This is a genomic window from Nocardia vermiculata NBRC 100427 (genome assembly GCF_001613265.1).
In the GTDB taxonomy this organism is placed as follows: Bacteria; Actinomycetota; Actinomycetes; order Mycobacteriales; family Mycobacteriaceae; genus Nocardia; species Nocardia vermiculata.
In genome coordinates, this window is record NZ_BDCA01000001.1 from 515,292 (window position 1) to 572,962 (window position 57,671).

Annotated in this window: 57 protein-coding genes and 1 tRNA gene (2 of these 58 cut by a window edge); 19 read left to right on the forward strand and 39 right to left on the reverse strand. The window is 66.8% G+C overall.

What is annotated here, in order from left to right:
- The 12 genes from NV2_RS02415 to NV2_RS02470 form a co-directional block, all read right to left on the reverse strand.
- On the reverse strand, positions 1-400 hold the beginning of the coding sequence (locus NV2_RS02415; RefSeq protein WP_245662403.1) for a TetR/AcrR family transcriptional regulator. Its footprint begins 887 nt before the window's first position; the window shows 400 of its 1,287 coding nt (coding positions 1-400); the start codon lies at positions 398-400; the stop codon falls past the left edge of the window.
- A 70-nt stretch (positions 401-470) separates the two neighbouring features.
- The gene (locus NV2_RS02420) at positions 471-1,217 is read right to left on the reverse strand and encodes an Rv1363c family protein (RefSeq protein ID WP_067868429.1); all 747 of its coding nucleotides are present in this window, start codon (positions 1,215-1,217) and stop codon (positions 471-473) included.
- 10 nt (positions 1,218-1,227) lie between these two features.
- Positions 1,228-2,421, reverse strand: coding sequence for an MCE family protein (locus NV2_RS02425; RefSeq protein ID WP_067868432.1), 1,194 nt, complete (start codon positions 2,419-2,421; stop codon positions 1,228-1,230).
- Positions 2,418-3,653: an MCE family protein gene (locus NV2_RS02430; RefSeq protein ID WP_084473775.1), complete on the reverse strand. Its 1,236-nt coding sequence runs from the start codon at positions 3,651-3,653 to the stop codon at positions 2,418-2,420. Before NV2_RS02430 ends, NV2_RS02425 begins: the two co-directional genes overlap by 4 nt.
- Positions 3,650-4,753: an MCE family protein gene (locus NV2_RS02435; protein ID WP_067868434.1), complete on the reverse strand. Its 1,104-nt coding sequence runs from the start codon at positions 4,751-4,753 to the stop codon at positions 3,650-3,652. The genes NV2_RS02430 and NV2_RS02435 overlap by 4 nt, the downstream gene beginning before the upstream one ends.
- Positions 4,750-5,787 carry an MlaD family protein gene (locus NV2_RS02440; RefSeq protein WP_067869236.1) on the reverse strand — a complete coding sequence of 346 codons (1,038 nt, stop codon included), beginning with the start codon at positions 5,785-5,787 and terminating at the stop codon, positions 4,750-4,752. The genes NV2_RS02435 and NV2_RS02440 overlap by 4 nt, the downstream gene beginning before the upstream one ends.
- Entirely contained in the window at positions 5,784-6,806 is a 1,023-nt protein-coding gene (locus NV2_RS02445) for an MCE family protein (protein ID WP_067868437.1), read from the reverse strand. The genes NV2_RS02440 and NV2_RS02445 overlap by 4 nt, the downstream gene beginning before the upstream one ends.
- A 4-nt stretch (positions 6,807-6,810) precedes the next feature.
- Positions 6,811-8,253, reverse strand: coding sequence for an MCE family protein (locus NV2_RS02450; RefSeq protein WP_067869239.1), 1,443 nt, complete (start codon positions 8,251-8,253; stop codon positions 6,811-6,813).
- A gap of 9 nt (positions 8,254-8,262) precedes the next feature.
- Positions 8,263-9,126: an ABC transporter permease gene (locus NV2_RS02455; RefSeq protein ID WP_067868440.1), complete on the reverse strand. Its 864-nt coding sequence runs from the start codon at positions 9,124-9,126 to the stop codon at positions 8,263-8,265.
- A 1-nt stretch (position 9,127) separates the two neighbouring features.
- On the reverse strand, positions 9,128-9,976 hold the full coding sequence (locus NV2_RS02460) for an MlaE family ABC transporter permease (protein WP_067868441.1): 849 nt from the start codon (positions 9,974-9,976) through the stop codon (positions 9,128-9,130).
- A 290-nt stretch (positions 9,977-10,266) separates the two neighbouring features.
- The gene (locus NV2_RS02465; RefSeq protein ID WP_067868444.1) at positions 10,267-10,455 is read right to left on the reverse strand and encodes a hypothetical protein; all 189 of its coding nucleotides are present in this window, start codon (positions 10,453-10,455) and stop codon (positions 10,267-10,269) included.
- Positions 10,456-10,457: 2 nt separating this feature from the next.
- Positions 10,458-10,682, reverse strand: coding sequence for a hypothetical protein (locus NV2_RS02470; protein WP_067868447.1), 225 nt, complete (start codon positions 10,680-10,682; stop codon positions 10,458-10,460).
- 439 nt (positions 10,683-11,121) lie between these two features.
- Here NV2_RS02470 and NV2_RS02475 point away from each other — a divergent pair, with 439 nt between their 5' ends.
- From NV2_RS02475 to NV2_RS02495, 5 genes are all read left to right on the forward strand, one after another.
- Positions 11,122-11,439: a hypothetical protein gene (locus tag NV2_RS02475; protein ID WP_067869242.1), complete on the forward strand. Its 318-nt coding sequence runs from the start codon at positions 11,122-11,124 to the stop codon at positions 11,437-11,439.
- A 116-nt stretch (positions 11,440-11,555) separates the two neighbouring features.
- Positions 11,556-11,885, forward strand: coding sequence for an ArsR/SmtB family transcription factor (locus tag NV2_RS02480; RefSeq protein WP_067868450.1), 330 nt, complete (start codon positions 11,556-11,558; stop codon positions 11,883-11,885).
- Between the two features lie 87 nt (positions 11,886-11,972).
- Entirely contained in the window at positions 11,973-13,805 is a 1,833-nt protein-coding gene (locus tag NV2_RS02485) for a phosphoenolpyruvate carboxykinase (GTP) (RefSeq protein ID WP_084473777.1), read from the forward strand.
- Positions 13,806-13,807: 2 nt separating this feature from the next.
- Entirely contained in the window at positions 13,808-15,451 is a 1,644-nt protein-coding gene (locus NV2_RS02490; RefSeq protein ID WP_067869246.1) for a SulP family inorganic anion transporter, read from the forward strand.
- Positions 15,451-15,831 (forward strand): DUF5313 family protein, encoded by a 381-nt coding sequence (locus NV2_RS02495; RefSeq protein ID WP_067868456.1) that lies wholly within the window; start codon positions 15,451-15,453, stop codon positions 15,829-15,831. The genes NV2_RS02490 and NV2_RS02495 overlap by 1 nt, the downstream gene beginning before the upstream one ends.
- Before the next feature lie 30 nt (positions 15,832-15,861).
- On the opposite strand, the gene NV2_RS02500 is transcribed toward NV2_RS02495, so the two are convergent.
- Positions 15,862-16,497, reverse strand: a complete 636-nt coding sequence (locus NV2_RS02500; protein ID WP_067869249.1) for a TetR/AcrR family transcriptional regulator — start codon at positions 16,495-16,497, stop codon at positions 15,862-15,864.
- A gap of 266 nt (positions 16,498-16,763) precedes the next feature.
- Here NV2_RS02500 and NV2_RS02505 point away from each other — a divergent pair, with 266 nt between their 5' ends.
- Both NV2_RS02505 and NV2_RS02510 read left to right on the forward strand, forming a co-directional pair.
- Positions 16,764-17,948: an LLM class flavin-dependent oxidoreductase gene (locus NV2_RS02505; RefSeq protein ID WP_067868459.1), complete on the forward strand. Its 1,185-nt coding sequence runs from the start codon at positions 16,764-16,766 to the stop codon at positions 17,946-17,948.
- Positions 17,945-19,063, forward strand: a complete 1,119-nt coding sequence (locus tag NV2_RS02510; RefSeq protein WP_084473778.1) for an alcohol dehydrogenase catalytic domain-containing protein — start codon at positions 17,945-17,947, stop codon at positions 19,061-19,063. Before NV2_RS02505 ends, NV2_RS02510 begins: the two co-directional genes overlap by 4 nt.
- Before the next feature lie 249 nt (positions 19,064-19,312).
- Here NV2_RS02510 and NV2_RS02515 read toward each other — a convergent pair.
- A tRNA-Asn gene (locus NV2_RS02515) sits at positions 19,313-19,385 on the reverse strand.
- A 241-nt stretch (positions 19,386-19,626) separates the two neighbouring features.
- Here NV2_RS02515 and NV2_RS02520 point away from each other — a divergent pair.
- Positions 19,627-19,872 (forward strand): hypothetical protein, encoded by a 246-nt coding sequence (locus NV2_RS02520; RefSeq protein ID WP_067869252.1) that lies wholly within the window; start codon positions 19,627-19,629, stop codon positions 19,870-19,872.
- A gap of 21 nt (positions 19,873-19,893) precedes the next feature.
- On the opposite strand, the gene dnaG is transcribed toward NV2_RS02520, so the two are convergent.
- The 4 genes from dnaG to NV2_RS02540 form a co-directional block, all read right to left on the reverse strand.
- Positions 19,894-21,804 (reverse strand): DNA primase, encoded by a 1,911-nt coding sequence (gene dnaG / locus NV2_RS02525; protein ID WP_067868461.1) that lies wholly within the window; start codon positions 21,802-21,804, stop codon positions 19,894-19,896.
- Positions 21,805-21,919: 115 nt separating this feature from the next.
- A complete protein-coding gene (locus NV2_RS02530) occupies positions 21,920-23,167 on the reverse strand; it encodes a deoxyguanosinetriphosphate triphosphohydrolase (protein ID WP_067868464.1) in 1,248 nt (415 codons plus the stop codon).
- Between the two features lie 34 nt (positions 23,168-23,201).
- The gene (locus NV2_RS02535) at positions 23,202-23,879 is read right to left on the reverse strand and encodes a YdcF family protein (RefSeq protein ID WP_067869255.1); all 678 of its coding nucleotides are present in this window, start codon (positions 23,877-23,879) and stop codon (positions 23,202-23,204) included.
- Positions 23,880-23,964: 85 nt separating this feature from the next.
- Positions 23,965-24,660, reverse strand: a complete 696-nt coding sequence (locus tag NV2_RS02540; RefSeq protein WP_067868467.1) for an MBL fold metallo-hydrolase — start codon at positions 24,658-24,660, stop codon at positions 23,965-23,967.
- A 64-nt stretch (positions 24,661-24,724) separates the two neighbouring features.
- Here NV2_RS02540 and NV2_RS02545 point away from each other — a divergent pair, with 64 nt between their 5' ends.
- Positions 24,725-26,728 carry a TPM domain-containing protein gene (locus tag NV2_RS02545; protein ID WP_084473780.1) on the forward strand — a complete coding sequence of 668 codons (2,004 nt, stop codon included), beginning with the start codon at positions 24,725-24,727 and terminating at the stop codon, positions 26,726-26,728.
- A 104-nt stretch (positions 26,729-26,832) separates the two neighbouring features.
- Here the strand turns inward: NV2_RS02545 and NV2_RS02550 are convergent, their stop codons facing one another.
- Positions 26,833-27,753, reverse strand: a complete 921-nt coding sequence (locus tag NV2_RS02550; protein WP_067868469.1) for an NADP-dependent oxidoreductase — start codon at positions 27,751-27,753, stop codon at positions 26,833-26,835.
- 275 nt (positions 27,754-28,028) lie between these two features.
- A complete protein-coding gene (locus NV2_RS02555) occupies positions 28,029-29,420 on the reverse strand; it encodes a glycine--tRNA ligase (RefSeq protein ID WP_067868471.1) in 1,392 nt (463 codons plus the stop codon).
- Between the two features lie 168 nt (positions 29,421-29,588).
- On the opposite strand from NV2_RS02555, the gene NV2_RS02560 reads away from it, so the two are divergent.
- Together NV2_RS02560 and NV2_RS02565 are read left to right on the forward strand one after the other, a co-directional pair.
- Entirely contained in the window at positions 29,589-29,984 is a 396-nt protein-coding gene (locus NV2_RS02560; protein ID WP_210748909.1) for an ArsR/SmtB family transcription factor, read from the forward strand.
- Entirely contained in the window at positions 29,981-30,436 is a 456-nt protein-coding gene (locus NV2_RS02565) for a Fur family transcriptional regulator (protein WP_157102705.1), read from the forward strand. Before NV2_RS02560 ends, NV2_RS02565 begins: the two co-directional genes overlap by 4 nt.
- 28 nt (positions 30,437-30,464) lie before the next feature.
- Here NV2_RS02565 and NV2_RS02570 read toward each other — a convergent pair whose 3' ends face one another.
- From NV2_RS02570 to NV2_RS02580, 3 genes are read right to left on the reverse strand one after another with little or no spacing between them, the layout of a single operon-like run.
- Entirely contained in the window at positions 30,465-30,863 is a 399-nt protein-coding gene (locus NV2_RS02570) for a YbjN domain-containing protein (protein ID WP_067869267.1), read from the reverse strand.
- Between the two features lie 8 nt (positions 30,864-30,871).
- Entirely contained in the window at positions 30,872-31,660 is a 789-nt protein-coding gene (locus NV2_RS02575; protein WP_373863524.1) for an isoprenyl transferase, read from the reverse strand.
- Between the two features lie 57 nt (positions 31,661-31,717).
- Positions 31,718-32,539: an SAM-dependent methyltransferase gene (locus NV2_RS02580; RefSeq protein WP_067869273.1), complete on the reverse strand. Its 822-nt coding sequence runs from the start codon at positions 32,537-32,539 to the stop codon at positions 31,718-31,720.
- Between the two features lie 219 nt (positions 32,540-32,758).
- Between NV2_RS02580 and NV2_RS02585 the strand changes: the two genes are divergently transcribed.
- Complete coding sequence (locus NV2_RS02585; RefSeq protein ID WP_067868474.1) at positions 32,759-33,634, forward strand: LLM class F420-dependent oxidoreductase; 876 nt, start codon at positions 32,759-32,761, stop codon at positions 33,632-33,634.
- Positions 33,635-33,705: 71 nt separating this feature from the next.
- Here NV2_RS02585 and recO read toward each other — a convergent pair whose 3' ends face one another.
- The 8 genes from recO to NV2_RS02625 all read right to left on the reverse strand — a co-directional run bounded on the left by recO (position 33,706) and on the right by NV2_RS02625 (position 40,694).
- A complete protein-coding gene (gene recO, locus NV2_RS02590; protein ID WP_084473781.1) occupies positions 33,706-34,479 on the reverse strand; it encodes a DNA repair protein RecO in 774 nt (257 codons plus the stop codon).
- 125 nt (positions 34,480-34,604) lie between these two features.
- On the reverse strand, positions 34,605-35,018 hold the full coding sequence (locus tag NV2_RS02595) for a hypothetical protein (protein WP_157102707.1): 414 nt from the start codon (positions 35,016-35,018) through the stop codon (positions 34,605-34,607).
- A gap of 111 nt (positions 35,019-35,129) precedes the next feature.
- Positions 35,130-36,053 (reverse strand): GTPase Era, encoded by a 924-nt coding sequence (gene era / locus NV2_RS02600; protein WP_067868480.1) that lies wholly within the window; start codon positions 36,051-36,053, stop codon positions 35,130-35,132.
- Positions 36,053-36,403, reverse strand: coding sequence for a cytidine deaminase-like protein (locus NV2_RS02605; RefSeq protein ID WP_067869279.1), 351 nt, complete (start codon positions 36,401-36,403; stop codon positions 36,053-36,055). The genes era and NV2_RS02605 overlap by 1 nt, the downstream gene beginning before the upstream one ends.
- Positions 36,390-37,736, reverse strand: coding sequence for a hemolysin family protein (locus NV2_RS02610; protein WP_067868483.1), 1,347 nt, complete (start codon positions 37,734-37,736; stop codon positions 36,390-36,392). The genes NV2_RS02605 and NV2_RS02610 overlap by 14 nt, the downstream gene beginning before the upstream one ends.
- A gap of 199 nt (positions 37,737-37,935) precedes the next feature.
- The gene (gene ybeY, locus NV2_RS02615) at positions 37,936-38,490 is read right to left on the reverse strand and encodes an rRNA maturation RNase YbeY (protein WP_067868485.1); all 555 of its coding nucleotides are present in this window, start codon (positions 38,488-38,490) and stop codon (positions 37,936-37,938) included.
- A gap of 87 nt (positions 38,491-38,577) precedes the next feature.
- Positions 38,578-39,639 (reverse strand): PhoH family protein, encoded by a 1,062-nt coding sequence (locus NV2_RS02620; RefSeq protein ID WP_067869282.1) that lies wholly within the window; start codon positions 39,637-39,639, stop codon positions 38,578-38,580.
- A gap of 158 nt (positions 39,640-39,797) precedes the next feature.
- Complete coding sequence (locus tag NV2_RS02625; RefSeq protein ID WP_067868488.1) at positions 39,798-40,694, reverse strand: LysR family transcriptional regulator; 897 nt, start codon at positions 40,692-40,694, stop codon at positions 39,798-39,800.
- 102 nt (positions 40,695-40,796) lie between these two features.
- Between NV2_RS02625 and NV2_RS02630 the strand changes: the two genes are divergently transcribed.
- Entirely contained in the window at positions 40,797-42,017 is a 1,221-nt protein-coding gene (locus NV2_RS02630; RefSeq protein WP_157102708.1) for an MFS transporter, read from the forward strand.
- Here NV2_RS02630 and NV2_RS02635 read toward each other — a convergent pair.
- The 5 genes from NV2_RS02635 to NV2_RS02655 all read right to left on the reverse strand — a co-directional run bounded on the left by NV2_RS02635 (position 42,006) and on the right by NV2_RS02655 (position 46,686).
- Entirely contained in the window at positions 42,006-42,746 is a 741-nt protein-coding gene (locus NV2_RS02635; protein ID WP_067868494.1) for a 16S rRNA (uracil(1498)-N(3))-methyltransferase, read from the reverse strand. The genes NV2_RS02630 and NV2_RS02635 overlap by 12 nt on opposite strands.
- Positions 42,747-42,761: 15 nt before the next feature.
- Entirely contained in the window at positions 42,762-43,916 is a 1,155-nt protein-coding gene (gene dnaJ, locus NV2_RS02640) for a molecular chaperone DnaJ (RefSeq protein ID WP_067868496.1), read from the reverse strand.
- Positions 43,917-43,968: 52 nt separating this feature from the next.
- On the reverse strand, positions 43,969-45,000 hold the full coding sequence (gene hrcA, locus NV2_RS02645; protein WP_067869285.1) for a heat-inducible transcriptional repressor HrcA: 1,032 nt from the start codon (positions 44,998-45,000) through the stop codon (positions 43,969-43,971).
- A gap of 179 nt (positions 45,001-45,179) precedes the next feature.
- Positions 45,180-46,376 carry a radical SAM family heme chaperone HemW gene (hemW, locus tag NV2_RS02650; protein WP_067868499.1) on the reverse strand — a complete coding sequence of 399 codons (1,197 nt, stop codon included), beginning with the start codon at positions 46,374-46,376 and terminating at the stop codon, positions 45,180-45,182.
- 76 nt (positions 46,377-46,452) lie between these two features.
- Positions 46,453-46,686 carry a hypothetical protein gene (locus NV2_RS02655; RefSeq protein ID WP_067868502.1) on the reverse strand — a complete coding sequence of 78 codons (234 nt, stop codon included), beginning with the start codon at positions 46,684-46,686 and terminating at the stop codon, positions 46,453-46,455.
- Between the two features lie 215 nt (positions 46,687-46,901).
- Between NV2_RS02655 and NV2_RS32920 the strand changes: the two genes are divergently transcribed.
- The 6 genes from NV2_RS32920 to NV2_RS02680 all read left to right on the forward strand — a co-directional run bounded on the left by NV2_RS32920 (position 46,902) and on the right by NV2_RS02680 (position 52,675).
- Positions 46,902-47,003 (forward strand): Ms4527A family Cys-rich leader peptide, encoded by a 102-nt coding sequence (locus tag NV2_RS32920; RefSeq protein ID WP_373863525.1) that lies wholly within the window; start codon positions 46,902-46,904, stop codon positions 47,001-47,003.
- A gap of 131 nt (positions 47,004-47,134) precedes the next feature.
- Positions 47,135-48,901, forward strand: a complete 1,767-nt coding sequence (locus NV2_RS02660) for a nitrite/sulfite reductase (protein WP_067868504.1) — start codon at positions 47,135-47,137, stop codon at positions 48,899-48,901.
- 13 nt (positions 48,902-48,914) lie between these two features.
- A complete protein-coding gene (locus NV2_RS02665) occupies positions 48,915-49,631 on the forward strand; it encodes a phosphoadenylyl-sulfate reductase (RefSeq protein ID WP_067868507.1) in 717 nt (238 codons plus the stop codon).
- The gene (gene cysD, locus NV2_RS02670) at positions 49,610-50,542 is read left to right on the forward strand and encodes a sulfate adenylyltransferase subunit CysD (RefSeq protein ID WP_157102709.1); all 933 of its coding nucleotides are present in this window, start codon (positions 49,610-49,612) and stop codon (positions 50,540-50,542) included. The genes NV2_RS02665 and cysD overlap by 22 nt, the downstream gene beginning before the upstream one ends.
- Positions 50,542-51,831, forward strand: a complete 1,290-nt coding sequence (locus NV2_RS02675; RefSeq protein ID WP_067868514.1) for a sulfate adenylyltransferase subunit 1 — start codon at positions 50,542-50,544, stop codon at positions 51,829-51,831. The genes cysD and NV2_RS02675 overlap by 1 nt, the downstream gene beginning before the upstream one ends.
- A gap of 88 nt (positions 51,832-51,919) precedes the next feature.
- A complete protein-coding gene (locus tag NV2_RS02680) occupies positions 51,920-52,675 on the forward strand; it encodes a sirohydrochlorin chelatase (protein WP_281198511.1) in 756 nt (251 codons plus the stop codon).
- A 137-nt stretch (positions 52,676-52,812) separates the two neighbouring features.
- Here NV2_RS02680 and NV2_RS02685 read toward each other — a convergent pair whose 3' ends face one another.
- The 3 genes from NV2_RS02685 to NV2_RS02695 form a co-directional block, all read right to left on the reverse strand.
- Positions 52,813-53,601, reverse strand: a complete 789-nt coding sequence (locus tag NV2_RS02685) for an HAD family hydrolase (RefSeq protein ID WP_245662405.1) — start codon at positions 53,599-53,601, stop codon at positions 52,813-52,815.
- A 107-nt stretch (positions 53,602-53,708) separates the two neighbouring features.
- Positions 53,709-56,096, reverse strand: a complete 2,388-nt coding sequence (locus NV2_RS02690) for an Hsp70 family protein (RefSeq protein ID WP_168436068.1) — start codon at positions 56,094-56,096, stop codon at positions 53,709-53,711.
- A 447-nt stretch (positions 56,097-56,543) separates the two neighbouring features.
- Positions 56,544-57,671, reverse strand: the 3' portion of a protein-coding gene (locus NV2_RS02695; protein ID WP_067868520.1) for an FAD-dependent oxidoreductase. 456 nt of this gene lie beyond the right edge of the window; 1,128 of the gene's 1,584 nt are visible here — the last part of the coding sequence; its start codon lies beyond the right edge, outside the window — the gene reads right to left on this strand; it ends in the stop codon at positions 56,544-56,546.

A 57,671-nucleotide genomic window follows, 5' to 3' on the forward strand; every position in this document is an offset into this window, starting at 1 on the left:
GGGCCTCCCACCGGGCCAGCGCCGCGGTCGGCCGGTTCGCGATGGTTTCGGCGATGATTGCGTCGATCACCGTCCGCAGCCGTTCCTCGGCGGGAAGCGCCCGCATCCGCTCCGGCAGGGTCGCCGCGGTCACCGCGGATGCCGACAACCGCAGCAACTCCTCCCGGAACAGCGCGTACTTACTCGGGTAGTGGCGGTAGAGCGCGGCCGAGGAGATCCCCAGCCGGCCCGCGATCTCCTCCATACTCACACCGTGGTAGCCGAGTGAACCGAACGCCGCCGCCGATTCGCTCGCGATCTGGGCCCGGCGGTTCTTCGGCCGCCGACGGATCACCCGCTCCGCATTTCTGGTCGCCGCGGGCAGCGATGTCTTCCCCCGGTCCGCATCTGCACGGCTCACAGTTGTTGTCCATCCTCGAGTTCGAACGGACCGCGCGGCGACACCGGGCTCGGCGGGGGCCGCACGGCGGCTAGGACTGCGGCGGCATCGCCGTCAGCGGGGTGCCGACCTTGTCGACCAGCCAGCGGTCACCCTGCTTCTGCAACCGCATCACCGTCGACAGCTGGCCCGGTTCCGGCTTGCCCGCAGTGCCCAGACTGGTGATGGTCTGCCCGATCACCACGATCGCCTCGGCCGAGTTCTCGTCACCGGATTTGATCGCGCACTGCACCTCGGTCGATTTCGCGACCACCTCTCCCTTGGCCAGCACATCGCTGAGATCCTTGCTGTTGGACTCGAACTGCTTCTTCCACTCCCCGGTGGCGCCGGCGAGCACATCGTGGACGTAGGTGTCGAGATGTTTCGCGTCGTAGGTCGAGACCACCGGCCCGTACGCGCAGGCGGCCTGTCGAGCCTGTGCTTGCGCGGCCAGCACGTCCTCATGGTGCGAGTTCTGCTGATAGAAGTAGATGCTGGTGCCCACGGCAGCGCCGAGTACCACCGCGACGGCGGCGCGCAGGCCGACCGCGACACCCCGCCGGCCGAACACCGAACGCAGCGCCGCCCCGCGCGACATCGACCGGGCCGCTGTGCTTTCGGTATCGGCAACCGCGGGCCCCGGTGTCTCGGCGGGGGCGGGCCGGCCCGCCTCCGCCGCGGATTCGGTCGACTGCGCGGCCGGGGTGTGCACCGCGGCATCGGCGCTGCTGCCCTCGGCCTCGCCTGATCCGGCGGGCTGCTCGCGATCGCCGGTGGCACTCGTCTCGTCGGCGCTCATAGCTGTACTCCTAGTTGTCGGGGACCGTGCCGGGCGGAATCGGCTGGGACATTTCGTTACCGCTGACTCCGGGGGGTGGGCCGGAGCCGTTGTCCGGCACGTCGGGCCGCGGTGCGTTGGCCGAACCACGAACCTGCAGTGCGGGATCGGAGGTGAGGCAGTAGTTGTAGAGCCGCACCCGGGTATCGGTCATGATCTTGGTGGGGGCGACCGGAATGGTGTCGTACTCACAGGTCGGGCGCGGCCAGAAATCGGCGAGAGTGTGATAGGAACCGTCGTGGGCGGGCACACCCAAGGCCTGAATCCCCTTACGCAGTGCCGGGAACAAGGCCTCGATCGCGGGCTGACGCAGCTTGGCGGCCTTGGTGATGGCGACGAAGTTGGTGATGAGGTCGGTCATCGGATCCACGTTCTGCGTCACCACACCGCCGAGCGTCGACAACTCGCCCGGTCCCTGGTCGAGGAATGTGCGAATCTCGTTGTCGGCCGCTGTGGCCTGCTGGAACAGGGCACTGCCGGCGGCGGTCAGCGTCCCGAGATCGGGCTGAGCGTGCGAGGTCGTCTCGGCGATCACCTCGAGGTTCTCGATCAACTGCTGGGTCTGCGGCAGCAGATCGTTCAGTCCTGCCATTGCCCGGCTGATGCCGGAGATCATGTTGTGCAACCGGTCCGGTCCACCGGCCAGCGCCTTGTCCAGTTCGTCGACGATCACGGTGAGCCGGCCGGGGTTCATACCACCGATGAACCCGCTCAGATCGGTCAGCAGATTCTGCACCGGAATCGGTGTGCTGGTACGGGCCCGCTCCACCACGGCACCGTCGGACAGATAGGGGCCGGTGTCGGCCTCGGGACGGAAGTCCAGGTACTGCTCCCCCGCGGCCGACAGCCGCCCGACGTGCACGGTGCCACCGACGGGAATCCGTGCGTCGTCGTCGATTTCGGCGATCGCCTCGATCCCGTCACCCGCCACCCGCACATCGGTGACCTCGCCGACCCGGGTGCCGCGGAAGGTCACGTCGTTGCCGGCCATGATGCCGCCCGAGTCGGCCAGCTGCACCGTGACATCGAAGGTGTGCGGAATCAGGTTGAACCGCAAAACATATCGGCCCAGATATCCCGTCCCGATCACCAGTACGACGATCAGACTCAGATTGGCCAGCGCGATCCGGCGCCGGACCACCCAGTTCCACAGTGGCGTATTCATCGGTCACCACCCTGCTGCTGCGGTTCGGTAGGAACCTCCGGTATCGCAGGGGCGGCGGCGTCCGGCGGGACACTGCCGGGAACCGGCTGGGTGCCGGGGACCTGCCCGGGCTGCATACCGGGTACCGGCTGGGGTGGACTGATCACGCGGCCGAACACCTTCTCGAACACCTGCGTCAAACTTCCGATGAAGGCCGGGACATCACCGATTTCGGGCCACCGGCTACCGTGCGGATCGGTCAGGGCACCGATACTCAGATACGACACCGTCGGCATCACGGCCAGGCCCGGACCACGGAAACTGGCCATCAACGGCGGATACATCTGATTGAGCCCGTCGAGTGCCTGGGTGAGGTTGCCGTCCATCTCGGTGAAACCCGACATGAGTTTCTGAATGCTGTCGAACAAGCTCAGGAACTGCGGACTCGAGGTGTCGGTGAAGTCACCCAGCGCGGCCATCGTGGTCGACACCTTGGTGGTGAGATCGACGATGCGCTGATTGTTCTCGTTCACCAATCCGAGGAGCTGCGGGAAGGTATCGGCGGCCTCGCCGAGTTCCTTCTTCCGTTTCGCGAGCTCACCCGACAGCGAATCCAGCCCTTGCAACGCGGCATCGATGTCACCGGTGCGCCGATTGAGTGCGGTGATCACACTGGTCAGCTCCCCCAGCAGGTGGGACAGCTGCGGGCCACGGCCGGAGAACATCGAGTTCATCTGCGAGGTGATCTGCGCGGCCTGGTTGATTCCGCCACCGTTGACCAGCATGGCCACCGACATCATCAGCTGTTCCACCGACGCCGCCGTCCCGGTGTGATCGGTGCCGATGGTGTCCCCGTCACGCAGTGGTTCCCCGGCCTGCTGCTGCGAGGGCAATGTCATCGCCACGAACATGTCGCCGAGCGGGGTCGCCTGGCGCAACTCGACGGTGGTGCCACGCGGCAACGTGATGTCGGTGCGGATCAGCATCGTCACATCGGCGATGAAGTTGGTGGTCTCGATACCGGTGACGGTGCCGATATCGGTGCCACCGATGCGCACATGGGCATGATCGGGCAGATTCAGCACATCGGTGAACGCGGCGTGCACGGTATATCCGGGCCCGCCGATCCCTGGTTTGGGCATCGGCACGTTCTCCAACGTCGGCCCGCACCCGCTCACGCCGAGCGTTGTAGCGGTCACGAGGGCGGCGAATGCGGTGCGGCGGTGTATCTTTCGGCCTTTCGATACGGTCATTTTCCGCTGATCCCCAGAAGTGCGGCGGTAAGCCCGAAATCGGGACCCATATCGGCGATCTTGCCGGTACGGCAGCCGTCCAGGCGCATCATCACCCGCTCACAGAAGGTGGACAATGCCTCACCGTCGAGCACCGACTTGTCGAGCAGACCGTGCAGGCGCAGCGCCTGATGTTCGTAGCTGGTCGCATTGGACAGGTTCTCGAACATCAGCGGTGCCACATCCACGATCTCGGTCAGATTGCGTGCATTGGCGCGCATCTCGTTGCTGATGGAGACAAAACGTGTCAGCGCGCCGGCGAGCTGATCCTTGTTCTTCCCCACCACCGCGGAGGTGTTGGCAACGAAATCGTTCAACTGGGTCAGCACGGCTTGCAGCCCCGGCGCCTGGTCACCGAGCAGTTGGACGAGCTCGGTGATACGGCCGCTGAAATTCCGCACGGTCTGGTCGTTCTGAGCGATCACCTGAGTGACGTCGTTGAGTTTCACGATCGTGTTCGAAATCTGGTCCTTGTTCGCGAAGGTGGTCTCGAAGGCGCCCGAAAGCGCGTCCAGGGTTTCGCGTAACCGGTCACCATTTCCGTCGAGCAGGGGAAACAACACCCTGCTGGCCATCGGACCCGATTCGCTGCTGCCCTTCAGGGAGGCGCCGATTTCGTCGAACGTTTTCATGATCCGGTCGAGTTCGACCGGAACCCTGGTGCGCAGCAACGGAATATGCGCACCGTCGGCGAGTGTCGGCCCGGTGCCCTCGTAGGCGGGCGCGAGCTCGATGTGCCGGTTGGTGATCAACTGCGGATTCACCAGCGCGGCCATCGCATTCGCCGGCAACTTCACGTTCTTGTCGATCTGCATGACCACCTGGACATAGCTGCCCTTGGCCTCGACCGATTCCACCGAACCGACCGGGACGCCCAGCACGTCGACCTCGTTCCCGGCGTACAGACCGGCGACATTCTCGAAATCCGCACTGATCCGCAGATGTTCACCGAGCGTCTGATCGGCGGCGGTGCCGAGGGTGCCCGGCAACAGCGAACAACTCGAGGTCACGATCCCTATCAGGCAGACCGCGGCCAGTGTGGCGAGCGCGCGTAGTTTCATCCCTTACACCCCTGTACGACCTGCGCGAAGCACAGCCAGTTGTCCGGGAACAATCCCCACGGCACGTAGACCTCACCGTAGGGCCCGTTGCCCAGCGCATTGTTGAACTGCCGCAAGGTGACCGGCATGATCTCGTAGAGCCGGTCCAGATTGGCCTTGTTCTTCTCGAGCCCCTGGGACATGGTGTTCAGATCCCGGATCATGGGGCCGAACTGCCCGTTGTTCTCCAAGCCCATGTCCTGCAGCAACTTCGACAGTGAGGCGACATTGTCGAGCAGGTTCTTCAACAGCTGTTGGCGCTGCTGCACCGCCTGGCCGATCGCCTCACCCCGGGTCAGCAACATCAGCACACTGTTCTGATTGTCGGCGACCAGTTGCGAGACCTGATCCATCCCCTTCAACAGGGTGTCGACCTCGTCGCGGCGGTCGTTGATCACCTTGGCAAGAGCACCGATACTGTCCAGGGCCTGCACCGCGAGCTGCGGCGAATCACCCATCTGGCGATTCATGGTGTCCAGCGCGGTACGCAGTTTGTCCGGATCGATCCGATCGATCCGATCGAAGGACGCCTTGTACTGCGGGTCCTGGATCACCTTGCTGAGGTTGTAGGGGACGCTGGTGTGGTCGAGCCGAATCGTGTCGCCCGGCATGTCCTTACCCTTGCCCGGCTCGAGATCCACGTGCAGCCGGCCCAGGATCGTCGACATCTCGACTGCCGCGCGCGCATCGTCACCCAGGCGCAGATCGCGGCGGACCTTCATATCGGCGATCACCTTCGCGCCGTCGAGCCGCACCGCGTGCACCGTTCCGACCTCGATACCGGAAACGTCCACCGTGGCCCCGGACCGCAGCCCGGCCGCCTGTGCGAATTCGGCGTGAATCGTCTTGTCCCCCAGTTTCGCCTGGGTCAGCACACTGGACCCGACCAGCAGGATCAGCACGGTCGCCGAGGCGATCAGGCCCAGCCGCAGGTACCGGTTGCGCAGGAATCCGAGCGCCTTCGGCAGGTTCGGTCGTGGAATTCGCGCCCTCATCGGCACACCTCCGAATGCCCGTTGCCGCCGATCTGGGAGAACAGCCCCGGCGGCAGCAGGACACCCCACAGCGATACGTCGAGACCGCAGAAATAGGCATTGGCGTAGGTGCCGTAGCTGGAGAACTGCGCCACCCGGTTGAGCGCATTGGGCAGCTGCACCGCGGCCCGGTCCAATGCGGCACCGTTGAGCAGCAGCAACGCCACACCGGAGGTCGCCTTGTTCTGCGCAGCCGCGATTCCCGGCTTCACCTGGGCCACGAGATCGACCAGCGAGTCGGTGGACACCGCCACCTGATCGACCGAGGATTTCAACGCCTCGCCCTGGGCGTAGAGCCCGTCCATCAGCGATCGGGTCTGGGTGATCAGCGTTTCCAGTTCGCCGCTGCGGTGGGCCAGACCGGCCATCACGCTACTGAGATTCGACACCACATCGCCCAGGATCTTGTCGCGCTGTCCGAAGGTCCCGGCCAGCTCCGCGGCCTGGGTGATCAGCGCGCTCAGCGACACCTGGTTCCCCTGCAATGCCTGGATCAACGTGTCGGACAGGGAGTTCACCTGGTCCGGCTGCAGCACCGAGAACAGCGGTTCGAAGCCCGACAGCAATGCGGAGACGTCGAACGACGGTTCGGTGTGCTCGATCGGGATGCGCCCACCGGCCGGTAGCGGCTGCCCCGGCTCGTCCCCCGGTGCCAGCGCGACATACCGCTGGCCGATCAGGTTCTGGTACCGCACCAATGCCTTGGTGGTGGTGGTCAGATGCTGGTCGTTCTGGATGCTGAACTCCACCCCGGCCTCGTAGTCGTCGGCGAAGTCGATCTTGTCGACCCGCCCGACCCGGACACCGGCCATGCGCACGTCGTCACCGACGCGCAGGCCCAGCACATCGGAGAACACCGCGGAGTACCGGTCGGTCGATCCGGGCACGGTCCGTTGCAGGGTTCCGTAGATGGTCGAGGTCAGCGCGATCGCGATCACCGCGAACAGGGTGAAGCCGGTCAGTGCCTTCGCGGATTTCACTGCGTCACACCCCCTTCGGGTACATCGTGACCGTCAGATGACCGCCGGCCAGGATCGATCCCAGCAGCAGCAGCTGCGCCGGATTCGGTCTGCCGCCCACGACCGCGGCGACCGCGGCGGGCCCGCGCAGCGAGGCCGGATGGGTGGCTGCGGCATCCGAATGATCGTCGTCGGCGGCAGCCGGCGCCGTGATGCCGGGAATCTGCGGCAGACTCGGCAGACCGGGCAGCGCCGGCAGCCCCGGGAGGGCAGGAAGCCCGGGAATCAGGGATTGCTGCTGCGCCGCCGGGGCCGGGACCGGAGCCGGTAGCGGCCGCGGGCCGGCGGCATCGAGCCACTGCGGCACCTGTTGCGGCGGGAATACCTGCGGCGGCTCGGATACCGGCACGGTCGGCCCGCCGCAGCGCGGCCCGGACATATCACCGTAGTGCGGGCAGTCCTGGGCGGTGTACTGCTGGAACGGTGTCAGCGAGGCATCCATCGTCCACACCATCTGGCGTTTGGGCCCGTAGTGGAAGGTGGTCTGCAACCGCTGCAGCGCGGTGTTCAGGTTCGCCGCGGTGAACGGAATAGCCTCCGGATCCTTGGCCAGACCACCGAAGAGGTCGTCCAGCCCGGACACCAGGTACTTACCCGAATCGGGATTGCGGGCGAACAGCCCGTTCACCGAATCGACCGCGCTGCTCGCATTGGTCAGCAATGCGACCAGGTTCGACCGGCGCTCGGTCAGGGTGCGGGCCGTGGTGACCGAATCCGACAGCACGCCCACCAGTTCGGGTGCGGATTCGCTGAGCGCGGTAGCGGCCCGGCCCAGATTGCCCAGCAGATCACCGATCTCGGGGATGCTGTGCACCGTGGTGAGCCAGGTGTCCAGGCGCTCGACGGTCGAGCCGGGCACCCGCGCCGAGGGCTCCAACGCCGCCGACAGTGTGGCCAGTACCCGGCCCAGCTTCTCGGGCTGGATATTGGTCAGCACGGTGCGCAGCACATTCAGCGTGGTCTGCAGCTGCACCGTCGCCTCGCCGGTATCTTCGGCAATGGTGGAACCGGAATGCAGGGTCGCGGTATCGGGGCCGTTGTCGACCAGCTGGATCGCGGTCACGCCGAACAGGTTGTTCGGAATCACCCGCGCGGTGACATTGGCCGGAATCGTCTGGGCGACGCGCGGTTTGAGCGACAGCTCGGCGCGCTGACTCTTGCCCGCGGCCACCACCTCCACCGATTCCACACTGCCCACCACCATTCCCCGGAACTTCACGTCGGCGTGGCCGGGCAGTCCGTCTCCGGTACTGGTCAGAATCGCGTTCACGGGCACCTTTTCGGCGAATTGTCCGGTGTAGCGCAGGGCCAGCAGATACAGCGCCGCGGCCAGCGCGAGCAGCATGGCCAGTCCGGCCAGCGTCAGCTGACGGGCGCTCGCGCCACGGCCACTGGGATCGAGAATCACGGACGACACCTATCCTGAGATCCGGAATCCGGGGTCGATGCCCCAAATTGCCAGCGTGAGAAAGAGGTTCGCGAACACCATCACGACGATCACCATCTTGATCGCGCGCCCGGCCGCCACCCCGACCCCTTCCGGGCCGCCACTGGCGACGTAGCCGTAGTAGCACTGGATGAAGGTCGCCAGCAGGGTGAAGATGACAACCTTCAGCAGCGACCAGAACAGGTCCGGGCCGAGCAGGAATTGGAAGAAGTAGTGGTCGTAGGTGCCCGAGGTGGTGCCACCGAGGAACAGCACCGTGAACTTGGTGAACAGATACGCCGCGGCCAGCCCGATGCTGTAGAGCGGGACGATCGTCAGGGTTGCCGCGATCATCCGGGTACTCACCAGATACGGCAACGGCCGGATCGCACACGATTCCAGCGCGTCGATCTCCTCGGAGATCCGCATCGAACCCAGCTGCGCGGTGAACCGGCATCCGGCCTGGATCGCGAACGCCAGCGTCGCCAGGATCGGCCCCAGCTCGCGGGTGGTGGCGAAGCCGGAAATAGCGCCGGTCAGCGGGCTCATCGTCAGCAGATTCAGGGCCGTGAACGACTCCATCCCGACGATGATTCCGCCGAACGAACACAGGATGAAAACCACGCCGATGGTGCCGCCACCGACGATCAGTGAACCGTTTCCCCAGCTCACATCCGCGATCAGCCGGGCCACTTCTTTGCGATATTTCTCGAGCGCGAACGGGATCGCGGCCAGGGCTTGAAAGAACGTGATGGCTTGATGTCCCAGGCGCTGGTTGGCGTGCACCGGCGCGAGCGCGGCATTGCCGACCGCACGCAACGGCCGCGCCGCCGGCGGTATGTACGAGCTGGCCATCTCACACGACCTTCGTGGGCAGCAGCGTGTTCGCGAGCTGGGTCGCAATGATGTTGGTGGCGAACAACATCAGCGCGGAGCTGACCACCGCGGAGTTCACCGAGTTGGCCACACCCGCCGGACCGCCACTGGTGTGCAGCCCGACATCGCAGGCGATGATCGCGGTCAGCGCCCCGAAGATCGCAGCCTTCACCAGAGCGATCACCAGATCGTGTGCCACCGCGAACGAGGCGAATGAACCGATGAACGACCCGGGCGTACCCGACTGTGCGTAGACATTGAACATGTACGCGGTGGCGAAACCGACGAAAACGATGAAGCCACACAGCAATACGCTCACCAGCACCGCCGCGGCCACGCGTGGGGCGACCAACCGGCGCACGGGATCGACACCCATCACCATCATGGCGTCGATTTCCTCGCGGATCGTGCGCGACCCCAGATCGGCACAGATCGCCGATCCCACCGCACCGGCGATCATCAGTGCGGACACCAACGGCGCACCCTGACGGATGATCCCCAACGCCGCGACCGAGCCGATGAAGGTCGTGGCACCCACCTGATTGACGAGTGCACCGACCTGGATCGACACCACCACGGCAATCGGTATGGCAACGAAAACCGTTGGCGCAGCGGATACATTGGCCATGAAGGCGCACTGCTTGATGAATTCCCGATAGGGAAACCGCCGCTGCATCAGGGACAGGAACAGCTGCACGAATGCCTCGCGGCCCAGCGCCACCTGCCGGCCCAGCGTTTCCAGCGACCGCTGCGGATGCCGGCGCCACAGTCCTCCCGCGGCATCGACTATCCGCTGCAACTCCCCCTCTTCGGGCTGCCAGGGCGGCACCGGTGATCTCGGCTGCTCGGACGCTCGGGTCGACGTCACAACGGTCGTTCCTTTCTCACAGCTCACCCCTCGTGGTGATCTACGCCACCGGGCTGGAGAGCGTGTGCAGTGTTACACACCGATTCGGTGCAACACAAGCAATAAGTTATTGAATATTCTAGCCATGACAGATCGGTTCGGCAGCGCGAAATGTTGAATTGCCCTGACATACAGACGGAAGGTCGGGATCACGACACGCGCCCCGGCCTACAAGTTATGGAGTGTTCCTTACCAATTGAGCCGTGACGCAGCTAGGAGAGATCGTCCAGATAGTGCTGCAGCAACACCAGGAGCGCCCCGAGCAGTGCGATGCCGGCCCCCAGAGCGCTCAGCACCGCAACCCACAGGCCGTATCGGAGAACAGGATTGACTTTGATTCGCCCACCGAGGATCTTGACTCCGATCACCAAGATGTCGATGAGCCACACCAGCACCATCATGACTACGTCATGCAGACATCGGCGAAGGTGAGCACGGGCCAGCAGACGATCGACCCGAGAAACGAGATGATCACGTCGATACCGTGCATCTCCTTCAGGTGCGAGGTGTGCGTGAGAGTCCAGACGACCCCGACGATCCCGTACGGGATCCCGACGATGATCAGCGTGCCCAAGAATTCGGACACCTTCATCTCGTAACTCAGTAGTCGATCCAGCCGCTTAAGCATTGCGACGCAAGTCCTTTCACCTCCGGCCGCGCACCCCCGCGTACCACCGCACGCTGGACGCAGGCACCCCTGCCTGTTGACCACGAACCCGACGGCGGACCGCCGTTCGCAGCCAGTATGTTACTCGAGATTCACGTTTTGTGAAGAGGTATCGGATCGCCGGTCGGTCGGCACCAGAAGCACTTGTACCGGCATCTACTCCGACCAACCATCCATCCAGGCATACAAGAAGTTACGACTCATTCCTTAGTACTGTTTACAACCACTTCGCTCGACCGCATCCGCCGACAAGGGCGATCGAACCGCACCACCGGTGGTCGATAACCAGAAATTCGCCATCACCGATGACTCGAGCGTGCATTCACCCCGGAAAGTTCACGTAACACGCCACCACCCCGCTGCGATCTGTCTCACACAAGATCACTGCAGGAGGCTGACCATGATGTACGTGAAGCGACTCGTCGCCGGCGCCGCCGTTGCCACCGCAACCGCCGCCACTGTGCTGCTGGGTAGCGGAGCAGCCCAGGCCGATGTACCGGTGTGGCAGGCCAACTGCCACACCTACAACATCTTCAACACCGGCGGAATGGCCAACTGCGAGCTCCCCACCTGGCAGCAGGTGAAGCTCACCTGTGTCGCGTGGCCGGTCCCGTTCACCTACTGGAAGTACGGCCCGGTGCAGTACGGCCAGAACCAGTCGTGGGCCAGTTGCGATTCTCCGGGCGCACTGGTGCGCGTCGAGGTAATCCAGGCTTGATCAGTGTGAATCGCGGCCTGCGCACCGCCGACACCAACGGCAGCTCCTCAGCTGTTTGCTAAACTTCGCAAACAGCGCAACCGCTCGGGCGGATACAGCAGAAGGAGTGGTCATCGATGCCGGGGACACAGCGCCCGCTGTACCAGATGAAAGCCGACTTTTTCAAAACGTTGGGTCATCCGGTGCGGGTGCGCGTGCTCGAACTGCTCAGCCAGCGCGAACATGCTGTGTCGGAGATGCTGGCCGACATCGGCATCGAGTCCGCGAATCTCTCTCAGCAACTGTCGATCCTGCGGCGCGCGGGCCTGGTGACCGCGCGCCGCGAAGGACTGTCGGTGACCTACGAACTGACTTCACCTCGGGTGGCGGAACTACTGACCGTGGCGCGGGCCATCCTCACCGGCGTAGTCGCAGGCCAGGCGGAAGCGTTGGAACAGCCCGCCTGATCACCACCCGGCAAGGACCTTCGCGTACCCTCTGATTGCATTTTTTCTTAACTAGGCACTTAACACATTCAGAAGGAAGGACTTGTCGTGACCGAGCGTCCCGCACCACCTGCCACCGTGCCGGCACCAACCGAACACGAAGCCGTACTGGCCTGGGTCGCCGAAGTAGCGGAGCTGACCGCACCGGAACACATCGTGTTCTGCGACGGATCACGCTCGGAATGGGACCGCTTGAGCCGGGTGCTCGTCGACAAGGGAACCTTCGTCCGCCTCGAGGCGAAGCCGAACTCGTTCTGGTGCATTTCCGACCCCGACGATGTGGCGCGGGTCGAAGACCGCACCTTCATCTGCAGCGAACGACGCGAGGATGCGGGCCCGACCAACAACTGGGTCGACCCGCTGGACATGCGCACGGTAATGACCGAGCACTACCGCGGAGCCATGACGGGTCGCACGATGTACGTGATCGCCTTCTGTATGGGACCGATCGACGCCGAGGACCCGAAATTTGGTGTGCAGATTACCGATTCGGAGTACGTGGCGGTGTCGATGCAGATCATGACGCGCTCGGGAACCCCGGTGTGGGAAAAACTCACCGATGGCACGGCGTTCGTGAAATGCCTGCACTCGGTAGGTGCACCACTCGGTGACGGACAGGTCGACGTCGCCTGGCCGTGTGACACCACCAAGTACATCTCGCACTTCCCCGAACGCCGTGAGATCTGGAGCTACGGCTCCGGCTACGGCGGGAACGCACTACTGGGCAAGAAATGCTTCGCCCTGAGGATCGCGTCGGTACTCGGCCGCGACGAGGGGTGGCTGGCCGAGCACATGCTGATTCTCAAGCTCACCTCACCGCAGAACCGGACCCACTATGTTGCCGCGGCCTTCCCGTCCTCGTGTGGGAAGACCAACCTCGCCATGCTCGAACCCGCACTGGAGGGGTGGAAAGCGGAAACTGTCGGTGACGACATCGCCTGGCTGAGGTTCGGTGCCGACGGCCGGCTCTACGCGGTCAATCCCGAGGCCGGATTCTTCGGCGTCGCGCCGGGAACCGGAGCACACACCAACCCGAACGCCATCGCCACCATCGAAGCCGGAAACTCGATCTTCACCAATACCGCCCGCACCGGCGACGGCGACGTGTGGTGGGAGGGCCTGACCGATACCGCCCCCGCTCACCTGATCGACTGGCACGGCCAGGACTGGACACCGCAGTCGACAAAACCTGCCGCACACCCGAATTCACGGTACTGCAGCCCGATCGAACAATGCCCTTCGGTGGCACCGGAATGGAGCGACCCCGCCGGGGTGCCGATTTCGGCGATCTTCTTCGGCGGACGGCGCAAGACCACGGTGCCGCTCGTGGCCGAAACGTTCGACTGGGCACACGGGGTCTTCACCGCCTCCGTGCTGTCCTCGGAGACCACGGCCGCGGCGGCGGGCGCCGTCGGGGTGGTGCGCCGCGACCCCATGGCGATGCTGCCCTTCCTCGGTTATCACGTCGGCGACTATTTCGCCCACTGGCTGCGGCTCGGCGCCGCCGCGGACCCCGCGAAGCTGCCGAAGATCTTCCAGGTCAACTGGTTCCGGCGCGACGTCGACGGCGCGTTCCTGTGGCCCGGCTTCGGCGAGAACGTTCGCGTCCTGAAATGGGCACTCGAGCGCCTCGACGGCACCGCCGACGCCGTGCGGACCCCCGTCGGTTACGTGCCGACTCCGCAGGCACTGGACCTGTCGGGCCTCGACGACCGCGACCGCGAACTCGCCCACCGTGCCCTGGTCGTCGATACCGAGGAGTGGATCCACGAAACCCGTTCCATCGACGAGTGGTACGCCGGAATCGGTGGCGACCGCCTGCCCGAACAGCTGCGTGAACAGCTCGCGGAACTGAAGACACGCCTGGCCGAGTCACGGTGACCCTGCGCGCGATCCTGCCGTCCCGTCCGGATTGGCAACCGGCACTGCGGGCACCCGGCGCAGATCTGCTGGCCGGACTCATGGTCGCCCTGGTCGCGCTTCCCCTGGCCCTCGGTTTCGGCATCAGCTCCGGCCTCGGTGCGGCCGCCGGCCTGACAACCGCAGTGGTGGCCGGAGTCGTGGCGGCGGTGTTCGGCGGATCGCGCTTCCAGGTGTCGGGCCCGACCGGCGGGATGACGGTCGTACTGGTGCCGATCGTCGCCCAGTACGGCACCTCGGGCGTGCTCACCGTCGGGATGATGGCGGGACTGGTGCTGGTGGTGCTGGCCCTGGCCCGTGTCGGCCGGGCGGTGCACTACATACCGGCCCCGGTGGTGGAGGGTTTCACGGTGGGAATTGCCGTGGTGATCGCCCTGCAGCAGTTCCCGCTCGCCCTCGGCATCACGCAGACCGAGGGCGATAAGGTGTGGCAGACCGCGTTCGACGCTGTGCGGCAGTTCGTCTCCCATCCACATCCCTCGCCGATTCTCACCACTCTGCTGGTGGGAACGGTCGTACTGGCCGGTGGCCGTTTCCTGCCCAAGCTGCCACTGGCCCTCATCGCCGTGGTCGGCGCCACCGTGGTCGCACACACGTGTGGTCTGGATCTCGCCCCGATCGGCGCGATCCCCACCGGATCAACCGTCCCCACTATCGGATTCGTCCATCTCGATCAGCTCGGATCATTGATCGGGCCGGCGCTCGCAGTAGCTGCCCTCGCCGGATTGCAGTCGCTGCTGTCGGCGACGGCGGCAGATTCGATGGCGGTCGGCACCCGTCACGATCCGGACCGGGAACTGTTCGGGCAGGGGCTGGCCAACATCGCCGCACCGATGTTCGGCGGCGTCCCCGCTGCCGGGGCGATCGCCCGTACCGCCGTCAATATCCGTTCCGGTGCCCGAACCCGTCTGGCCGCCCTGGTCCATGCCCTCGTCCTCGCTGCGATCATGTATGCCGCCGCCGACCTGGTCGCCGAGATTCCGCTGGCCGCCTTGGCCGGTGTGCTACTGGCGACCACAGCACGGATGGCGGAGACGGCGTCGGTGACCGCCATCGTTCGGGCCTCCCGCGGCGACGCCGCCATCATGGCCGTGACATTCGGCGTCACCGTCATGATGGACCTGGTCACCGCGGTCGCGATCGGAGTCGGGATCGCCGTCGTGCTGGCGCTGCGCGCCGTCGCCAAAGAGGCCAGGCTGCAACAGATTCCCCTCGACCTGCAGACCACCGATGCTGACGCGACCGAAGAACACCAGCTCTTACGCCGACACATCGTGGCCTACCGCATCGAGGGGCCGCTGTTCTTCGCCGCTGCGCACCGCTTCCTGCTCGAGTTGGCCGAGGTGTCCGATGTCCGGGTCGTCATTCTGCGCATGTCGCATATCACCGCACTCGACAGCACCGGTGCACTCGTGCTCAAAGATGCCATCACCAAACTCGGCAATCACCACGTCGCCGTACTGATGTCCGGACTACGCGACGACCACCGCCGGCGCCTCGCCGCAGTCGGCGCTCTCCCGCCCGGAGGTGACGCCCAGATCTTCGAACACACCCCCGACGCCATATCCCACGCTCACCTGCTCACTTCGACAGAACGACATACCTGATGACCGAACGCACCACACCCACGCTCGCACAACGTATTCGCTACGTCTGCGGGGCCACCCTCCCCGGCTCGATGGGGACCTGGGTGATCGACGATCTCACCGGCCCCGGAGCCACGCGGCGCTATCTGCTGCGCATCCTCGTCCCGATCCTCGTGCTGCTGTGCCTGTTTCTGTTGCTGCCCGGCCCCCTCTGGATGGGGGCAGCGATGATGGCGTTGCTGTATCTGCCGTTGATCTACTTCACCGCGGCGCTCATGTACGTCTACCGCCGCCATCGGCTCGCCCAGCACGGACTCGATCCGGCGCTGGCCGATGCCGACCGCCGCCGACGTGCCGAGGCCGACCACCTGGCCTACGAACGACGGCACGGCAGAGGGTAGCCCGCGCGCCGGCTGCCGAGTTCGTCCGAATCATCCCAGTAGTTGCCGAGCTCCCCCGATGAGGAAGGCGACCTGGTCTTCATAGAAGTCGGCCAGCTGTTCCCCCGTCAGCGGTCTGCCGTCCTCGCTCCAGTCGTCCGCCCGGCTCAGCGCTTGCAAGAACCCCATCAGCGCTACGGCCCAACGGCGTTCGAGCCGGTCGGGATCGGTGACGGGGAAGGTTCGGCGAACTTGTTCGAGGAGACGGCCACGAAGGTCCAGCTCGGTTGCCTCCAGCACGGGGTGTCCCTGTTGTGAGAGCTGCGTGACGATCCTGATCCATCTCATCCCCCGGGTGCGGTGGCGGAGCAGCAGCGTTTTGTAGGGCTCTGTCACGGCACGGATCAGGGCGTCCACGGTGGGCGGATGCCCTTCGGCCGCGAGGACGCCCACATTGTCGCTGATCCGGTCCCGGACGGCCGTCCCCATATCCAACAGAACTGCGGTGAGCAGGTCGTTCTTGGTGCCGAAATGGTAGTGGGCCGACGACGGCCCCAGCCCGGCGGCAGCGTTGATCGACCGCAGCGATACCGCATCGAGCCCGTTCGCCGCGAAGAGCCGTTCGGCGGTCTTCACCAGACGTACCCGTGTCACGTCGCCTTGACGGTTCTGCCGGAAGTCGGTCATGTGCATGAGCTTGGCACGTGTCAGCCGGGCGACGCCAAGGTGGCGGCGGTTCGGCGTGCTCGGACCTGTTCCACTAGATTTCTGATTCAGGTGATCCATTAAATACACCGGTCGAGGTCCTCTCAAGTCAGTACCCCACTGTGCGGGCAGACTATTCGTGGTCATCAATGACTTCTACGCATGCCATTTATGGATCAGTTGATCCATGATAGATGTGGAGGTCGAAGGAGTGAAGCAGCTCACTTCCCGCCTCAGGAGATGTCACTATGTGGTCTGCAGCGTCAATCCGCTTCGGAGCCTTCCTGGCTCCCTACCATCCACTCGACGCCGATCCTGCCCTGCAGCTCAGGCGCGATATCGATCTCATGCAACACCTCGATCACCTCGGGTTCGACGAGGCGTGGATAGGTGAGCACCATTCCACCGGCGCGGAAATCGTCCCGGCGCCGGAGGTGTTCATCGCCGCGGCGGCCGAGCGCACCGAGCGCATCCGGTTCGGCACCGGCGTCGTATCCCTGCCCTACCATCACCCGCTGATCACCGCGGACCGGATCACCCAGCTCGACCTGCAGACCCGCGGCCGGGTCATCTTCGGCACCGGGCCCGGCAAGATCCCCCTCGACGCCCACATGATGGGCATCGACCCGAACGACCAGCGCCGCCGCCAGGGCGAGGCGCTCGAGGCGATCCTGCGGCTGCTGCGCGGCGAGGTCGTCGACATGGAGACGGACTGGTTCACGCTGCGCGACGCCCGCACCCAGCTACCCACCTACGACCCGGCCGGCATCGAGGTCGTCACCGCGTCGACGATCTCGCCCAACGGGTCCGTTCTCGCCGGCACCCACGGTCTGTCGCTGCTCTCCCTCGCCGCCGGCTCACCCACCGGCTTCGAGGCCCTCGACCGCAACTGGGGTGTCTACGAGAAGGTCGCGGCCGAGCACGGCCACGTCGCGGCCCGCTCGACCTGGCGCCTGGTGAACCCGATGTTCCTCGCGGAAACGCGGGCCGATGCCGAGCGTGCGGTCAGCCGCCGGATCGGTTCCATGGCGGCCTACGTCAACCGCCAGACCGGCGCGAACCCGGACTGGGCACAGACCCCGGCCGGCATCATCGACCAGTGGCGTAACGACACCCTCGGCGAGTTCGGTCAGGCCATCATCGGTACCCCGGACGAGGCGATCGCGCAGATCGAGCGGCTGATCGAGAAGACCGGCGGCTTCGGCACCCTGCTGATCCTGCACGTCGACATGGCCGACTGGGAGGCCACCAAACGCAGCTACGAACTCTTCGCCTCCGAGGTCATCCCGCATTTCACACGCCGCAACGCCGGCCGCCGAGCGAGCCTGCAGTTCGCCGAAGACCACCGCGACCACCTCATCGGGAGCCTGGTCGGGGCGCTCACCAAGGCCCATACCGACTACTACGGCCGGTCCGAAGGAGCACAAGCATGAGAGCCACACAGTTCCAGCACGGCAGCTTCACGGTCGCCGATGTGCCGGAGGCACCCGCGCCGGGACCGGGACAGATCCGCATCGACGTCGCCGCCTGCGGTATCTGTGGCAGCGATCTGAGCATGTCGAAGGACCCCGGCCGGTTCGTCCACGTCGCCGAGAATGCCGGCTACCCGCTGGCCACCTTCGACACCGACCGGCCGGTGGTGCTCGGGCACGAGTACGCGGGAGTGGTCCGCGAACTCGGCTCGGATGTCACCGATTTCGCGGTCGGAGACCGGGTCGCCGGGATCGGGCTGGCGACCGACACGAGCAGCGGTATTCCCACGATCATCGGCTACTCCAACGAGTACCACGGCGCGTTCGGCGAGCACATCGTGGTCGACGCGTCCTGGGTGCGGCAGGTGCCGGACAAGCTCTCACTCGAACACGCCACGCTGGCCGAGCCATTGCACGTCGGTGAGATGCACGTGCAGCAATCCGGCCTCACCGCCGCCGACTCGGCGCTGGTGATCGGTTGCGGCAGTATCGGTCTCGGCGCCATCATCGCCGCGAAGGCCCGTGGCGTACCGGTCATCGCCTCCGAGCCCGCACCCAAACGCCGCGAACTCGCCGCCGCACTCGGCGCCGACGTTGTCGTCGACCCGGCCGAGAACGACCCGATCGAGGTGTACAACCGCATGGTCGCCGAGGGCAATCCTCTCGTCGGTCAGGGCGGCCCGGGAATCCTCATCGCCTACGAGTGCAGTGGCCGCGCCGGAATCCTGGGCACACTGCTGCACACGCTCCCGTTCAACTCCCGGATCCAAGTGCTGGCCGCACCATTCGACGACGAGGTCATCGTCCCGGTGGTCGGCCAGTTCCGGCGGATCGCCGTCAACTTCGGACACGGCCCCTACGAGAACGCGTACGACATCACGCTGCAGCGGCTGGCAGACGGCGAAATCGACGCCGAGGCGATCATCACCGGTCGCGTCTGTCTCGACGACGTCGCGGATGCCTTCGCGGCGCTTCGCCAACCTGACGAGCATGTCAAGATCCTGGTCCTGCCGGGCACGACCACACATTCGCCCCGTGCGGCCGGAGGGAACATCGACGCACCGTCTAACGCGTAGATCGCCCCCTGCGCAAGACGTTGCTGGTGCTGTCCCACTCGAACCTTGCCGCGGTGGGACCACCGCGCAATGGGCCGCGGCGGTGCAGGCCGGCGAATCGCTGCCCGCCGGCGACCCGTCACCTCCGCGCGCGACGGACGACACGCCGCAGCAACCGTGTCCTGAGATCTCGCCCCCGGACCGACGCCGACACAGTGCCCGAACACGAAACAGCCCCTACCCGTTTACACTGGTAGGGGCTGTTTTCTGCTCCCCCATCTGGACTCGAACCAGAAACCTGCCGATTAACAGTCGGCTGCTCTGCCAATTGAGCTATAGGGGATTACCTCGGTCGTTCCGTCCGGTCCGACCGAGGACAAACTTTAGCGTATCACCACCACACCCCCCAAATCGGGGCTGGACCTGGGCGAATGTGTCCGGCGCCGACAGACCGGGTGGGGCCGGGCAATCGTGCGCGACAGAATGTGTCGGCGCCACATGGCAAGGTGGTGCCGGATCGACAGCTCGGCGCGATGTCGGGCAGGATGTACCCTGCGAACAGCTACTGGGAGGAGCCCGAAAGAATGCTGCGGTTGATCATCGGCGTCGCAGCCGGTTATGTACTGGGGGCCAAGGCGGGACGGGCTCGCTACGAGCAGATCAGCAAGACCACTCGCGCTGTCGCCGCCAGTCCGGTCACCCGCAAGCTGGTGCAGGTGAGCCGGCAGAAGTTGTCGGACGGCCTCAGCACCCGGCCGAAGCTCGAACCCATGGAGCCGCTGGACGAGCACACCACCGTCCTGGTGCCGCAGGATCAACTGCGCCGCTGAGGCCACCCCCGCGAGCCCGCCTCACACAGCCGAGAAATCGTCCGAGTTTCCCATCGCCTGTGTGAGCAGGCTCTTGCGGTACTGCTCCAGGGCAACCAAATCGCCGAACAGCGCCATATAGGCCTCGGGTTGTTCGGTCGAGGACACCCGCTGCAGTTTCGACTTCAGTTCCGCGACCTGGCGCCCGACCCAAGCCTCCTGGACCCGGCCGAGTACACCGGCGATGAAACGCGGGATCCCGTCCATCGATTTCACCGGCAACGGCTCGGCCGCCAGCTCGGACACCAGCGCCCGCAGCATGAGATCGTCGGTGTGGTCGGCCACCCGTGAAACCCATTCCGCACCACCGATTCCCGCCGCCGTTCCGCCTGCGGCGGCCAGGGCGGCACGCACGGCGCCGTAGGCGGGATGGGTGAACGCCTCGGGTTCCAGGCTGTCGAACAGCGGGCCCGCCGTTGCCGGGTACTGCAGCGCGGCCGCCAGTACCTGGCGCTGTGGTAGCAGCACCGGGTCGGCCGGGTCGGGACGCGCCGCGGCCGAATCGGCAGCCTTCGGCTCGACCGCCGCCGCACGGGCAGGCACCCCCTTGACCTGGTTCCCACGCCGCGCCTGATCGCCCACCCGGCGGACCACCTGCTGGATGTCGTTCCAGCCGACCCAACCAGCCAACTTGGTCGCATAGGCCTTGCGCAGCGCGTTGTCCTTGATCTGCGCGACCACCGGCACCGCACGCCGCAACGCCTCCACCTGCCCCTCGGCGGTGTCGAGATCATGGTCGGCGAGCAGGCCGCGAATCACGAACTCGTACAACGGGACCCGGCGCGCCACCAGATCACGGACAGCGCCGTCACCGGCATGCTGGCGCAGTTCACACGGGTCCTGACCGTCGGGCGCCACCGCGATATAGGTCTGGCCGGCCAACTTCTGGTCACCGGTGAACGCCTTCATCGCCGCGGCCTGGCCTGCGGCATCACCGTCGAAGGTGTAGATGATCTCGCCGCGCCAGAAGTTGTCGTCCATCAGCAACCGGCGCAGCATCGACAGATGCTCGTCGCCGAAGGCGGTGCCACAGGAGGCCACGGCCGTGGTGACACCGGCCAGATGCATCGCCATCACATCGGTGTAGCCCTCGACGACCACCGCCTGGTGGCTCTTGGCGATCTCGCGTTTGGCGTGATCGAGGCCGAACAGCACCTGAGACTTCTTGTACAGCATCGTTTCCGGTGTGTTGATGTACTTCGCGCTCATCTGGTCGTCGTCGTACAACCGGCGCGCGCCGAAGCCGATCACATCACCGCTCAGATTCCGGATCGGCCACAGCAGCCGGCGGTGGAAGCGGTCGATCGGCCCGCGCCGGCCGGGCTTGGACAGCCCCGCGGCCTCCAGCTCCTTCATCTCGAAGCCCCGGCGCATGAGATGTTTGGTCAGCGTGTCCCAGCCGGCGGGGGCATATCCGCAGCCGAATCGCCCCGCCGTGGCCGCGTCGAAATTGCGGTCGGTGAGATATTTACGGGCCGCCTCGGCCTCGGGTTCACGCAACTGGGCCTGATAGAACTCGTGCGCGGCGGCATTCGCGGCGACCAGGCGGGCGCGGGTGCCACGGTCGCGCTGCACCGAGGTGCCGCCGCCCTCGTAATTGATCCGGTAGCCGATCCGGTCGGCCAGTTGCTCGACGGCCTCGACGAATCCGACGTGGTCGATCTTCTGCAGGAAGGCGAAGACGTCACCGCTCTCCCCGCAGCCGAAGCAGTGGAAGTGGCTGTGATTGGGGCGCACATGGAACGACGGCGACTTCTCGTCGTGGAACGGGCACAACCCCTTCAAGGAGTCGGCACCTGCGCGTTTGAGGGAGACGTATTCGCCGACAACGTCCTCGATGCGTACGCGTTCACGTATTGCCGCGATATCGCGATCCGGAAGTCGTCCTGCCACGGCACCCGAGTCTAGTCGCGTACCGATCGTCCACGTCGAGCGCCGCCGGGCGGCCCGGGTCGGCGACGGTGGCAACCACGCCGAGTGCCGATGACGACCCGGTCGAGCACCGACGTCAGCGGGCTGCGACCCGCTCGAGTCTGCTCTCGGTGTAGGAGGCGATCTGATCCACGATCACCCGCACCCGTTCGGTGTCGTCGCCTGCCTCCTGCCACCACGGCAGCAGGATCGGATCCAGTCCCTGTGGAGCCCGCGCCGCCAAACGGTCGGCGACCAGGTGGATCCGTTCGCGCTGCCGCGCCTGCCGGCCGCGATGCTCGGGATCCGACATCACGTAGCGCAGCGCCACCGTCTTCAGCAGGGCGACCTCGGCGGCGACCACCGCGGGGACTTCGAGGTCGGCCGAGTACCGGCACAGTGCCCGCCCCACCCAGCCCGCACGGGTGGCCTCCACGGCGGCGGTCGCGAACCGTCCGACCAGATCGCTGGTGAGCCGTTTCAGTGCCGCCGAGGCACGCAGGGTGCCGTCGTAGCCGGCGGCGTCCGCGATCACCTGCAGTTGCGACAACCGTGCGGCGGCCGCGACAAGATCGTCGGTGCTCAGATCGTGGTGCCGGATCCGGCCCAATTCCGCGAGCGCGGCCTGCTCGGCCGGATCGGCGAGCGCACGCAGGTCGATCCGGCCGGCGATCACCCCGTCCTCCACATCGTGCACCGAGTAGGCGACGTCGTCGGCCCAGTCCATGACCTGTGACTCCAGCGACTGCCGGCGCTCGGGCGCGCCCCGGCGTACCCAGTGCAGCCGGTCCAGATCGGCGTCGTAGGCCCCGAACTTGGAGCCGGTGCCGGTGCGCGGCCAGGGATACTTCACCGTGGCATCGAGCGCTGCCCGGGTCAGGTTCAGGCCGTAACTCTGTCCGCCGGCGTCGAACACCTTCGGCTCCAGCCGGGTGAGGATCCGCAGATTCTGCGCATTGCCCTCGAATCCGCCGTGGGCGTCGGCGAATTCGTCGAGCGCGCGTTCACCGTTGTGCCCGTAGGGCGGGTGGCCGATGTCGTGTGCCAGCCCGGCGAGATCCACCAGATCCGCATCACAGCCCAGCCCCTCGGCGATGCTGCGGCCGATCTGAGCCACCTCCAGGGAATGGGTGAGCCGGGTACGCGGGGTGTCTCCCTCGCGCGGGCCCATCACCTGGGTCTTGTCGGCCAACCGGCGCAACGCCGCGGAATGCAGCACCCGGGCACGGTCACGCGCGAAATCGCTGCGCCGGGCAGGCGACGGCGACCAGCGCAACCCCGCGGTGGGCGAGGTTTCGGCAACCATGCGCTCGTGGTCGGCATCGGCATACGGGCACTGCGGCATCGCATCGGTACTCACGGGGTGGTCCGCCTGATTCTCACTGGGCCGCGGTGTAGGGGAAGTCGGCGGAGAAATGGGTCAGCTGGTACCACAGCAGCGCACCGGTTTCCCGGGCGATGCCGTGCAGCTGCGATTCGCGGGTGTAGACCGAGGGGCCGGTTCGGGTCGGCGCGGTCCAGGCGGACAGCCCCGCGTCGCGGGCCATGGTCCGGGTGCGCAGCGAATGCCAGGGATCGCTCACCAGCACAGCGCTGGACAGGCCCTGCTCATGCAACCTCGCCGCGACCGCCTCCACGCTCTGCAAGGTGTCCGATCCGGTCTGTACGGCGATGATCCGGTCGGCCGGGATACCGCGATCGGCCAGGTAGTTCTTACCCGAAGCCGCCTCGGTGTAGTTGTCGCCGACCTGTTTGCCACCGACGGTCACCACCAACGGCGCCACCCCCTTGGAGAACAGGTAGTAGGCCTGGTCGAGTCGGGCCTCGAATACCGACGACGGCGTGCCGTCGTACTGGGCGGCACCGAGCACCACGATGGCGTCGGCGTGGGTGTGATCGCTGATCCGGGCCACCTGCCAAACCCGGAACGCGGTGCCGCCGACCAGCACCGCACCCATCAGCACGATGCCGGCGATCACCCGCCGCGCCCAGCGCGCCGTCCCCGAACCGCGGGGACGGCGGTCCGTGGTCGGCGACCGGGTGGGCGCATGGTGAATGACTGCCGAGGGCATCCCCCGAGTGTGCCAGTGCTCGGTCACGTATCGATTGCGAAACTACTCACCGCGCCGGTCGTGTCCGGGTTCACCAGCCGCGCTGCCGCCACTGCTCGAGCTGCGGCCGTTCGGCACCGAGCGTGGTGTCGTCGCCGTGGCCCGGATAGACGACGGTGTCGTCGCCGAACCGGTCGAACACCTTCGTCGTGACATCGGTGTAGAGGGATTCGAACTCCTCCGGTGTGGTCGTGCGGCCCACACCACCGGGGAACAGGCAGTCACCGGTGAACAGGTGGGTCCGGCCGGCGCCGTCGGTCAGTGCCAGCGCCACCGAGCCGGGCGTGTGGCCACGCAGATGCAGCACCTCGAATTCGAGCTCACCGATGGTGACCGTATCGCCTTCGGCGAGCAGCCGGTCCGGCCGTACCGGCAGCGGTTCGGCGTCCAGCGGGTGCGCGGCGGTCGGCGCGCCGGTGTCGGCCACCACGGCGCTCAGTGCCTGCCAGTGGTCGAAATGCTGATGGGTGGTGACGATCAGCCGCAACCGGCCCGGCACCTCCTGATCGAGCAGTGCCTGGATGCGCTCGGATTCGTTGGCGGCGTCGATCAGGACCGCGTCACCGGTGGCAGCGTCCTGCACCAGGTAGACGTTGTTGTCCATACCGCCGACCGACATCTTCACGATCCTGGCGCCCGGCACCTCCCGCTGCTGCGGATCGGCGCCCGGTGCAATGTGTCCCGTATAGGGAATATCCAGCGTGATCACCCTGCCGATGGTAACCATCGATCACCGACACAGGTGGGCCACAATCCGACCTCCGCAGCGCCGTGCCGGATAGATTCGTCTCATGCCGTCGCTCGCCCGTATTCGCCGATCGCGCCCGCCGATGCTCCTCTCGGTGCTGCTGTCGCTGCTGTTCGGCTTCGTCCTGGGCTGCTGCGGTTCGGCCGTCGCCGACGAACCGGCACGGCTGGGCGACTATGTGACCGACAATGCGCATGCGCTCGACGGCAGCGGGCGCGATGCGGTCCGCGGATCCGTGGACGCGCTCTACAGCGCGCACCGGGAACGGCTGTGGGTGGTCTACGTCCACGATTTCGGTGGTCTCGACCCGCAGACCTGGGGTGACCGCACCGCAGCGGAATCCGGTTTCGGGGAACGCGACGTCCTGCTGTCCATCGCGACCGCCGACCGCTCCTACTCCCTGGCCGGCACGCTGCCCACATCGGTGAGCGACTCGGAACTGGATACGCTGCTCGCCGACCAGGTCGAGCCCCGCTTGCGCGACGGACGGTGGGCGGATGCGGCGGTCGCCACGGCAGACGGACTGTCCTCGGCCATGGGCAATTCCGGCGGCAGCGGGATCTGGCCGCTGATCGTGATCACACTGCTCGTGCTGGGTGTGCTCGGCCTGGTCCTGGGCTATTCGCAGTGGCGCAAACGCTCCCGCACCCGAGCCGAGACCGCCGCGGTCGGCGACGTCGACCCGACCGATACCGCCGCACTGAGCCGGCTCCGGCCGGATCTGCTGGAAGCCCGTGCCGCACAGATCCTGGTCGAGACCGACGATGCCGTCCGCAACAGTGCCGACGAGTTGCGCTTGGCCACCGACGAATTCGGCGCCACCGCCACCACCTCCTTCGGCGCCGCGCTGCAATCGGCGAAAAATGCGTTGGAGCACGCCTTTTCGATCCGTCAACGGCTGGACGACGACATTCCCGAAACCCCGGATCAGCGTCGGGACCTACTCGTGGAATTGATCTCGACCTGCGGGCGCGCCGATGCCGAACTGGACGCCAAGGTCGCCGAATTCGACGCGATGCGCAATCTTCTCATCGATGCACCACAGCGGCTGGATGCACTCACGCGGGCCGTGGTCGACCTCACCGTGCGCCTGCCCCACGCACAGGACGCACTGACGCGGCTGCTGCAGGCGCAACCGGATTCGGTCACCGCACCGGTGCGCGACAACGTCACGATGGCCCGTGACCGGATCGGCTATGCCGAGGAGTCGATCGAGCAGGGACGCGCTGCCACCGAACAGCCGGTCGGGCGCCAGGGTGGTGCGGTGGCCGCAATTCGTGCCGCGGAGGCCGCGGTCGGCGCGGCGCGCACGCTGCTCGATGCCGTCGACACCGCCGAGACCGACATCGTGCAGGCGCGGGCCGGGTTGCCCGCCGCGACAGCCGAACTGGACCACGATCTCGATACGGCGGCCGGACTCACCGAACACGGCGGCCCCGATCTCGCCGCGGCGATCACCGAGGCGCGCGCCGCCCGGGACGCCGCACAGGCGAACGGGGACGCGGACCCGCTGGGCTCGTTCCAGCGCGCCGTCGCCGCCGATGCCGCGCTCGACCGCGCCGTCGAAGCGGCGGGCGCACGCAAACTGGCGGCCGACCAACTGCACCGCCGACTGGAGCAGGCACTGACCGCCGCACGCGGTCAGGTCCATGCGGCGGCCGACTTCATCGGTACCCGTCGCGGAGCGGTGACGGCGACACCCCGCACCCGGCTCTCCGAGGCGGAGCGCGAACTGGCTCACGCCGAGGAGCTGTCCGGAACCGACCAGCGCACGGCACTGACACATGCGCAGCGGGCGGCCGAACTGGCCACTCGTGCACTGTATGCCGCACAGTCCGAGGTTCGGGATTGGCAAGCGACCCGGCCTGTTTCGGGAGGTTCACAGGCGGGGGCGGTGCTCGGCGGCATACTCATCGACAGCATGCTGCGTGGCGGCATGCGCGGGGGCGGGTTCGGTGGTCGGCCGATGGGCAGAAGTAGCTGGGGCCCATCCTCTTTCGGTGGATCCAGCGGTTCCCGGCGGATCAACCGCGGCGGACGATTCTGAGGTGAACACCATCAGGCGGTAGCGGATCCGGCTCCGGGACAGCGGATCCGGGCCACGGGCAACAGCGGCTCGCCGTCTTCGGGCTCGGCACCCGGCTGCCCGGGTCAGGGCAGCAGCACGATCTTCCCGCGCGTGTGGCCGTGTTCGAGTTCGGTGAACGCGTCTCGTACCTCGGTCAGCGGATAGGTGGCGGCGATCGGGATCCGCACCGTTCCCGCCGCGGCGAGTTGGGCGAGTTGGGCCAGTACATCGATGGTGTCGGCGGCGGCATTGCCCTCGGCCTTCACCCCGTACCGCCGTACTGCGGCGAAGTCGGCGATGGTGTCGATCCGCTCGGGTGACACTCCCAGTTCGAGTGCCAGTTCCACATACGGGGCGCCGTACGCATCGATGAATCCGTCGAGTCCGGCCGGTGCCAGTGCTCGAATGCGTTCGGCGAGCCCGTCGCCGTATTCGACCGCCACCGCACCCAGCTCCCGCAGGTACTCCTGGTTGTCCGGGCCGGCGATGCCGATCACGGTCACTTCGCGGGCGCGCAGCAGCTGCACGGCGATCGAGCCGACACCGCCGGCCGCGCCGGCGACCGCGATCGTGTCTCCCGGTGCGGCACCGACCGCACGTACCGCGGCGAAGGCGGTCGTTCCCGCCACGTACAGCGAACCGGCGGCCTCCCAGGACAGGGCGGCCGGTTTGCCGGTCACCTGTTCGGCCGGGACCACCACACGAGTCGCGTGCGCGGAGCGTTCGCTGCTGAAGCCGAGCACCTCGTCGCCGACCGCCATGCCGCTGACGCCCGCACCGAGTGCCGCGATTCGTCCGGCGAAATCGCTGCCCTGCCCGGACGGGAAGGTCGCGGGCCACATGTCGTGCAGCGCGCCGCTGCGAATCTTGGCCTCCCCCGGGTTGATTCCGGCGGCGACGATGTCGACCGCGACCGTTCCGGGACCGGGCTGTGGGTCCGGGACCTCGCGGACATCCAGGACGTCGGGATCACCGTATCGATCGAAGACGACCGCCTGAGCCATGACCGGCACCTTTCGTCGAGACCGGGCCTGCGGACCATCGCATCAGCCGGTGCTCGAACGACACCACCCACTCCGTCTCCGGAGTGGGCAGGTCCGATGTCCCGGTAACGCTCGGGCCGAGCCCGGACCGCTGCGACGCGTCTGCAATCGGATATGCCCGGTACAGCAGCACTTATGCCTGTTCGGTGTCGACCCGCCGGATTCAGCGGATTTGCCCGCTTCGGCACGAGCCGTGGCCGCGGCCCGCGCACCACCGGCGCGCGAGCCGAGATAGCTCAGGCACCCAGCAGGCGCTGCGCCAGATATCCCTCGACCTGGTCCAGGGCGATCCGCTCCTGGCTCATCGAATCGCGCTCCCGCACGGTGACGGCCTGATCGTCGAGGGTGTCGAAGTCGACGGTGATGCAGAACGGGGTGCCGATCTCGTCCTGGCGGCGGTAGCGGCGGCCGATGGCGCCGGCATCGTCGAAGTCGACATTCCAGTTCTTGCGCAGTTGCGCGGCGAGATCCTTCGCCTTGGGCGACAGATCGGCGTTGCGCGACAACGGGAGTACCGCGGCCTTGACCGGCGCGAGCCGGCGGTCCAGCCGCAGCACGGTGCGCTTTTCCAGGACGCCCTTGGCGTTGGGCGCCTCGTCCTCGACGTAGGCGTCGATCAGGAAGGCCATCAGTGAACGGGTCAGGCCCGCGGCAGGTTCGATCACGTAGGGCGTGTAGCGCTCGTTGGTGTTCTGATCGAAGTAGTTGAGCTCGGTGCCGGAATGCTTCGAATGCGTGCCCAGGTCGAAGTCGGTGCGGTTGGCGACCCCCTCCAGCTCACCCCATTCACTGCCCTGGAAGTGGAAGCGGTACTCGATATCGACCGTGCGGGTCGAATAGTGCGAGAGCTTCTCCTTCGGATGCTCGTAGAGCCGCAGGTTCTCCGGGTCGATACCGAGATCGGTGTACCAGGCCAGGCGGGTGTCGATCCAGTACTGATGCCACTGCTCGTCCTCACCCGGCTTGACGAAGAACTCCATCTCCATCTGCTCGAACTCGCGGGTGCGGAAGATGAAGTTGCCCGGGGTGATCTCGTTGCGGAAGCTCTTACCGATCTGCGCGATGCCGAACGGCGGCTTCTTCCGCGCGGTGGTCATCACATTGGCGAAGTTCACGAAGATGCCCTGCGCGGTTTCCGGGCGCAGGTAGTGCAGGCCTTCCTCGGACTCGATCGGGCCGAGGTAGGTCTTGAGCATCATGTTGAAATCGCGCGGCTCGGTCCACTTGCCGACGGTGCCGCAGTCCGGGCAGCCGACCAGCTCCATGGACACGGTGTCCGGGTCGTCGATCTTGTGCTTGGCCGCGTAGGCCTCCTGCAGGTGGTCCTGCCGGTGCCGCTTGTGGCAGTTCAGGCATTCGACCAGCGGATCGTTGAAGACGTTGACGTGCCCCGACGCCACCCAGACCGGCCGCGGCAGGATGATCGAGGAGTCCAGGCCGACCACATCGTCGCGGCTGGTGACCATGGCACGCCACCACTGCTTCTTGATGTTCTCCTTGAACTCGACACCCAGCGGACCGTAATCCCATGCCGAGCGGGTGCCTCCGTAGATCTCGCCGCTGGGAAATACGAGCCCCCGGCGCTTGGCGAGATTGGCGACGGTGTCGACCTTCGACTTGGGTGCCACGGTGCTAGCTCTCCCTCTGGATGATGGATCGGCGATTCGTCCCAGCCTAGCGATACCGTCGGGTGCAGCGCGAAGCAGTATCGACCGGAAACGCGCGAGGCCCGGAAGTTGACATGCGCAACTGTGCATATTAATAATGGCATCGGTTTCCAATAAGGAGTTGGTTCGATGACCGCCGACAGCGGTGCCCCCGCGCGTCGAAGCCGCGTCGCCGTCGAGGCGCCCACACCGATCCCGCACGACCCCTATCCGTATCGGGCGCCGGTCGCGCCGGCGGTTCCGGCGCGCAACACCCTCGACAACGCGGGTGAGCTGCTACGGGCCCTCGCCGCGCCGGTGCGGATCGCGATCGTGCTGCAGCTGCGGGAGTCACCGCGCTGTGTCCACGAACTGGTCGATACGCTGGGGGTGACACAGCCGCTGGTCAGCCAGCACCTGCGCATCCTCAAATCCGCGGGAGTGGTGCGCGGCGAGCGCACCGGCCGCGAAGTCATCTACGAACTGGTCGACGATCATTTGGCACGCATTGTCGTCGACGCTGTCGCACACGCCGAGGAAGGATGATCGTGCCGGAGAAAACGGGCACAGCCGAGAAAACGGTCGGAATCCGCAGCACCCGCCAGCGCAGCGCGATCACCGCGCTCCTGGGCGATATCGAGGAATTCCGATCGGCTCAGGACCTGCACGACGAACTGCGCCGCCGCGGTGAGGGCATCGGGCTCACCACCGTGTACCGGACGCTGCAGTCGCTCGCCGATGCGGGCAAGGTCGACGTATTGCGTACCGACACCGGCGAATCGGTGTACCGGCAGTGCTCCAAGGGGCACCACCACCACCTGGTGTGCCGGCAGTGCGGTCGCACCGTCGAGGTGGAAGGACCGACCGTGGAGGCCTGGGCCGAAGCGATCGCGGGTGAGCACGGCTTCACCGACATCAGTCACACCATGGAGGTGTTCGGTACCTGCCGCGACTGCGCGGCGGTCACCGCGGCACGCCGCGAACGCACCTCGCACTGACCGGCGGGCGCCCGACCGGTCCTCCCGGTCAGGGCACCAGCCCCTGGCGGGCCCGGCTCGCCCCGGAGAGCACCAGCAGCAGCATGGTCACCAGCGCGTCGTCGCCGAGCCCGGCCGCGGGGAAGGTGTAGCGCAGCAGCACATCGGCCTGCTTCTCGTGCGCGATGATGGTCAGCGAACCGAACTGCAGGGCGTTGTTGCGATCGGCGACCCGCTTGTGCAGTTGCGGTTTCAACGGCCGGTCCCAGGCGAGTACGCAGGTCAGCGTCAGTACGTCCAGGCCGGGCGCCAGCGTCACCGCACGCAGCGAGCACAGGGTGCCCTCGAATTCGAATCCGAGCGCACCGCCCTCCTCGTCCCGTACCGCGATACCCGCGGCACGCAGGCATTCCGCGGCCTGATCGTGCAATTGCCGGGCGACGGTCAACTCCTCGCTCACTTCACACCACCGAACCGGCGATCACGCTTCGCGTACTCCACACATGCCTCCCACAGGTCACGTCGGTCGAAATCCGGAAACAGGGTGTGCTGGAAGACGAACTCGGCGTACGCCGACTGCCAGATCAGGAAATTGGAGCTGCGCAACTCCCCGGAGGGCCGCAGGAACAGATCCACATCCGGCATATCCGGTTCGTCCAGGAACTTCGCGAAGGTGGATTCGTCGACCTTCTCCGGATCCAGCTGCCCGGCCGCCACCCGGCGTGCGATCTCCCGTGCCGCATCGGCGATTTCGGCGCGGCCACCGTAGTTGACACACATGGTCAGAGTCATCACCGTGTTGTCCTTGGTGAGCTCCTCGGCGACCTCGAGTTCCTTGATCACGCTGCGCCACAGCCGCGGACGCCGGCCCGCCCAGCGCACGCGCACACCCAGCTCGTGCATCTCGTCGCGGCGGCGCCGGATCACATCGCGGTTGAATCCCATCAGGAACCGCACCTCGTCGGGACTGCGCCGCCAGTTCTCGGTCGAGAAGGCGTAGGCGGACAGCCACTTCACACCGATCTCGATACAGCCCTCGACGGTGTCCATCAGCACCGCTTCACCGCGCTCGTGCCCGACCGTACGAGGCAGGCCCTGTTCCTGCGCCCAGCGACCGTTACCGTCCATCACCAGCGCCACGTGTTTGGGCACGAACTCCGCGGGCAGCGCGGGCGGGGTCGCGCCCGACGGGTGCGGTGACGGCGGGCGAATCGTGCGAGAGGGCTGGGAGCGGTTACCGATCACATCACCTATCCTGCAACATCCGGCAGCGCCCGCGAGGCCGGGCCACCGGTCGCCAGGTCATCGGCGCTTGACACCGACACCGGACCACACCCCGAAGGCGGAATCCGCCCAGGCGAGCCGCTCCTCCGGAATGTAGAAATCCGGGTTCGGCTGCCAGCGATGCAGCGGAACGACTCCGGGTTCGACCAGCTCCAGCCCGTCGAAGAATCGGGCCACCGCGGCTTTGTCCCGCAGGGGGACGGTCATCCCGTTCGACTCGTACACCTTCACGACCTTCTGGAAGGCCTCGGGATTCAGATCGCTGGAAGCATGTGTGATCGCCAGATACGACCCGGGGACGAACGCATCCATGTAGGTGCGCACGATGTCGTAGGCCCCCTCCTCGTCGGGGATGAAATGCATGATCGCGGCGAGGTTGAGCGCCACCGGTTGGGACAGATCGATCACCGCTCGGAATTTCTCCGAGCCGAGAATGTCCTCCGTATCGCGCACGTCCGAGGCAATGAATTCGGTACGGCCTTCCGCCGAGCCCACCATCAGCGCCCGCGCGTGCGCCAGGACCAGCGGATCGTGGTCGACGTACACGACACGGCAGTGCGGGTCCACCGCCTGCACGGCGTTGTGCAGATTCGGTTCCGTCGGAATTCCGGTTCCGATATCGAGAAACTGCCGCACCCCGTCGCGAGCGGCGTACCGTGCCGCCCGGTGGACGAATTCGCGATTGGCCCGGGCGGCCTGTGCCGTCTCCGGGAAGGCTTCCATCACCTTCGACGCGGCCTCCCGGTCGGCCGGATAGTTGTCCTTGCCGCCCAGGTAGTAGTCGTACATCCGCGCCGAATGCGCCTTCTGGGTATCGAACTCGACCAGTTCGTGGGACATCGAAGCCTTCTCCATATTGCCGGGTGAACCTCCGACCGAAGGTACCCCTCCGACGCGGCGTCGACACCGCGAATCCGGCGGCAAGCGAAAGTTCCGGGCCGCCACTGTTTCTCGCAGCGCGAACAACCGCATTCACCTGCCACGAAACGGTTGACCTGGAGCACACTCCAAGGGCTAGCGTACGGAACGCAGAACAGGCATCGACAAGGAGAACCACGGATGGAATTCGGCATTCACGTTCCGATCTTCGACATCGACGGGGGCACCTCCGCGATAGCCGGAGAACTGGCCCGGGTCGGCAGCGCGGCGGAAGGCGCCGGTGCCACCTGGCTGTCGTTCATGGACCACTACTTCCAGATCGAACCGACCGGGCTGCCGGCCGAGGCGAACATGCTCGAGGGCTACACCACACTCGGCTACCTGGCCGCGCACACCTCCACGATCGACCTGGGACTATTGGTCACGGGCGTGACCTATCGCCATCCCGGACTGCTGGCCAAGATCGTCACCACGGTCGACGTTCTCTCGGGCGGTCGTGCGACGCTCGGACTCGGCGCAGCCTGGTTCGAGCGCGAACATCGCGGCATGGGGGTCGATTTCCCGCCGATCTCGGAGCGTTTCGAACGACTGGAAGAGACACTGCAGATCTGCGCGCAGATGTGGGATCCCGAGAACAACGGGCCGTTCGAGGGCAAGCACTATCAGCTGGCCGAGACGCTGTGCTCACCGCAGCCGATCCACCGCCCGAAGGTGCTGATCGGCGGTGGGGGTGAGAAGAAGACGCTGCGACTGGTGGCGCAATACGGCGACGCCTGCAACCTGTCCGCCTCCTCCCCCGAGGATGTGGCGCACAAACTCGACGTGCTGCGCCGCCACTGCGACGATGTGGGCCGCGATGTCGGCACCATCCGTACCACCATCATGGCGAACAACCCGCGACCCGCACCGGACAACCGGGACGAATTCGTCCGCGCCATGGCCGATTACGCGAAACTGGGCATCGACGCGGTACTGGTCACCCCGACCACCGGTTCCCCCGCGGCGTGGATCGAGCAGATGGCACCGGTGGTTCCGCAGCTGGCCGACCTCGGATAGGCACACCGGGCCTACGTCCCGGATGTCTGTGGCGCCCGGGTCGTGGTCCGCACCCGGTCCGGCCGTCCGGGTCATCCGACCCGGGAATCCACCTGCTCCACCGTTTCGTGCGGGCGGGAGCGTTCGATCAGCGGCAGAGTGCGCAACTGCCGCTCCAGATGCCACTGCAGATGCGCGGCGGTGAGCCCGCTGGCCTGGCGGCGAATCGAATCGGCGACCACGTCCAGCCCCGCCCAGTCGCCGCGGTGCAGTGCGCTCATCAGTTCCAGCACACCCACCGACGGGGTGGCCGAGCCGGGCGGACGGCAATGCACACAGACCGCTCCACCGGCGGCCACGTGGAAAGCACGGTGCGGACCCGGCGTCGCACAGCGGGCGCAGTCGTCGAGCGCCGGTGCCCAGCCCGCGAACCCCATCGCACGCAGCAGGAAGGCGTCGAGAACGAGTTCGTGCGGGCGATGCGCGGCGGCGATCGCACGCAGCGCACCCGCTGTGAGGGTGTGCAGCCGTGGCGCGGGCGCGCGTTCCTCCCCGGCGAGCCGCTCGGCGGTTTCCAGGACCGCGCAGGCGGCGGTGTAGCGACCGTAGTCGGCGACGATGTCGGCGGCGAACGCTTCCACCGTGTGTACCTGGGTGACGGTGTCGAGGTTGCGTCCCGGGTACAGCTGCACATCGATATAGGCGAACGGCTCCAGCCGCGCCCCGAATTTGGACCGGGTGCGCCGCACTCCCTTCGCCACCGCCCGCACCAGTCCGTGCTGACGGGTGAGCAGCGTGACGATGCGATCGGCCTCACCCAGCTTGTGCTGGCGCAGCACAATCGCCTGGTCCCGATACAACAACACGTGGACAGTCTCCCACGCGGCGCCGACCGTGGCGCCGCCCCCACGCCTCCGGCCGCCGACATTCCCGTGCCGGTCCGGTACCGGCGCTGCGACCTCGTGCGCGCCGTCGCACGATCGCCTGTGGTTCACACGCTGCGTGGCAGGCCCTCCGCGTACAACTGCGCGACGCGCGGTGCGTGAATAGTGCGCAGCATCAAGGTGGTCCAGCCGGTACGAATCGGGTCGATCCCGCCCCGATCGGCTTCCACCAGCACCCGTTCGGGACCCTGCAGCTCCATGGTGACGGCCGGATGTCCGAGCCATACATCCACCAATGCCTCGCGGTTACCCCAGATCACCAGCCGTCTGCTGCTCATGGCGATGGTTCCGCCGACAATATTTTCCCAGCTGGCCGAGCCGTAATGCAGTGGCGTTCGATGGTTGCGACTGGCCAGCGATCCGCTCACAGGGCCGAATACGACGATCCCTTCCGATTCCAGATCCGAACGCACTTGCGGCGGCAACTCTTTCGAGCCGAACGCCCGGGACATCCACTTCACGCCAGGATCGTAGGCCCGACACGGTATGTGCGTGCGCACATAGTCGGCGTGCTCCTGCGGAAACGCCGGAAAAGCACATCACAATTCGACTACGGGGCCGAGCGGGACGGATCAGAAACCGAGTTTGCGCAGCTGTTTCGGATCGCGCTGCCAGTCCTTGGCCACCTTCACATGAAGGTGCAGATAGATCCGGGTGCCGAGAATATGTTCGATCTGCTTGCGCGCCGCCGTACCGACCTCCTTGAGCCGGGCGCCGCGCTTGCCGATGACGATCGCCTTCTGACTCGGCCGCTCCACATACAGCAGCGCATGCACATCGAGCATGTCCTCGTGCTCTTCGCGCGGCAGGATCTCCTCGATGACCACCGCCAGCGAATGCGGCAGCTCATCGCGCACCCCCTCCAGCGCGGCCTCGCGGATCAGCTCGGCCATGAGGGTTTCCTCTGGCTCGTCGGTGAGATCCCCGTCGGGATAGAACGCCGGGCCCTCGGGCATCTTCGCGGCGATCACATCGACGAGCACCTCGACCTGCTCGCCCTTGGCCGCCGACACCGGAACCACCTCGGCCTCGGGCCCCAGCAGCTGCGATACCGCAAGCAACTGGGCCGCGATCTGTGGCTTGTCCACCTTGTCGATCTTGGTGACCACGCCGATCACCGTCGTCTTCGGCGCCATCTGCCGGACCTGCTGCACGATCCAGCGGTCACCGGGGCCGATCTTCTCGTCGGCCGGAATGCACAGCGCGATCACATCGACCTCGGAATAGGTGTCACGCACCAGATCGTTGAGCCGCTGCCCCAGCAGAGTGCGCGGCCGATGCAAGCCGGGAGTGTCCACCAGGATCAGCTGAGCATGCTCGCGATGCACAATGCCACGGATGGTGTGCCGGGTCGTCTGCGGGCGCGAGGACGTGATGGCGATCTTCGAACCGACCATCGCATTGGTCAGCGTCGACTTCCCGGTATTCGGCCGGCCCACGAAGCACACGAAACCGGAACGGAACTCGCCGGCGCCGGGCTGTTGTATCCCACTCATCAGGCGGCCTCCACCAACCGGAATTCTTGCCCCTTGCGATCGGTGAGGATCACCGTCGCCGACGCACTCACCTCGCGCACCGCGGCCACACCCGGATCGGAATCCACACCACCGACCAGCACCGCAGCCTCGAAACCCACAGCGCCACTGGAGATGGCAGCCGCGACCGCGGCCTGCAGCGCCGACAGCGACAAGGCGTTCAACTCGACCACACCGGCCGCATACGTGCGGCCGTCGGAATCGCGGATCGCCGCGCCCGCCGCGCCGCCGGTGCGGCCCATGGCCCCGCGCGCCAGCACCAGCAGCTTGCCGTCCTCGGCCTCCAGCTCGGCGGTATCACGTCCGGTCATCACCATCTCCGTTCTCGTCCTTCGAAGTCTCGCCCCGCGCCCGGCGCTCGCCGGCCGCCGCTTCCGGCTCCTCGTCCGGCGCGGCGATCCGATGTGCTACCACCGTGTGCACCCGCATCCGTCCGCGCGTGTCCGCGCCGCCCTCGGCCCGCAGGCGCAGCCCGTGCACATCGACCTCGGCTCCGGGTAGCGGCACCCGGCCCAGCACGTGTGCGAGCAGACCGCCGACCGTGTCGACGTCCTCCTCCTCGATATCCAGGCCGAACAACTCGCCCAGGTCCTCGACCGGCAGCCGCGTCGACACCCGGTACCCGCCGTCGTCGAGTTCTTCGACCGGGGCGATCTCATCGGTGTCGTACTCGTCGGCGATCTCGCCGACGATCTCCTCGAGCACATCCTCGATAGTGACCAGGCCCGCGATACCGCCGTATTCGTCGACCAGCAGCGCCATATGGTTGCGGCGGCGCTGCATCTCGTCGAGCAGCGCGTCGAGCGGTTTGGAATCGGGAACGAACACCGCCGAGCGCATCGCCGTACGCACCTGCACCGCACGCCCACGATCGGAATACGGCACCAGATCCTTCAGGTACACCACACCGAGAACATCGTCGACGTTCTCGCCGATCACCGGAATACGTGAGTGACCGGACCGCACCGCCAGCGACATCGCCTGCGCCACAGTCTTGTCGGCCTCGATCCACACCATCTCGGTGCGCGGCACCATCACCGCGCGCGCCACGGTGTCGCCCAGCTCGAACACCGACTGGATCATCCGGCGCTCCTCGGAATCGACCACGCCGCTCTGCTGCGCCATATCAACCAGTTCGCGCAGTTCCACCTCGGAAGCGAAGGGACCGTTGCGAAATCCGCGCCCCGGGGTGATCGCGTTGCCGATCATGATCAGCAGCCGGCTCACCGGGCCCAGCAGCGTTCCGATCGCCTGCACCGGCAGCGCCGCGGCCAGCGAAATCGAATAGGCGTGCTGACGCCCCAGCGTGCGCGGTCCGACACCGATGACGACATAATCGACCACGACCATCACCACCGCGGTCACCGCCAGTGCCCAGCCCCAGCTCAACACCTCACTGAGCGCGGCCACCAGCAGCACCGTCGCAGCGATCTCACAGGTCAGGCGCAACAGCACCATCAGGTTCACATACCGTGGCCGATCTGCCGCGAGCCGGACCAGCCGCCGCGCACCGGGGCGATCGGCGCGCACCAGATCCTCGACCCGAGCCGGCGAGACCGTCATCAACGCCGAATCGATGGCAGCGAAGACACCGCCGACCGGAACCAGCAATATCGCCAGCAGCAGCGGAATCAGAGGACTCACGCTCCGCCCTCGAGGACAGCCGAAAGACCCCGCCTCCGCGCCTGACCGTTCATGCTGCGCACATCAACGGCATGAACGGAGCGCTCCGTGGTAACGCTGCGCTGCCGCCTCCGCGCCTGACCGTTCATGCTGCGCACACCGACGGCATGAACGGAGCGCTCCGTGGTAACGCTGCGCTGCCGCCTCCGCGCCTGACCGTTCATGCCGGGTCCAGGGGGTCGCCTGGGGCGGTGAAGCCGGTCTTTCCCAGCAGGCGGCGGTCTCGTTCGGCTTGTTCGGCTCGGCGGGCGGCCTCGCGCAGGCTCTCGTACCATTCGGCGAGCAGGCGGTTCTGCAGGCCGAACATCACCTTCTCCTCTTCCGGCTCGGCATGGTCGTAGCCGAGCAGATGCAGCACACCGTGCACGGTGAGCAGCGCCAGTTCGTGGTCGAGGCTGTGGCCGGCCTTGGTGGCCTGGGCGGCGGCGAACTCCGGGCACAGCACGATATCGCCCAGCATCGACGGTCCCGGCTCCGCGCCGTCGGGACGGCCGCCGGGTTCCAGTTCGTCCATCGGGAACGACATCACGTCGGTCGGACCGGGCAGGTCCATCCACCGCATATGCAGGTCGGCCATGGTGTCGAGATCCACGAGCACCATCGACAGCTCGGCCGCGGGATGGACATCCATCTTCCCGATCGCGAACCGGGCGACGCTCACCAGATCCGGTTCGGCTACGTCCATGCCCGATTCGTTGGCGATCTCGATACTCACCCCACAAGCCTAATGGCGGTGGTACGGACGGCAACGAGCGCCCGCGCACCCGCGTGCCGCACCCGGGTGCGGTATGTCATCGCCGACTCAGCGGCGTGCGGCGCGGTCCGCCGCCCGCCGCTGTGCCCGGTTCCCGGGGAAATGACGGGGCACCTGGGGCAGGGCGTCGGACTCGTAGCGGTCGTAGGCATCCACGATCTCCGACACCAGCCGGTGGCGCACCACATCGCTGGAGGTGAGTTCGGAGAAGTGGATGTCGTCGATATCGGTGAGGATATCGCTGACCACCCGCAAACCGGACTTGGTACCGCCCGGCAGATCCACCTGGGTCACATCGCCGGTGACCACGATCTTCGAGCCGAAACCGAGCCGGGTCAGGAACATCTTCATCTGCTGCGGCGTGGTGTTCTGCGCCTCGTCCAGAATGATGAACGAATCGTTGAGGCTGCGCCCGCGCATATACGCCAGCGGGGCGACCTCGATGACCCCCGAGGCCATCAGCTTCGGAATCGCCTCCGGGTCCATCATGTCGTGCAGCGCGTCGTAGAGCGGGCGCAGATACGGATCGATCTTCTCGTTCAGCGTGCCCGGAAGGAAACCGAGGCTCTCGCCCGCCTCCACCGCCGGGCGCGTGAGGATGATGCGGCTGACCTGCTTGCTCTGCAGCGCCTGCACCGCCTTCGCGACCGCCAGATAGGTCTTGCCGGTACCCGCGGGGCCGATTCCGAAAACGATGGTGTGCTCGTCGATGGCGTCGACATAGCGCTTCTGATTCAGGGTCTTGGGACGGATGGTCTTACCACGCCGGGCGATGATGTCCAGGCTCAATACCTCGGCCGGTGACTCCGAGGATCCCTCGGTGAGCATGGCCACCGTGTGCCGCACCGCCTCCGGCGTGACCATCCGGTTGTGCGCGGTCAGCGTCACCAGCTGCTCGACCACGCGCTCGGCCAGCGCTACGTCGGCGGCCTTACCGGTGAGGGTGACCGAATTTCCGCGGACGTGGATGTCGGCGTCGAGCAGACCTTCGAGTTCACGCAGGTTCGCGTCGGCGGAACCGAGGAAGCCGAAGACGGATTCCGGGGCGAGCTCGATGCTGGAACGCACCGTGCGAGCCGCGGGCCCCGAGCCGTTGCCGCCGGCTCCGATGCCACTGCCGGCCGTGGGGGTTGTCGGGTCGCCGATATCACCTGTTGTTCGCAAAAGGAGCTATGGCCTGCTTTCCGGTCTCGAGAGTGTGCTCTGCTGTGTACAAAGTCTATCGCGCGGCACCGACAGCGCCCACCGATTTCGCTCCGGGCCCCTGCTCAGCGACCCGACCGCCGGGCCCACTCCACCGCGAAGTCACGGAAGGTGCGCACTGCCTCCCCCGGCACCACATCCGCCGACCAGATCAGGCCCACCGCGCGGGCCGCACCGGGGTCCGACAGCGGGACCAGCGCGGGCCCGGGCTGCGGCCCGCGCACCGCAGGCTCCTCCCACGGCAGCAACGCCACCCCCAGGCCCGCCGCGACCAGGCCCGAGACGGTCACCAGATCGCTCGATTCCATGACGATGCGAGGACGGAAATCGGCTGCGGCACAGAGTTCGTCGAGTATCCGACGCATACCGAAACCCGTCGGCATCGCAATGAATCCGGCCTCCGCGGCATCGGCCAGCCGGATCTGCCGCCGGCCCGCCAACCGGTGATCGACCGGCACCCCCAACGCGAGGCGCTGCCGGAACAACGTCCGCCAGCCCAGCCCGGGCAGCACCGGCCGTGGCGAGGTGAGGCCCAGATCGGCGGTTCCGTCGAGTACCTCGGCGGCCACCACATTGGCGGGTCCCTGATCGAGCCGGAACGTGATCCGCCCCGATACCCGATGGAATCCGGCGATCAGTTCCGGAACCACGCGCCCGCCGAAGGAGTGTACGAATGCCAGCCGCACCACACCCCGGGCCGGATTCTCCAGCTCCGCCAGCGCGCGGGTCGCGGCATCCAGCTCGGCCTGGGCGCGGCGCGCATGTTCGTAGAAGATACGCCCGGATTCGTTGAGCGTCAGCCGCTTTCCGTGCCGATCGAACAGCCGGGTGCCGAGTCGTTGTTCGAGCCGGGCAAGCATCCGCGACAGCGTCGGCTGGGCCAGATGCAGCCGGTCCGCCGCCGCACCGACCCGCTCGAGCTCGGCCAGTGTCAGAAACCAGTGCAAATCGTCACTCGCCAACGGCAACCTCCCCACACTCAGCTCGGCTAATGCAATTTGGGCATCAACTATAAGATCATTATGCATTTCCTTTCCTAGCAGCGGCGGACCACTGTGGACATCATGAGCACCGCCGTGACCACCGCGCCCGCCACGTCGACCGTCGACTCGCGGCGCGAGCGGCGCATCACACTGGCCCTGTTCGCGGCCGGGCTCACCACCTTCGGTTCCATGTACAGCGCCCAGGCCCTGCTCCCGAGCCTGTCGGCCGCCTTCGACGCCACACCCGCACAGGCCGCCCTCGCGGTCTCACTCACCACGGGCATGCTGGCGGTGGCGATCGTCCCGGTGAGCGTGCTGTCGGGCCGCTTCGGCCGGACCCGGGTGATGGTCGTATCCGCGGTGGTGACCAGCATCATCGGATTGTTGCTGCCGTTCAGCCCGAATCTCGAGGTGCTGCTGATCGGGCGGGCGATCGAGGGAATCGCGGTGGCCGGCGTCCCCGCGGTGGCGATGGCCTATCTGGCCGAGGAGATCGGTTCGGCCGGATTGGGCGCCGCGATGGGCGTGTACGTTTCCGGCACCACCATCGGCGGACTCGCGGGCCGGTTGATCCCGGCCTTCACCCTCGATTTCGCGACCTGGCGGTGGGGTGCGGGGATATTCGCTGTCGGCGCCGCCGCATGCACGCTGTGGTTCGTGCGGATGCTGCCGCCGTCGCGGAACTTCGTCCCGCAACCGCTGGGCGTGCGTGCGCTGGCCCGCGACCTCGCCGACCAACTGCGCAACCGCTCGCTCCTACCGCTGTTCGGGCTGGCTTTCCTGTTGATGGGCGGGTTCGTGTCGGTCTACAACTTCCTCGGCTACCGGCTCGTCCACGCACCGTTCGAGTTGTCCGCCGCCACCGCGGGGGCTGTATTCCTGATGTATCTGTCGGGCACCGTGTCCTCCACCGTCGCCGGCCGCCTGGCCGACCGGCTGGGCCGGTTACCCGTGGTGGCGACCTCCGTGGTGACCATGGGCGCCGGGCTCGCGCTCACCATCCCCGACAACCTGGTGATCCTGCTGATCGGACTGCTGCTGTTCACCGCGGGATTCTTCGGAGTGCATTCGGTGGCCAGCGCCTGGGTCGGCGCCACCGCGCAGGGCAATCGGGCCGCCGCGTCCTCGCTGTACCTGTTCGCCTATTACCTGGGCAGTTCCATCGTCGGCGCGCTGGCGGGGCTGGCCTACAGCTGGCACGGCTGGGTGGGTGTGGTGGCCTACGTGGGCGTCCTCGTTGCCGTCGCGGCCGCCCTGACGGTGCGACTCGGCGTCATGCGGTCCGTTCCGTCACCACCGTGAGGTGAGGGGCCCCAGCGCTCCCAGCGCGACAGCCGCCGCGGTCGAGGTGCGCAGCACGGTGGGTCCCAGCAGCGCGACGTCCGCACCCGCCTCGGTGAGCGCGGCCAGCTCCGAATCGTCCAGCCCCCCTTCGGGGCCCACCACCAGCACAATCGGCGCGGAGGCGGGGAACGGGAGGTCGGCGAACCGCCCCGTGGCCGATTCGTGCAGTGCGATGACCAGACCACCGGCAGCGACGGTATCGCGAACCAGTTCCAGCACATCGACGGTGCTGGACAGCTCGGTCACCTCGGGGATGTAGGCGCGCCGGGACTGCCGTGCCGCCGCGCGGGCAGCCGCACGCCACTTGTCGACGCCCTTGCGCGCCTTGGCCTCCCAGTTCGCGACACAACGGGATGCCTGCCACGGCACGATCGTGTCCGCGCCTGCCTCGGTCATCAGCTCGACCGCGAGCTCGGAGCGGTCCGATTTCGGCAATGCCTGTACCACCGTCACCGGGGGATGCACCGGTGCGGTGACGGCACGATCGAGGACCTTCAGCTCCAGCCGATCCCGACCGGTGGCAACGACTTCGGAGGTGGCGAGCAGGCCGGCACCGTCGGACAGCGTGATCTGCTCGCCGACCCGAATCCGCCGCACGGTGGCTGCATGACGCCCTTCGGCTCCGTCGAGTACCGCGACCGCACCGGCAGGCGGTATCTCCTCGAGGTAGAAAACCGTTGCTGCCACAGCGCTACGATCCGGTCAGCGACCGCTGAACGAGGCCCGCAACCGGGCGAACAGTCCACTGTTGTGCTCGGATTGCGCCGACAGCACCTCGGTGTGCTCGTTACCGCGCGTCGACTGATACTTGCGCAGCAGATCGGCCTGCTTACCGTCCAGCTTCGACGGGACCACGATATCCAGATGCGCCACCAGATCACCGCGCGAACTGGAGCGCAGCTTCGGCATCCCGTGTGCACGCAGCACCGAGACCTCGCCGGGCTGGGTGCCGGCCGGAATGCTCAGCTCGGTCGGGCCGTCGAGAATAGTGTCGATGACGACCGTGGTACCGAGTGCGGCATCGACCATCGGGACCCGGATCGTGCAGTGCAGATCGTCACCGTCGCGGACGAAGGTGTCGTGCGGCTGTTCGACGATCTCGACGTACAGGTCACCGGCCGGACCGCCACCGGGACCGATCTCCCCCTGGGCGGCCAGCCGCACCCGCATACCGCCCGCCACACCGGCCGGAATCGGAGCGGCGATCTCACGGCGGGACCGCACCCGGCCGTCGCCACCACATTTGCGGCACGGATCGGGGATCGTCTCACCGGCACCGCGACAGGTCGGGCACGGCCGCGAGGTCATCACCTGACCGAGGAACGACCGCTGCACTGTCTGTACCTCACCGGCACCACCACAGGTCTCACAGCGCACCGGCTTGGATTTGCCGTTGGTGCCCGCGCCCTGACACAGGTCGCACAGCACCGCGGTGTCGACGGTGAGATGTTTGGTCACGCCCACGGCACATTCGGCCAGGGAAAGCCGGGTGCGCAGCAGCGAATCCGCGCCCGGCTGCACCCGTCCGCGTGGCTTGCGCGCGCCGCCACCGCCGCCGTTCATGCCGCCGAAGAAGGCCTCGAACACATCGCCCAGACCACCGAAACCGGCACCGGAGAATCCGCCGCCGGCACCGGCCGACTCCATGGGGTCGCCGCCCATGTCGACGATGCGTCGCTTCTCGGCGTCGGTGAGCACCTCGTAGGCGGTGGACACCTCGCGGAACCGCTCCTGTGCCTCCTGATCGGGGTTGACGTCGGGGTGCAGTTCCCGGGCCAATTTCCGGTAGGCGCGTTTGATCTCCTGGTCGGAGGCGTTACGCCCGACGCCGAGGATTCCGTAGTAGTCCCGTGCCACTTGAGTCTCTAGTCCTGTTCCGAATGTTTTGGTTCAGCATTGCCGTGCGTGCTCATCGTTCCGAGAGCACCTCGCCGATGTAGCGGGCGACCGCGGCCACCGAGGCGATCGTGCCGGGGTAGTCCATTCTGGTGGGTCCGACGACCCCCATACCTCCCAGCACGGTACCCGGCATACCGTACCCGGTGGACACGACGGCGGTCCCCCGCATCTGCTCGACCATGGTCTCCTCGCCGATCTGCACCGTCACCGTGCCGGTCTGCTGTGAGGCGGCCAGTAGCTTCAACACCACCACCTGCTCTTCGAGCGCCTCGAGCACCGCGCGCAGCGAACCGGGGAAGCCGAAATCACCGACGTTGCGGGTGAGGTTCGCGGTTCCGCCCAGCACCAGCCGCTCCTCGGGGTGCTCGACGAGGGTCTCCACCAGCACCGTCGACACCCGGACCAGCACATCACGCAAGCGGACCGGGGCATTCTCGGGAAGCGCGGCAACCGCCGCGGAGGCCGCGGCCAGACGTTTACCGTCCATCGCCTTGCCCAGCATGCCGCGCAGCGCGGCGAGGTCGTCGTCGTCGAGCACATCGCCCAGATCGACCAGCCGCTGATCGACCCGCCCGGTATCGGTGATCACCACGAGCAGCAACCGGGCCGGAGTGAGGGCCACCACTTCCAGATGCCGCACCGTGGACGCCGACACCGTCGGGTACTGCACCATGGCGACCTGCCTGGTCAGCTGGGCCAGTAACCGGACTCCGCGGCGCAACACATCGTCGAGATCGACACCGCTTTCGAGGAATTCCATGATCGCGCGCCGTTCCGCATTCGACAGCGGCTTCACCTCGGCGATGTTGTCGACGAACTGCCGGTACCCCTTGTCGGTGGGAATACGCCCGGAGCTGGTGTGCGGCTGGGCAATATAGCCCTCTGCCTCCAGCACCGCCATATCGTTACGCACCGTCGCACTGGACACACCCAAGTTGTGCTTGTCGACCAGCGTTTTCGACCCGATCGGCTCCTTGGTCGCGATGTAGTCGGCGACGATCGCACGCAGGACCTCGAGCCGCCGTTGCTCGGTGCTCGACATCGGCCCCACCTCCTTGCTCGCCTTCGGGTCCGCACAGCTGCATACGGGCAGCAACAACCACACGGATTCCGGTTGATCCGAATCCAGTTTAGTTCCTGTGCATCGCGGCGCGTGTATGTGACGTCACACTGCACCTGTACGGAGCGGAAATACCGGAACTCCGTACGGCGGCGAGCAGCTCAGACGAGTAGGGACCGCACTACGCCGTCGGCGAGCAGCCGGCCGCGGTCGGTGAGAATCAGCAGTCCGTCGTGAATGTCGGCGAGCCCGTCGGCAACCACTTCCTCGGATGCCGCGCGCCCCTCGGCATCCAACGCCTCGAGCGGCAACCCGCTGCGCAACCGCACCCCGAGCATGACCCGCTCGGTGTAGCACTCCTCGGCGGTGAGGGCCTCCCATCCGGCGACCGGGAGTCCGCCCTGGGCGACCCGCTCCGCATACCGGCCCGGATGCTTCACATTCCACCAGCGCACACCGCCCAGGTGACTGTGGGCGCCGGGGCCGGCACCGAGCCAGTCGCCGCCGTCCCAATAGCCGATGTTGTGCCGGCAGCGCGCGGAATCGGTTGCGGCCCAGTTGGAGACCTCGTACCAGGTGAGCCCGGCCGCGGACAGGCGCGTATCGATGCGTTCGTAGCGCGCGGCGAGAACGTCCTCGTCGGGGGCGGGGAGTTCGCCGCGGCGCACCTTGCGGGCCATGGCGGTGCCGTCCTCGACGATCAACGAATACGCCGAGACATGGTCGACTCCCGCGGACAGGACGGCATCGAGGCTCGCGTCCAGGTCGGCGTCCGATTCGCCCGGTGTGCCGTAGATCAGGTCCAGATTGACGTGGTCGAAACCGGCGGCACGAGCTTCCCCGGCAGCAGCGACGGCACGGCCGGGAGTGTGCGTGCGATCGAGAATGCGCAGCACGTGGGTGGCCGCCGATTGCATTCCCAGCGAGATACGGGTGTAGCCGGCGGCGCGCAACCGTTCGAAGAACGGCAGGTCGGTGGACTCGGGATTCGACTCCGTGGTCACCTCGGCATCGGCGGCGAGGGTGAAGTTCGCACGCACGGCGTCGAGTACCTCGGCCAGGCCGTCACCGCCCAGGAGCGAGGGGGTGCCGCCACCGACGAAAATCGTGGACACCGGCGGCACGGCACTGGGCAGGTCAGCGAAGGCTGTTGCAGCGGAACACAATTCGCCGCGCAATGCCTCCAGCCACGATTGCGGTGACGCTGAGGTGCCCAGTTCCCCGGCCGTATAGGTGTTGAAGTCGCAGTAGCCGCAACGCGTCGCACAGAACGGCACGTGCACATAGATCCCGAACGGACCGCCGCCGAAATCACGCAGCACCGGCGTGGCGATGGATTCGGGAGCGAAAGCGGTCACCCCACCAGTGTGCCTGCCGTAGGCCGGTGACTGCCGCCACACCCCGGCGACATTGTGGACACCGCCCCCGAGCCGGTCAGTCCGCGGCGAGTACCGGACCGGCCGGTGCAGCCTCGGAGTGCTGCCCGGATTCGGCGTCCAGGCCCAGCATCTGCAGCAATGCGGTGCAGTCGGCCGCGTCGATCGAATGCCCGGCAACGGTCCTCACCGCCAATGCGTTGCGGCGCTCGGTTTCGGCCTTCTCGGCGGCGCGAGTTTCGGCGAACTCGCCCTGCTCGTGGACAAGTGTGACGCGGCGTTCCTGCGACATGGATCTCCTCGGGTCGATTCGAACCCTACGCCACCACTGCGACGACCCGCCCGGTGGCGGACAGATGCCTCGAAAATCCGGCGTGCGCGACCGGGGCCGAGCGCCTATGACGCATTTCACAAATCAGGACGCCCGTCCAGGTAATTTCCCGGTTTTTTCCGGAGAATTGCGCCCATCGGTTCGGATCACCCACCTGACATGGCACAATAACTTGCATGACCGGACTTGGAGTACGACTCGTGGCGCGTCGCCATGTCGACTTCAAGCGCGTCTGCAGCGCCAGCTGTCTGCCGGAAAGCCTCCGGAAACTCAGCTAGCTCGGCCTCCCCTCATCCCGGTTCCGGCGTCGTCGACGATGCCGTTCGGTTCGATTCGCTGAATACCGAAGGCGCGAGCCAGCCCCTCCCGCCTGCCGCAAGGCTGATCCATCTTCTTCAGGAGCGACCCTATGACGTCGAGTACCGACGCCGGTCCGACCACGCCCGAATCTCCGCGCCCCGAGCGCGGGGCGCGCGGCGATCGTCCCCGCGCCCAGGCCGGTACGCGGGAACGCACCGGACCGGTTCGCCGCAAGAAATCCGAGGGCCAGTGGGCGCTCGGATACCGCGAACCACTCAACGCGAACGAACAGAGCAAAAAGGACGACCACCCGCTCAACGTCCGTGCTCGCATCGAAAACATCTACGCCAAGGGTGGATTCGATTCCATCGACAAGGCCGACCTCCGCGGCCGCATGCGCTGGTGGGGCCTCTACACCCAGCGTGAACAGGGCTACGACGGCACCTTCACCGGTGACGAGAACCTGGACATGCTCGAGGCGAGCTACTTCATGATGCGGGTGCGCTGCGACGGCGGCGCGCTCAATCGCGAACAGTTGCGCACCCTCGGCGGCATCTCGACCGAGTTCGCGCGCGACACGGCGGATCTGTCGGACCGCGAGAACCTCCAGTACCACTGGATCGAAATCGAGAACGTTCCCGAAATCTGGCGGCGGCTGGAAGAGGTGGGGCTCGAGACCACCCAGGCCTGCGGCGACTGCCCGCGTGTGGTGATCGGCTCCCCGCTGGCCGGCGAATCCCTGACCGAGGTGCTCGACCCCACCTGGGCGATCGAGGAGATCAACCGCCGCTACATCGGTGACAAGAACTATTCGAACCTGCCTCGCAAATTCAAGACTGCGATCTCCGGTCAGCAGGACGTGGTTCACGAAGTCAACGACGTCGCCTTCATCGGCGTCGAACATCCCGAGCACGGCCCGGGCCTGGATCTGTGGGTCGGTGGCGGTCTTTCCACCAATCCGATGCTCGGGCAGCGGACCGGCGCGTGGATCCCGCTCGACGAGGTGCCCGATGTCTGGGAAGGCATCGTCTCGATCTTCCGTGACTACGGTTACCGTCGCCTGCGCAGTAAGGCTCGGCTGAAGTTCCTCATCAAGGATTGGGGCGTCGAGAAATTCCGCGAAGTTCTCGAAGACGAGTACTTGAAGCGCAAGTTGATCGACGGCCCCGCACCCGAAGCGCCCACCCGGATCATCGACCACGTGGGCGTGCAGAAGCTACGCAACGGCCTCAACGCGGTGGGCTTCTCCCCCATCGCCGGACGCGTCTCCGGCACCGTGCTGACGAAGGTCGCCGAGGCGATGGAGAGGTTCGGCACCGACCGTATCCGCACCACCCCGTATCAGAAGCTGATCGTGCTCGACATCGCCGACGACAAGGTCGAAGACCTCATCGCGGAGCTGGAACCGCTGGGCCTGCAGGCGCGCCCGTCGGTGTGGCGGCGGAATCTGGTGGCGTGCACCGGCATCGAGTTCTGCAAGCTGTCGTTCGTCGAAACCCGTAAGCGCTCGCAGGATCTCATTCCGGACCTCGACGAGCGGCTGGCCGATATCAACGCTCAGCTCGACGTGCCGATCACCATCAACATCAACGGCTGCCCCAACTCCTGCGCACGGTCGCAGATCGCCGATATCGGCTTCAAGGGGCAGCTGGTCGACGACGGCGACGGGAATCAGGTGGAGGGCTTCCAGGTTCACCTGGGCGGCGCTCTCGGCTTCAACGCCGCCTTCGGACGCAAACTGCGCCAGCACAAGGTCACCAGCGTCGAAATGGGCGAGTACATCGAGCGGGTCGTACGCAACTTCGTCAAGAACCGTAACGAGGGTGAACGGTTCGCGGAGTGGGTCGTTCGCGCCGACGAAGAAGACCTGCGGTAACGGGAGAATCGATATGGCAACCACTGTGGACAAGCTCGGCGAAGCCGAGTTGCGTACGATCGCCGAAGACGGTGCCGCGCAACTGGGTCCGGACGCATCGGCGACCGACCTGCTGCAATGGACCGAGGACACCTTCGGCACCAACTACATCGTCGCCTCGAACATGCAGGATGCGGTGCTGGTTCAGCTGGCCGCTCAGGTCCGGCCCGGCGTCGATGTCCTTTTTCTGGACACCGGCTACCACTTCGCCGAGACGATCGGTACCCGCGACGCGGTCGAGACCGTGTACGGCGTGAACATCGTCAACGTCGAGCCCGAACACACCGTGGCGCAACAGGACGAGCTGCTCGGTAAGGACCTGTTCGCGCGGGATGCGGCCGAATGCTGCCGGCTGCGCAAGGTGGTACCGCTGAAGCATTCGCTGGCCCCCTACAACGCCTGGGTCACCGGTATCCGGCGAGTAGAGGCGCCTACCCGGGCAGGCGCTCCCCTGATCTCCTTCGACGAGGGCTTCGGCCTGGTGAAGATCAACCCGATCGCCGCCTGGTCCGACGACGAGATGGCCGCCTACATCGACCAGCACGGCATTCTCGTCAATCCCCTCGTGGAAGAGGGTTATCCGTCCATCGGTTGCGCTCCGTGCACGCGGAAGCCGGAACCGGGATCCGATCCGCGAAGCGGCCGCTGGGCCGGCCTCGCCAAGACCGAATGCGGGTTGCACGCCTCATGACTTCAACGGTGACAGACACACAATTCGACACCCTTGCCGCCTTGGAGAGCGAAGCCATCCACATCTTCCGTGAGGTGGCGGGCGAGTTCGAGCGGCCGGTGATCCTGTTCTCCGGTGGTAAGGACTCCACTGTCCTGCTGCATCTGGCGCTCAAGGCCTTCTGGCCCGCGCCGCTGCCGTTCTCGCTGCTGCACGTGGACACCGGTCACAACCTCGACGAAGTACTGGCCTTCCGCGACCATGTGGTCGAGAAGTACGGGCTGCGCCTGCATGTCGCCAGTGTCGAGGAGTACCTCGCCGACGGCCGGCTCACCGAACGCCCGGACGGGATTCGCAATCCGTTGCAGACGGTGCCGCTGCTGGACGCCATCACCGAGAACCGTTTCGACGCGGTCTTCGGCGGTGGCCGCCGCGACGAGGAGCGCTCGCGCGCCAAGGAGCGGATCTTCTCGCTGCGTGACGCGTTCGGCCGTTGGGACCCCAAGCGGCAGCGTCCGGAGCTGTGGAACCTGTACAACGGCCGGCACTCCCCGGGCGAGCATGTGCGCGTATTCCCGCTCAGCAACTGGACCGAGCTCGACATCTGGCGCTACATCGCGCGGGAGAACGTCGACCTGGCGACCATCTACTACGCGCACGAGCGCCCCGTGTACCAGCGCGACGGCATGTGGATGACGCCGGGATCCTGGGGCGGTCCGCGCGAGGACGAGGAGCTGGTCGTGAAGTCGGTGCGGTATCGCACCGTCGGCGACGGGTCCACCACCGGCGCAATACTTTCCGACGCCGCGACCAACGCCGACATCCTCGCCGAGGTGGCCGCGTCGCGACTCACCGAACGAGGCGCCACTCGCGGCGACGATCGCGTATCCGAGGCCGCCATGGAAGATCGCAAGCGAGAGGGCTACTTCTGATGAGCGACCTACTGAGGCTGGCCACCGCCGGCAGTGTCGACGACGGCAAGTCCACCCTGGTCGGGCGGCTGCTCTACGACACGAAATCGGTGCTCGCCGACCAGATCGACGCGGTGACCCGCGCCTCGGTCGACAAGGGTCTGGCCACACCGGATCTGTCGCTGCTCGTCGACGGGCTGCGGGCCGAACGCGAACAGGGCATCACCATCGATGTCGCCTACCGCTACTTCGCCACTCCGCAGCGTTCCTTCGTGCTGGCCGATACGCCGGGTCATGTGCAGTACACCCGCAACACGGTCTCCGGCGCCTCCACCGCACAGCTGGTGATCCTGCTGGTCGACGCGCGAAAAGGTGTGATCGAGCAGACCCGCCGACATGCGGCGGTGATGGCATTGCTGGGGGTGCCGAAACTGGTTCTCGCGGTCAACAAGATCGATCTGGTCGACGACGCCGAGGTGGTGTTCAAGCAGATCGTGAGCGAATTCGGCGAGCTGACCACGAAACTCGGCTGGGCCGACGAGGATGTCGTCGAGATTCCGGTGTCCGCGCTGCACGGCGACAATATCGCCTCCCGTTCGGACAACACCCCGTTCTACGACGGCCCCTCCTTGATCGAGCACCTGGAATCGGTGCCCGTGGATGCCGACAGCACCGGCAGCCACCAGGTGGGCCTGCGCTTCCCGGTGCAGTACGTGATCCGTCCCCGCACCGCCGATTATCCGGATTACCGCGGCTACGCCGGCCAGGTCGCGGCGGGTGTGGCGCACCCGGGCGACGAGGTCGTGGTGCTGCCCTCGGGCACCCGGACCACGATCGAGCGCATCGACACCGCCGACGGCGAGCTGCCGTCCGCACAACCCGGACGCAGTGTGACGCTGCTGCTCGCCGACGACGTCGACATCTCCCGGGGCGACACCATCGTCGCTGCCGCCGACGCGCCCGAGCCGATCGACTCCTTCGACGCGACCGTCTGCTGGCTCGGCGACAAGCCGCTGCGGGCCGGCGCGCGGCTGCTGCTCAAGCACGGCACCCGCACCACCCAGGCGATCGTGGGCGGTCTGATCGAACGATTCGACGAGCAGCGCCTGTCCGCCGATCCGGATCCGGAATCGTTGTCTCTCAACGATATCGGGCGGATATCGGTACGAGCAGCGGAACCGATATCCGCCGACGACTACCGAGTGAACCGGTACACCGGCAGCTTCCTGCTGATCGATCCCGCAGGGGGAAACACTCTGGCCGCGGGCCTGGTCGGCGATGTTCTGACCTCGGTCGAGGTCGGTAACTGAGATGAGTCCGGTCGGCAGGGCTCCCGGGCGCGGACGATGGACCGCGTCACTGGCTCCATGCCCGCCCTCCGGGCTCGACCGCACCACGGTGTCCCCGGAGACGCCCGGCAGCCGGCGCCCCGCGTTCATCGCGGTCGCGCACGGCAGTCGCGACCCCCGCTCGGCGGCGACAATGTCGGCGCTGGTCGGTGAGATCGCGCGAGTGCGCCCGGATCTCGATGTGCGGCTCGCTTTCCTCGACCTGAATACGCCCTCGGTGGAACAGGTCGTCGATGCGGTCGCCGCGCACGGCCACACCGAGGCCGTGGTGGTGCCACTGTTGCTGGGTAGCGCCTTCCACGCCCGGGTCGATCTGCCCGGCATTCTGGCGAACGCCCGCAATCGGCACCCGCTGCTGCGGCTCGTGCAGGCCGATGTCCTCGGTACGGACGAGAGGTTGATCGACGCCCTGCGTGAGCAGGTAGTGGATGCGGGGGCCGATCCGGCCGACACCGGCCTGGGTGTCGCGGTCGCAGCGGTGGGCTCCTCATCGGTGGCGGCGAATCGGATCACCGAACGGGCCGCCGTGGCCGTACGCAACGGCACCGCCTGGCAGTCGGCGATCTGCTTCGCGACCCTGGAACCATCGCTGTCGTCGGCCGTTTCACAGCTCCGAGCCGCAGGCGCTCGACGGGTGATCGTCGCCCCGTGGTTCCTCGCGCCCGGACTGCTCACCGACCGGATCGCGGCCGCCGCACCCGAGTTGCCACATGCGTCCCCCCTGGGTCCGCACCGGTTGCTCGCCGAGGTCGCACGGGATCGCTACCGCACCGCGACCCACCGGCCCCTCGGACTGTCGGCCTGACCCGGACGGCAGTGCCGACCGCCACCGATCAGGACCGGCGGGTACACAGTGGCCGCAGCTCAGGTTGCTTCGACCCGAGGGCCGCCACGGCGTGATCCCGACTGTGGGGGGCCCGGCCGAGACCCAGAGACGGGTGTTCAGTCGGTGAACCAACGCTCCAGCACCAGCGCGGCGCCGTCCGCGGCGATATCCGCGGTGATCTCGTCCGCGATCTCGCGGGCCGCGGGGACGGCATTGCCCATCGCGACCGAATGTCCTGCCCAGCCGAGCATCTCGACGTCGTTGTATCCATCACCGATGGCAAGAGTGTCCTCGGGCGCGACGCCGAGTTCGACCCGGAGTTGTTCCAGCGCCCATCCCTTGGATACGCCCGGCTTGGAAGCGACCAGCCACGCTTCGTCTTCGGCCGGCCACCATCCGGCGCCGGGAAGGTCGAGTTCGCCTACCACTTCCAGCATTTCGGCATGCGTTCGCCCCGGCCAGTACCCGTTGAGCCGGGTCGTGGGTTCGAGGCTCAGTTCGGCATCGTCGACGAAACGGAATTCGCCGAGCCGGAAGCTACCGGGATAGAAGCCGGTGGTCCAGGTGCCGATGCCGACCTTCTCCACCGCGAGCACCATGTCCGGCAGCAGTGCCCGCAGTACCCGGATCGCCCGGCCGGGGTCGAAGGTACGCACCGCAAGCGGCTCCCAGCTCGAAATATCCACGTGCACTGCACCGTTGGAGCAGATGGCGTGCCCGGACTCCAGCCCCAGTTCCGCCATCACCAGCCGTGTCGCCAGCAGAGTACGTCCGGTTGTGATCACCACATGGGTATCCGAGTCCACCGCGGCACGGATCGCCGCGCGCACTCGTGGGCTCATCGGAGCACCCGCCCGCAGGATCGTCCCGTCCACGTCCAGAGCAATCAGCCGAGGCCTGTTCACTGCCTCATTGTTGCCGATCGCAGCACTGCGCCGACATCCCGGTCCGCATTACCCCGCGGTATTCCCACCGCCCCTGCCTGCGATCGGTGGCGTGGGGTGTGTGCGGCTCAGTGCCCGAAGCCACCACCGAAGCCGCCGCCGTGGAAACCACCACCCGGGCCGGTCCCGGCTCCGAGGCCAGGGCTGATCCCACCGCCGGGCGATATCCCACCGCCGGGACCGACACCTCCCGGATGTGCCGGTACGGCCGGGGCACTGTGGGTACCGCCGGGGCCGGTCCCCACCCCGGGCGTCGTACCACCGCCGGGCGCCGGGCCGGTATGCGGCGTGCCGGCGTTGCTCGATGTGCCCGGCCCCGACGCCGGACCGGAAGAGGCCGGGCCCGAAGGGGAATGGGCGCCCCCGGTGGTGGAGTTGTCCGTGGATCCACCGGTGCCGGTCGGCGCCCCCGGCCCGACGGCATCGCCGGACTCCCCGGCATTCGGCTGGGAATTGGTTCCGGGGCCGGTACTGTTCCCGGCACCGTCGGGGTTCCCTGCATGGTTGGAGTTCTGGGCACCGTCCGAGTGCTCGGCACCATTGGTGTTGTTCGCGTTGTTGTTCGGTGTTCCGGCGTCGCCCGGGCGGGTGCCGTCACCGGGTTCGGTCGTATCGCCCGATTCGGTGCCGTTGCCGGAATCGGTACCACTGCCTGCTGTCGCATCGTCGTCCGAGCCGGCGCCGTGACCGGGCTCGGCACCGGTGCCCGAATCGGTGGTATCACCCGAGGTTCCGGTACCGCCGGGATCGGTGCCGGCGTCAGCGTCAGCGTCGGAGTCCGGCGGAACCGTCCCCTCGTTCGCATCGCCACCCTGGTCCGACTGCCCTGGACCGTCCGACGTATCCGCACCGGGCGTGGTGCCCGCCCCGGCACCGTCGTCCGCTCCGGTTCCGGTCGACGGTGCCGTGCCCGGGTTACCGGATGTGCCCGATGCATCGGAACCGTCCGACACCGGCGTATCCGGCCCCTGATCGGAATGCCCTGGTCCCGTCTCGTCGCCGGATCCGCCATCGGGGCCGCCGGGTTCGGGTTCCTCGCCGGGCGGGGTGTCGTCCGCATCGCCGGGATGCACCGGCCATCCCACCCCGGGCAGTGCGCCCATCGCCGCACCTGCTGCCAGCGCGGCAGCCGCGCCGGAGTCGGCGAACGGCAACGGATTACTGAACCGGGCAGGATCGGAGTAGGTTCCGCCCCGCTGCGGCGCACACGGTGTCGCTGGATCAACGGGCCCTGCCCCACGTGCGGTCCAGGCGCGGGACAGATCGTGTGCCGCATCGGCGTAGTCGCGCAGCGCCGGCACTGCGGGGCCCAGCAGCCGGTCGGCACGCGCGGCGAGTGTCGTGAACGCGGCACCGAAGCTGGGGCCGCGCGACAGGTCGCCGACCTGTTCACGCAGGCTGTCGGCCGGACCGGCCAGCGCCGGGCCGAACTCCATGATCGGCCCCTCGGTACCGAGTGGACCACCGCCGATCATGGTGGCCGCCGACATCGCGAGCGCGGAAACGACGGCAGCCGAGCCGACGACTGCCGCGCCACGCACATAGCGATCGGGGTGACTGCCGACCGCGGCGAACCGCGCCGAGGCGATGGCGGCACCGCTCGCCACGGTGTGCGCCGGATCTGCGGAGACGACGACCGGCGGTCCGAGTTCGGCGAGTACCTCCGCGACTTCGGCCGGTCGCGCGGCACCGCCGACCAGAAGAATTCGGTCGATGTCCGCGATGTCGAGACGGGCCCGCGTCAGGCAGTGCCGCACCGCACGAAGGGAATTGCGAACATGTGCGGTGCGCAGTCGCCGGGTGTCCACGGCCGGAACGCTCGCCGACACCGGCGCGGCCACATCGGTGGCCACGACCCGGGCGTACCGCGCCAGCACCGTGCCCAGCGGCCGCCCGCCGTACGCCCTCGACCGCAGCGCCCTGCCCACCACGCCGCGCTGGTTCCATTCGGCCTGGGTCCGGACCACGGCCACATCGAGATTGTTGGCTCCCAGGTCGTAGACCAGTGTCGAACCCGAAGCGCCGGTGCCGTACTCGTTGTCGAGCCATTCGGCGGCGGCCACCGGCTCGGGCATCAGTGTGACGTCGAAAGCGCCGGCGCGGTGCAACGCGTACTGCAACGACGAGAGCTGCTTGTCGGTGTAGCAGGCCGGATAGGTGAGCACAGGTCCGGCCTCGGGCCGGCACGAGGAGATGAGGCTGGTGGCGACCGCGGTCACCAGATCGGCCGACGAGCGAATCCGCCCGCCGAGCATCGCCGGTTCCCGGAACTGCGTGAGATCGGCGAAATCGGTGATCTGCGGGGCGAATCGGGCACTACCACCGACTCGCACCTCCCCCGAGTCGTCGAAGGCCACCGCGGTGCGGCGCATCCGGACCGCCGGCCGGCCGTCACCGGTTGTCGCCGCCCAGACGGAGTTCACCGAACCGATGCTCATGCCGAAGCCAGCACTCATCGCCATCCTGTCAAACGCACCGAGACCACGGCCTCATGACAGTCGGTGCCTGTGGTCGCGGTCGTTTACGAAACAGCGACCACAGGTTAGCTGGTCGGTATCGATTACGGAAACCAAACGGACGGAATTGCTTTCATACCCACCGGTCCATCACGGAAAAGTCCTGATAGACCGATTTTACCGGGAAGTCCGGTGGGCTTTACGGTTTCAAGGCAAGCGAACAAACCTAGAATTTAGCTACCTTCCAGTAAATTCGCTTCATATCAAACCTGAAGTATGTTCAACACCCGCTAATACCGATTCACGAATTGCTCGACAGCGATCAAACAGGATGGCTGAATGGTTGCCGACCGGAAGGGTGCACACCGCGACCACAACGACGTCAGCCCCGGTCCGAACCTCCGACCGGGGCTGACTCGAACACGTGAACCGACGCGACGACGCGAGTCACACGCGAGTGAGCAGCTTTCGCTTCCACCACGGCCGGGCCGTCGTCGCACCGCCGCGAATCACATCCGGGCGGCGCTGCTGCACCAAGCGGTCGAACTCCTCCGCGCCGGACCTAGGCCTGGACAGCCGACCGGCATTGGCATCGTCGACCAGCTGCCGCACGGTCTCCTGCGCACAAGACTTGTTGGTGCCGATGAAGCCGGTCGGTCCGCGCTTGATCCATCCGGTGACGTAGCTCCCCGGCACGGGTGCGCCGGTGACGGACTCCACCACGCGCCCCGCATCGTTCGGGACGACCCCGGCACGCTCGTCGAACGGCAGCCCGGGAACGGCGACACCACGATATCCCACCGAGGTGAGAACCAGTCCCGCATCGAGGGTTTCGGATTCCCCCGTCGCGACGGCCCGCATCACGCCGTCCTCTTCGACGAGTTCGTTACGCGCCAACTCGATTCCGGTCACGGCATCGTGGCCGGTCAGCGCGACCGGAGCGGACAGGTAGCGGAAGACGATGCGCCGGCGGGCACCCGCCGGTCGATCGGCCACCCCGCGCAGCAGCTTCAGCTTCCGGTCGACCTTGTCCGGCAGATCGGCCGACGGTTCGGGAACCTCCCCCGCCACGACGATATCGATATCGGTACCGAGCAGTCCGACGAATTCCGGCACGGTGAACGCGGATTCCGCCGGACCACGGCGTCCCACGATCACCACTTCCTCGATCCGGCTGCGCCGCAGCGCCCGCAGCGCGTGTGGCGAAACCTCGGTATCGACAAGCAGCTCGGGATCCATGGTCAGCATCCGCGCGACGTCCAGCGCGACATTGCCATTGCCGACCACCACTGCGCGACGATGCGACAGATCGACCTCTCGGTCCGCATAGTCGGGATGGCCGTTGTACCAGGCCACGAATTCGGTCGCGGACAGACTGCCGGGCAGCCCCTCGCCGGGGATGCCGAGCTTGCGATCGGTCGACGCGCCGACCGCGTAGATCACGGCGTCGAAGTGATCCTTCAGCTCGTCGTGCGAAATATCCTCGCCGACAGTCACATTCAGATACGAGCCGAAACCGGGCTGCGCGGAGATCACATCGAACAGCCGGCTGACCTGCCGGGTACGAGTGTGATC

Excerpts from the sequence above, each read along its gene's own strand:
- NV2_RS02660 (WP_067868504.1), top strand. The coding sequence starts at position 47,135 with ATGACGTCGAGTACCGACGCCGGTCCGACCACGCCCGAATCTCCGCGC.
- NV2_RS02665 (WP_067868507.1), top strand. The coding sequence starts at position 48,915 with ATGGCAACCACTGTGGACAAGCTCGGCGAAGCCGAGTTGCGTACGATC.
- NV2_RS02530 (WP_067868464.1), bottom strand. The coding sequence starts at position 23,167 with ATGCCGCAGTGCCCGTATGCCGATGCCGACCACGAGCGCATGGTTGCC.
- NV2_RS02540 (WP_067868467.1), bottom strand. The coding sequence starts at position 24,660 with ATGGTTACCATCGGCAGGGTGATCACGCTGGATATTCCCTATACGGGA.
- NV2_RS02690 (WP_168436068.1), bottom strand. The coding sequence starts at position 56,096 with ATGAGTGCTGGCTTCGGCATGAGCATCGGTTCGGTGAACTCCGTCTGG.
- NV2_RS02430 (WP_084473775.1), bottom strand. The coding sequence starts at position 3,653 with ATGACCGTATCGAAAGGCCGAAAGATACACCGCCGCACCGCATTCGCC.
- NV2_RS02520 (WP_067869252.1), top strand. The coding sequence starts at position 19,627 with ATGCTGCGGTTGATCATCGGCGTCGCAGCCGGTTATGTACTGGGGGCC.
- NV2_RS02510 (WP_084473778.1), top strand. The coding sequence starts at position 17,945 with ATGAGAGCCACACAGTTCCAGCACGGCAGCTTCACGGTCGCCGATGTG.
- NV2_RS32920 (WP_373863525.1), top strand. The coding sequence starts at position 46,902 with ATGACCGGACTTGGAGTACGACTCGTGGCGCGTCGCCATGTCGACTTC.
- NV2_RS02565 (WP_157102705.1), top strand. The coding sequence starts at position 29,981 with ATGATCGTGCCGGAGAAAACGGGCACAGCCGAGAAAACGGTCGGAATC.
- cysD (WP_157102709.1), top strand. The coding sequence starts at position 49,610 with ATGCGGGTTGCACGCCTCATGACTTCAACGGTGACAGACACACAATTC.
- NV2_RS02495 (WP_067868456.1), top strand. The coding sequence starts at position 15,451 with ATGACCGAACGCACCACACCCACGCTCGCACAACGTATTCGCTACGTC.
- NV2_RS02580 (WP_067869273.1), bottom strand. The coding sequence starts at position 32,539 with ATGTCCCACGAACTGGTCGAGTTCGATACCCAGAAGGCGCATTCGGCG.
- NV2_RS02480 (WP_067868450.1), top strand. The coding sequence starts at position 11,556 with ATGCCGGGGACACAGCGCCCGCTGTACCAGATGAAAGCCGACTTTTTC.
- hrcA (WP_067869285.1), bottom strand. The coding sequence starts at position 45,000 with ATGTCGAGCACCGAGCAACGGCGGCTCGAGGTCCTGCGTGCGATCGTC.
- NV2_RS02550 (WP_067868469.1), bottom strand. The coding sequence starts at position 27,753 with ATGGCTCAGGCGGTCGTCTTCGATCGATACGGTGATCCCGACGTCCTG.
- NV2_RS02435 (WP_067868434.1), bottom strand. The coding sequence starts at position 4,753 with ATGAAACTACGCGCGCTCGCCACACTGGCCGCGGTCTGCCTGATAGGG.
- NV2_RS02440 (WP_067869236.1), bottom strand. The coding sequence starts at position 5,787 with ATGAGGGCGCGAATTCCACGACCGAACCTGCCGAAGGCGCTCGGATTC.
- NV2_RS02425 (WP_067868432.1), bottom strand. The coding sequence starts at position 2,421 with ATGAATACGCCACTGTGGAACTGGGTGGTCCGGCGCCGGATCGCGCTG.
- NV2_RS02420 (WP_067868429.1), bottom strand. The coding sequence starts at position 1,217 with ATGAGCGCCGACGAGACGAGTGCCACCGGCGATCGCGAGCAGCCCGCC.
- NV2_RS02500 (WP_067869249.1), bottom strand. The coding sequence starts at position 16,497 with ATGACCGACTTCCGGCAGAACCGTCAAGGCGACGTGACACGGGTACGT.
- NV2_RS02630 (WP_157102708.1), top strand. The coding sequence starts at position 40,797 with ATGAGCACCGCCGTGACCACCGCGCCCGCCACGTCGACCGTCGACTCG.
- NV2_RS02560 (WP_210748909.1), top strand. The coding sequence starts at position 29,589 with ATGACCGCCGACAGCGGTGCCCCCGCGCGTCGAAGCCGCGTCGCCGTC.
- NV2_RS02675 (WP_067868514.1), top strand. The coding sequence starts at position 50,542 with ATGAGCGACCTACTGAGGCTGGCCACCGCCGGCAGTGTCGACGACGGC.
- NV2_RS02605 (WP_067869279.1), bottom strand. The coding sequence starts at position 36,403 with ATGACCGGACGTGATACCGCCGAGCTGGAGGCCGAGGACGGCAAGCTG.
- NV2_RS02545 (WP_084473780.1), top strand. The coding sequence starts at position 24,725 with ATGCCGTCGCTCGCCCGTATTCGCCGATCGCGCCCGCCGATGCTCCTC.
- NV2_RS02465 (WP_067868444.1), bottom strand. The coding sequence starts at position 10,455 with ATGATGGTGCTGGTGTGGCTCATCGACATCTTGGTGATCGGAGTCAAG.
- era (WP_067868480.1), bottom strand. The coding sequence starts at position 36,053 with ATGAGTGGGATACAACAGCCCGGCGCCGGCGAGTTCCGTTCCGGTTTC.
- NV2_RS02475 (WP_067869242.1), top strand. The coding sequence starts at position 11,122 with ATGATGTACGTGAAGCGACTCGTCGCCGGCGCCGCCGTTGCCACCGCA.
- NV2_RS02470 (WP_067868447.1), bottom strand. The coding sequence starts at position 10,682 with ATGCTTAAGCGGCTGGATCGACTACTGAGTTACGAGATGAAGGTGTCC.
- NV2_RS02455 (WP_067868440.1), bottom strand. The coding sequence starts at position 9,126 with ATGGCCAGCTCGTACATACCGCCGGCGGCGCGGCCGTTGCGTGCGGTC.
- NV2_RS02585 (WP_067868474.1), top strand. The coding sequence starts at position 32,759 with ATGGAATTCGGCATTCACGTTCCGATCTTCGACATCGACGGGGGCACC.
- NV2_RS02655 (WP_067868502.1), bottom strand. The coding sequence starts at position 46,686 with ATGTCGCAGGAACGCCGCGTCACACTTGTCCACGAGCAGGGCGAGTTC.
- NV2_RS02505 (WP_067868459.1), top strand. The coding sequence starts at position 16,764 with ATGTGGTCTGCAGCGTCAATCCGCTTCGGAGCCTTCCTGGCTCCCTAC.